At 73.1% G+C, this 56,935-nt stretch carries 49 protein-coding genes and 2 pseudogenes (1 of these 51 cut by a window edge); 22 read left to right on the top strand and 29 right to left on the bottom strand.

The features are described 5' to 3' along the window. Positions 1-610, bottom strand: the start of a protein-coding gene (locus tag ADK65_RS00260) for a hypothetical protein (protein WP_234352762.1). 746 nt of this gene lie to the left of the window's left edge; the window shows 610 of its 1,356 coding nt (coding positions 1-610); it begins with the start codon at positions 608-610; the stop codon falls past the left edge of the window. Positions 611-723: 113 nt separating this feature from the next. Between ADK65_RS00260 and ADK65_RS00255 the strand changes: the two genes are divergently transcribed. Next, complete coding sequence (locus tag ADK65_RS00255) at positions 724-1,965, top strand: molybdopterin-dependent oxidoreductase (protein ID WP_078955763.1); 1,242 nt, start codon at positions 724-726, stop codon at positions 1,963-1,965. A gap of 313 nt (positions 1,966-2,278) precedes the next feature. Here ADK65_RS00255 and ADK65_RS00250 read toward each other — a convergent pair whose 3' ends face one another. From ADK65_RS00250 to ADK65_RS00240, 3 genes are read right to left on the bottom strand one after another with little or no spacing between them, the layout of a single operon-like run. Then, positions 2,279-3,031 carry a class I SAM-dependent methyltransferase gene (locus ADK65_RS00250; protein ID WP_053667687.1) on the bottom strand — a complete coding sequence of 251 codons (753 nt, stop codon included), beginning with the start codon at positions 3,029-3,031 and terminating at the stop codon, positions 2,279-2,281. Next, the gene (locus ADK65_RS00245) at positions 3,028-3,681 is read right to left on the bottom strand and encodes a TIGR04282 family arsenosugar biosynthesis glycosyltransferase (protein ID WP_053667686.1); all 654 of its coding nucleotides are present in this window, start codon (positions 3,679-3,681) and stop codon (positions 3,028-3,030) included. Before ADK65_RS00245 ends, ADK65_RS00250 begins: the two co-directional genes overlap by 4 nt. Continuing rightward, a complete protein-coding gene (locus ADK65_RS00240; RefSeq protein ID WP_053667685.1) occupies positions 3,678-4,433 on the bottom strand; it encodes a glycosyltransferase family 2 protein in 756 nt (251 codons plus the stop codon). The genes ADK65_RS00245 and ADK65_RS00240 overlap by 4 nt, the downstream gene beginning before the upstream one ends. Positions 4,434-4,555: 122 nt before the next feature. On the opposite strand from ADK65_RS00240, the gene ADK65_RS00235 reads away from it, so the two are divergent. Together ADK65_RS00235 and ADK65_RS00230 are read left to right on the top strand one after the other, a co-directional pair. Next, positions 4,556-5,290 (top strand): response regulator transcription factor, encoded by a 735-nt coding sequence (locus tag ADK65_RS00235; protein ID WP_053667684.1) that lies wholly within the window; start codon positions 4,556-4,558, stop codon positions 5,288-5,290. Next, positions 5,287-6,399 (top strand): sensor histidine kinase, encoded by a 1,113-nt coding sequence (locus ADK65_RS00230; protein WP_053667683.1) that lies wholly within the window; start codon positions 5,287-5,289, stop codon positions 6,397-6,399. The genes ADK65_RS00235 and ADK65_RS00230 overlap by 4 nt, the downstream gene beginning before the upstream one ends. Positions 6,400-6,653: 254 nt before the next feature. On the opposite strand, the gene ADK65_RS00225 is transcribed toward ADK65_RS00230, so the two are convergent. Beyond that, positions 6,654-7,655: an NAD-dependent epimerase/dehydratase family protein gene (locus tag ADK65_RS00225; RefSeq protein WP_053667682.1), complete on the bottom strand. Its 1,002-nt coding sequence runs from the start codon at positions 7,653-7,655 to the stop codon at positions 6,654-6,656. Positions 7,656-7,779: 124 nt separating this feature from the next. Between ADK65_RS00225 and ADK65_RS00220 the strand changes: the two genes are divergently transcribed. Both ADK65_RS00220 and ADK65_RS00215 read left to right on the top strand, forming a co-directional pair. Further along, positions 7,780-8,511, top strand: coding sequence for a flavodoxin family protein (locus tag ADK65_RS00220; protein WP_053667681.1), 732 nt, complete (start codon positions 7,780-7,782; stop codon positions 8,509-8,511). A 285-nt stretch (positions 8,512-8,796) separates the two neighbouring features. Beyond that, positions 8,797-9,693 (top strand): annotated as a pseudogene (locus tag ADK65_RS00215) (DUF1996 domain-containing protein); the annotation flags it as partial. Positions 9,694-9,711: 18 nt separating this feature from the next. Here the strand turns inward: ADK65_RS00215 and ADK65_RS00210 are convergent. Continuing rightward, a complete protein-coding gene (locus ADK65_RS00210; protein ID WP_053667679.1) occupies positions 9,712-10,281 on the bottom strand; it encodes an isochorismatase family cysteine hydrolase in 570 nt (189 codons plus the stop codon). Positions 10,282-10,565: 284 nt separating this feature from the next. On the opposite strand from ADK65_RS00210, the gene ADK65_RS00205 reads away from it, so the two are divergent. Then, positions 10,566-11,681 (top strand): winged helix DNA-binding domain-containing protein, encoded by a 1,116-nt coding sequence (locus tag ADK65_RS00205; protein ID WP_053667678.1) that lies wholly within the window; start codon positions 10,566-10,568, stop codon positions 11,679-11,681. A 100-nt stretch (positions 11,682-11,781) separates the two neighbouring features. Here the strand turns inward: ADK65_RS00205 and ADK65_RS00200 are convergent, their stop codons facing one another. The 3 genes from ADK65_RS00200 to ADK65_RS00190 all read right to left on the bottom strand — a co-directional run bounded on the left by ADK65_RS00200 (position 11,782) and on the right by ADK65_RS00190 (position 16,642). After that, complete coding sequence (locus tag ADK65_RS00200; protein ID WP_053667677.1) at positions 11,782-12,573, bottom strand: S1 family peptidase; 792 nt, start codon at positions 12,571-12,573, stop codon at positions 11,782-11,784. Positions 12,574-12,775: 202 nt separating this feature from the next. Further along, positions 12,776-15,628 (bottom strand): helix-turn-helix transcriptional regulator, encoded by a 2,853-nt coding sequence (locus ADK65_RS00195; protein WP_053667676.1) that lies wholly within the window; start codon positions 15,626-15,628, stop codon positions 12,776-12,778. 204 nt (positions 15,629-15,832) lie between these two features. Beyond that, positions 15,833-16,642: a helix-turn-helix transcriptional regulator gene (locus ADK65_RS00190; protein ID WP_053667675.1), complete on the bottom strand. Its 810-nt coding sequence runs from the start codon at positions 16,640-16,642 to the stop codon at positions 15,833-15,835. Positions 16,643-16,768: 126 nt separating this feature from the next. On the opposite strand from ADK65_RS00190, the gene ADK65_RS00185 reads away from it, so the two are divergent. Together ADK65_RS00185 and ADK65_RS00180 are read left to right on the top strand one after the other, a co-directional pair. After that, complete coding sequence (locus ADK65_RS00185) at positions 16,769-18,448, top strand: AMP-binding protein (protein WP_053667674.1); 1,680 nt, start codon at positions 16,769-16,771, stop codon at positions 18,446-18,448. Continuing rightward, positions 18,445-20,031: an AMP-binding protein gene (locus ADK65_RS00180; protein ID WP_053667673.1), complete on the top strand. Its 1,587-nt coding sequence runs from the start codon at positions 18,445-18,447 to the stop codon at positions 20,029-20,031. Before ADK65_RS00185 ends, ADK65_RS00180 begins: the two co-directional genes overlap by 4 nt. Positions 20,032-20,052: 21 nt before the next feature. Here ADK65_RS00180 and ADK65_RS00175 read toward each other — a convergent pair whose 3' ends face one another. After that, entirely contained in the window at positions 20,053-20,559 is a 507-nt protein-coding gene (locus ADK65_RS00175; RefSeq protein WP_053667672.1) for a GNAT family N-acetyltransferase, read from the bottom strand. Between the two features lie 27 nt (positions 20,560-20,586). Further along, entirely contained in the window at positions 20,587-21,336 is a 750-nt protein-coding gene (locus tag ADK65_RS00170; RefSeq protein WP_053667671.1) for a hypothetical protein, read from the bottom strand. Positions 21,337-21,545: 209 nt separating this feature from the next. Between ADK65_RS00170 and gcl the strand changes: the two genes are divergently transcribed. After that, positions 21,546-23,330: a glyoxylate carboligase gene (gene gcl, locus ADK65_RS00165; RefSeq protein ID WP_053667670.1), complete on the top strand. Its 1,785-nt coding sequence runs from the start codon at positions 21,546-21,548 to the stop codon at positions 23,328-23,330. Between the two features lie 83 nt (positions 23,331-23,413). Here the strand turns inward: gcl and ADK65_RS00160 are convergent, their stop codons facing one another. From ADK65_RS00160 to ADK65_RS00140, 5 genes are all read right to left on the bottom strand, one after another. Next, positions 23,414-24,016, bottom strand: coding sequence for a hypothetical protein (locus tag ADK65_RS00160; protein ID WP_053667669.1), 603 nt, complete (start codon positions 24,014-24,016; stop codon positions 23,414-23,416). Positions 24,017-24,175: 159 nt separating this feature from the next. Then, positions 24,176-24,412 (bottom strand): hypothetical protein, encoded by a 237-nt coding sequence (locus ADK65_RS00155; RefSeq protein ID WP_053667668.1) that lies wholly within the window; start codon positions 24,410-24,412, stop codon positions 24,176-24,178. Between the two features lie 308 nt (positions 24,413-24,720). After that, the gene (locus tag ADK65_RS00150; protein ID WP_053667667.1) at positions 24,721-26,178 is read right to left on the bottom strand and encodes a catalase; all 1,458 of its coding nucleotides are present in this window, start codon (positions 26,176-26,178) and stop codon (positions 24,721-24,723) included. 207 nt (positions 26,179-26,385) lie between these two features. Then, positions 26,386-27,276, bottom strand: a complete 891-nt coding sequence (locus tag ADK65_RS00145; protein WP_053667666.1) for a 2-hydroxy-3-oxopropionate reductase — start codon at positions 27,274-27,276, stop codon at positions 26,386-26,388. 25 nt (positions 27,277-27,301) lie between these two features. Then, the gene (locus tag ADK65_RS00140; RefSeq protein WP_053667665.1) at positions 27,302-28,123 is read right to left on the bottom strand and encodes a TIM barrel protein; all 822 of its coding nucleotides are present in this window, start codon (positions 28,121-28,123) and stop codon (positions 27,302-27,304) included. 151 nt (positions 28,124-28,274) lie between these two features. Here ADK65_RS00140 and ADK65_RS00135 point away from each other — a divergent pair, with 151 nt between their 5' ends. The 8 genes from ADK65_RS00135 to ADK65_RS00100 all read left to right on the top strand — a co-directional run bounded on the left by ADK65_RS00135 (position 28,275) and on the right by ADK65_RS00100 (position 35,735). Then, a complete protein-coding gene (locus ADK65_RS00135; RefSeq protein ID WP_053667664.1) occupies positions 28,275-28,526 on the top strand; it encodes a hypothetical protein in 252 nt (83 codons plus the stop codon). Continuing rightward, positions 28,523-28,891 carry a helix-turn-helix domain-containing protein gene (locus ADK65_RS00130; RefSeq protein ID WP_053667663.1) on the top strand — a complete coding sequence of 123 codons (369 nt, stop codon included), beginning with the start codon at positions 28,523-28,525 and terminating at the stop codon, positions 28,889-28,891. The genes ADK65_RS00135 and ADK65_RS00130 overlap by 4 nt, the downstream gene beginning before the upstream one ends. A 131-nt stretch (positions 28,892-29,022) precedes the next feature. Further along, entirely contained in the window at positions 29,023-29,535 is a 513-nt protein-coding gene (gene uraD / locus ADK65_RS00125; protein ID WP_053667662.1) for a 2-oxo-4-hydroxy-4-carboxy-5-ureidoimidazoline decarboxylase, read from the top strand. 4 nt (positions 29,536-29,539) lie between these two features. After that, the gene (gene uraH / locus ADK65_RS00120; RefSeq protein ID WP_053667661.1) at positions 29,540-29,944 is read left to right on the top strand and encodes a hydroxyisourate hydrolase; all 405 of its coding nucleotides are present in this window, start codon (positions 29,540-29,542) and stop codon (positions 29,942-29,944) included. Positions 29,945-29,947: 3 nt separating this feature from the next. After that, entirely contained in the window at positions 29,948-30,871 is a 924-nt protein-coding gene (gene pucL / locus ADK65_RS00115) for a factor-independent urate hydroxylase (protein WP_053667660.1), read from the top strand. Positions 30,872-30,988: 117 nt separating this feature from the next. Continuing rightward, positions 30,989-32,368: an 8-oxoguanine deaminase gene (locus ADK65_RS00110; RefSeq protein WP_053667659.1), complete on the top strand. Its 1,380-nt coding sequence runs from the start codon at positions 30,989-30,991 to the stop codon at positions 32,366-32,368. A 231-nt stretch (positions 32,369-32,599) separates the two neighbouring features. Then, a complete protein-coding gene (locus ADK65_RS00105; protein WP_053667658.1) occupies positions 32,600-33,988 on the top strand; it encodes a nucleobase:cation symporter-2 family protein in 1,389 nt (462 codons plus the stop codon). An 82-nt stretch (positions 33,989-34,070) separates the two neighbouring features. Beyond that, positions 34,071-35,735, top strand: coding sequence for a serine/threonine-protein kinase (locus ADK65_RS00100; RefSeq protein WP_053667657.1), 1,665 nt, complete (start codon positions 34,071-34,073; stop codon positions 35,733-35,735). A gap of 12 nt (positions 35,736-35,747) precedes the next feature. Here the strand turns inward: ADK65_RS00100 and ADK65_RS00095 are convergent, their stop codons facing one another. Beyond that, entirely contained in the window at positions 35,748-37,223 is a 1,476-nt protein-coding gene (locus tag ADK65_RS00095) for a hypothetical protein (RefSeq protein WP_053667656.1), read from the bottom strand. 203 nt (positions 37,224-37,426) lie between these two features. Here ADK65_RS00095 and ADK65_RS00090 point away from each other — a divergent pair, with 203 nt between their 5' ends. After that, entirely contained in the window at positions 37,427-40,456 is a 3,030-nt protein-coding gene (locus tag ADK65_RS00090; protein ID WP_234352761.1) for an AfsR/SARP family transcriptional regulator, read from the top strand. A 118-nt stretch (positions 40,457-40,574) separates the two neighbouring features. Here ADK65_RS00090 and ADK65_RS36655 read toward each other — a convergent pair whose 3' ends face one another. From ADK65_RS36655 to ADK65_RS00065, 4 genes are all read right to left on the bottom strand, one after another. Beyond that, on the bottom strand, positions 40,575-42,188 hold the full coding sequence (locus ADK65_RS36655) for a glycosyl hydrolase (protein ID WP_078955736.1): 1,614 nt from the start codon (positions 42,186-42,188) through the stop codon (positions 40,575-40,577). A 226-nt stretch (positions 42,189-42,414) separates the two neighbouring features. Continuing rightward, positions 42,415-43,338: a hypothetical protein gene (locus tag ADK65_RS00075; protein ID WP_053667655.1), complete on the bottom strand. Its 924-nt coding sequence runs from the start codon at positions 43,336-43,338 to the stop codon at positions 42,415-42,417. Between the two features lie 181 nt (positions 43,339-43,519). Next, positions 43,520-44,005: a DUF4913 domain-containing protein gene (locus ADK65_RS00070; RefSeq protein WP_078955735.1), complete on the bottom strand. Its 486-nt coding sequence runs from the start codon at positions 44,003-44,005 to the stop codon at positions 43,520-43,522. Positions 44,006-44,049: 44 nt separating this feature from the next. Further along, complete coding sequence (locus ADK65_RS00065; protein ID WP_053667654.1) at positions 44,050-45,084, bottom strand: C40 family peptidase; 1,035 nt, start codon at positions 45,082-45,084, stop codon at positions 44,050-44,052. A gap of 136 nt (positions 45,085-45,220) precedes the next feature. Here ADK65_RS00065 and ADK65_RS00060 point away from each other — a divergent pair, with 136 nt between their 5' ends. Both ADK65_RS00060 and ADK65_RS00055 read left to right on the top strand, forming a co-directional pair. Continuing rightward, positions 45,221-45,613 carry a hypothetical protein gene (locus ADK65_RS00060; protein ID WP_053667653.1) on the top strand — a complete coding sequence of 131 codons (393 nt, stop codon included), beginning with the start codon at positions 45,221-45,223 and terminating at the stop codon, positions 45,611-45,613. After that, on the top strand, positions 45,610-46,878 hold the full coding sequence (locus ADK65_RS00055; RefSeq protein ID WP_078955734.1) for a DUF418 domain-containing protein: 1,269 nt from the start codon (positions 45,610-45,612) through the stop codon (positions 46,876-46,878). Before ADK65_RS00060 ends, ADK65_RS00055 begins: the two co-directional genes overlap by 4 nt. Here the strand turns inward: ADK65_RS00055 and ADK65_RS00050 are convergent. From ADK65_RS00050 to ADK65_RS00015, 8 genes are all read right to left on the bottom strand, one after another. Continuing rightward, entirely contained in the window at positions 46,781-48,511 is a 1,731-nt protein-coding gene (locus ADK65_RS00050; protein ID WP_078955762.1) for a type IV secretory system conjugative DNA transfer family protein, read from the bottom strand. The genes ADK65_RS00055 and ADK65_RS00050 overlap by 98 nt on opposite strands. Before the next feature lie 74 nt (positions 48,512-48,585). Further along, positions 48,586-50,091 carry an ATP/GTP-binding protein gene (locus ADK65_RS00045; protein ID WP_420708941.1) on the bottom strand — a complete coding sequence of 502 codons (1,506 nt, stop codon included), beginning with the start codon at positions 50,089-50,091 and terminating at the stop codon, positions 48,586-48,588. 299 nt (positions 50,092-50,390) lie between these two features. After that, positions 50,391-51,884 (bottom strand): SCO6880 family protein, encoded by a 1,494-nt coding sequence (locus tag ADK65_RS00040; RefSeq protein ID WP_053667648.1) that lies wholly within the window; start codon positions 51,882-51,884, stop codon positions 50,391-50,393. Positions 51,885-52,064: 180 nt separating this feature from the next. Then, entirely contained in the window at positions 52,065-53,285 is a 1,221-nt protein-coding gene (locus ADK65_RS00035; protein WP_053667647.1) for a hypothetical protein, read from the bottom strand. 1 nt (position 53,286) lies between these two features. Then, positions 53,287-54,090 carry a hypothetical protein gene (locus ADK65_RS00030; RefSeq protein ID WP_053667645.1) on the bottom strand — a complete coding sequence of 268 codons (804 nt, stop codon included), beginning with the start codon at positions 54,088-54,090 and terminating at the stop codon, positions 53,287-53,289. 23 nt (positions 54,091-54,113) lie between these two features. Then, the gene (locus tag ADK65_RS00025; protein ID WP_053667644.1) at positions 54,114-54,398 is read right to left on the bottom strand and encodes a hypothetical protein; all 285 of its coding nucleotides are present in this window, start codon (positions 54,396-54,398) and stop codon (positions 54,114-54,116) included. A gap of 85 nt (positions 54,399-54,483) precedes the next feature. Next, positions 54,484-54,774: a hypothetical protein gene (locus ADK65_RS00020; protein ID WP_053667642.1), complete on the bottom strand. Its 291-nt coding sequence runs from the start codon at positions 54,772-54,774 to the stop codon at positions 54,484-54,486. Further along, positions 54,771-55,526 (bottom strand): DUF6668 family protein, encoded by a 756-nt coding sequence (locus tag ADK65_RS00015; protein WP_234352760.1) that lies wholly within the window; start codon positions 55,524-55,526, stop codon positions 54,771-54,773. The genes ADK65_RS00020 and ADK65_RS00015 overlap by 4 nt, the downstream gene beginning before the upstream one ends. Positions 55,527-55,697: 171 nt before the next feature. On the opposite strand from ADK65_RS00015, the gene ADK65_RS00010 reads away from it, so the two are divergent. Further along, positions 55,698-56,534 (top strand): transglycosylase SLT domain-containing protein, encoded by an 837-nt coding sequence (locus ADK65_RS00010; protein ID WP_053667638.1) that lies wholly within the window; start codon positions 55,698-55,700, stop codon positions 56,532-56,534. A gap of 21 nt (positions 56,535-56,555) precedes the next feature. Beyond that, positions 56,556-56,935, top strand: a pseudogene (locus tag ADK65_RS00005) (hypothetical protein); the annotation flags it as partial.

The following is a 56,935-nucleotide window of genomic DNA, read 5'->3' as shown; positions in this document are numbered from 1 at the left end:
GGGCGCGGATCGTGATCAGCACGGCCACGCAGGCGGTCGCCCCGACGGTGATGCACCACATCCCGGCCCAGCCCCCGCCCCGCAGTCCGATCCGGTCGAGCAGCACGAAGGTGAGCGTGGCGGCGGGCGGGTGCCCGGCGACATGGGCGGGCCAGTTGTCGGGGGAGTCGAGCAGGATGTGCCCGGTGAAGCCCCGCAGCGCTGCCGGGATGTCGTCGAAGCGGTCGATGACCCGCAGGTACTCGTGGCGGGTGGTGAGCCGGCGGGCGATGCCCCGGTGCCACCCGTCGACCAGGGCGAGGGAGAGGATCCACGCCAGGGCCGTGCCCCAGGCGGCCGGGAGCAGGGCACGCCAGGGGAGACGGGCCGCCAGGGCGGGGCCGTACGCCACGGTGCCGATCGCGACCAGGACGGCGGCGGGGGTGCCGGGGCCCGTGTGCGGGGCCCAGGACGCCAGCAGCGGAGGCCAGTCGACGAACAGCGTCCGGTCGGCGTCCTCGATACGACGGCCGGCCAGTACGGCCGCCGCCACGAGCAGCGCGGCGGCACCGGCCGCGCACAGGTCGCGGCGCAGGCCTCGGGACGGGGCGGTGGGAGGGGTGCGGATCACACCGGCACGCTAGGCCGCGTGGCCGGTCGCGGACCGCCGACCGGGCCCGACGTCAGCGTTTCGTCATGGGTCGCGCACCCTTTCGCGGGGTGTTCGCGGCCTACCGTCGGCTCATGCGAGACGATCCACGCGATCCGCGGCTCCCCACGTCCCCCGGCTTCTGGCGCAGCCCCCTGCGAGGCCCACGGTTCACCTCGGTGCTGGGCCTGGCCCTGCTGGCCGGCATCACCGTGCTGTTCGTGACGGGGCTCCTCTCGTACGCCGCCTACAACCCGGACCTGTCGCCCGTCAACGACAAGACCCCGGACAAGGGGATCCTCGGTTTCTACCTGTTCCCCTGGCCGACCGGCCCGCACTGGCTGTACCGGCTGAACCAGGGCGTCCACGTCACCCTCGGCCTCACCCTGATCCCCGTCCTGCTCGCCAAGCTGTGGTCCGTCGTCCCCAGGCTGTTCGCGCTGCCCCCGGCCCGCTCGCTCGCGCACGCCCTGGAGCGGATCTCGTTGCTGCTTCTGGTCGGCGGCGGCCTCTTCGAGTTCGTCACCGGTGTCCTCAACGTCCAGCTCGACTACGTCTTCCCGGGCTCGTTCTACCCCTTGCACTTCTACGGCGCCTGGGTGTTCTTCGCCGCCTTCGTGGCCCACGCGGTGCTCAAGACGCCCACGGCACTGCGCAACCTGCGCCGGCTGCGGGAGGACAGCAGCGACCTGGTCTCCCCGCGCCCCGCCGAGCCGACCGTCTCCCGGCGGGGCGCCCTGTGGTTCGTCGGGGGCGGCTCGCTGCTGCTGTTCGTCACGACCGTGGGGCAGAACTTCGGCGGCCCGCTGCGGCGCACCGCCGTCCTCGCCCCGCACGGCGGTGGCGAGCCCGGCAGCGGCCCGAACGGCTTCCAGATCAACAAGACAGCCGCCTACGCCGGGATCGACCCGGCCGAAACGGCCGGGGACGCGTGGCGGCTCGTCGTCACGGGACGTACCGGAACGGTCCGCCTCAGCCGTGCGCAGCTCGCCGGACTCCCGTTGCACAGCTCGGCGCTGCCCATCGCCTGCGTGGAGGGCTGGTCCACGCCGGACCAGTGGTGGCGCGGGGTGCGGCTGCGCGACCTGGCGGCCCTCGTCGGGTACGAGGACGACCCGCCGGACGTGTTCGTCGAATCCCTCCAGCGGCACGGAGCGTTCCGCAAGGCCGCTCTGCGCGCCAACCAGGTGGCCGACCCGCGTGCCCTGCTCGCCCTGTACGTCAACGGCGAGGAGCTGTCCCCCGACCACGGCCACCCGGCGCGGATCATCGTGCCCGCCGCCCCCGGCGTGCTGAACACCAAGTGGGTGGCCCGGATGACGTTCGGAGACCTGTGATGCGAGGACGCGTCTCCATCGGCAGCCCCCTGCAACTCCTCCTGCTCTGCTGCTCCTTCGCCCTGGCCGCCTACGCGGGGGTGCGCCTGCTCGCCGGGGACTGGTTCGGCGTGGCCCTGTGGGTCGTGGGCGCGGCGCTGCTGCACGACCTCGTCTTGCTGCCGCTGTACGCGGCGGCGGACCGGGCGCTGGTACGAGGCCTGGACGGGGTCCGCCGCCGGGAGTGGGTGATGTACGCGCGCGTACCGGCGGCCCTGTCCGGACTGCTGCTCCTCGTGTGGTTCCCGCTGATCACCGGGATGGTGGAGGACCGCTACCGATCCGCCACCGGCCTGCCGCCGGACGTGTTCCTCACCCGCTGGCTGCTGATCACCGCGGTCCTCTTCGCCTGTTCGGCGCTGTCGCTGGCGCTGCGGCTGCGCAGCGCTGCGAAGCGCCGTCCGCCGAAGGTCCACTGACCACCGCGCTCCCAGCGGCCCCGGGCGTACCCGAGCAGCGCTCGCGTGCCCAGCCGGGCCCAGGGGAAAGGAGCGCCGGAGGTGGAGTGGGCGTCGGTGATGTGGACGCGCACCCGTTCGTCGACGTCCGCGGCGGCGGTCTCGGCGATCAGCAGACCGCCCGGGCGCAGGAGCCCGGCGACACGCTCCAGCAGAGCCCCCGGGTCGCCGCCGATCCCTATGTTGCCGTCCATGAGCAGAACGGTGTCCCAGCGGCCCTCGCCGGGAAGTTGCTCGAAGACCGACCGCCGCAGCGCCTGGCCCCCGAGCCGGACGGTGTGCTCCACGGCCGCCTCGCTGACGTCGATCCCGAGGGCGGTCCGGCCCCGGGCGGACAGTTCCGCCACCAGCCGGCCGGGCCCGCACCCCACGTCCAGTACGGCCCCCTCACACCGGTCGAGCACATCCCGGTCGACGGCGTCGGCCCGGGCGCACCAGCGTTCCACCTCCAGCGGCAGCAGCCAGCCGTCCGGACGCCGCAGGAACAGGGGGCCGCGGCCGGCCCGCAGCGCGGCGTCGTAGGGGTCGGCGTCCGCCCAGGCCAGGGCGGTGGCGGGTGGGGCGCTCATCGAGGACCCGCCGTCGGCGCGGCCGGCCCGGGGGCGGGCGTTTCGGCCTCCGTGCACCGTGCGAGCCGCGCCGCGAAGCGCCCCCGGGGGGCCAGCGCGGCCACGGCGTGGGCGTCGGGAGCGGTGTCGACGTCGCGCAGGGGCGGCAGGTCGCGCACCCGCAGGCCCGCCGCGACCAGCCGTCCCCGCTGCACGGCACCCGTCTCGGGTGTCGACATGGGCACGCCCCGCAGCAGAGCGGGGTCCGGACACGCTAGGCCCAGGGCCCAGAAGCCGCCGTCCTCGGCCGGGCCGAACCAGGCGTCGCAGCCGCTGAAGTCCACTGTGAGCAGCTCCGGGGTCACCTGAGGGGTGTCCATGCCGATGAGCAGGGCCGGGCCGGTGCAGCGCGCGAAGGCCTCCGCCAGCCGCTCGTCCAGACGGCCCGCGCACTGCGCCACGACGTCGAAACCGGGCGGCAGCCAGGGGCCGGGGGCACCGTCGAGGACCAGGACGCGCCGGGTGGCGGGCGTGGCGGCCACCGCGTGCAGGGTGTCCGCGAGGGCCGCTTCGGCCAGTGCGGCCGCCTGCTGGGGGGTGAACGGTGGCGTGAGCCGGGTCTTCACCCGGCCCGGCCGCGGCTCCTTGGCGATGACGAGGAGCGTGGTCAACGGACGGTTCCCCCTTCGTGCGGCGGGCGTTCGTGGGCCGGGGCGTCGTGAGCCCGGGTGCCGTGTGCCGGGGTCCCGGCTGCGGGGGTCTCGGCCAGCACGCGGCTCATGTCCCGTACGGCCTGCCACGTACCGCGCCACGTGCCGGTCACCTTCGAGGCACCCGTACGCGGCAGATACGGCACGTCGTGCTCCTCGATGCGCCATCCCGCGTCGGCGGCGCGGACCACCATCTGGAGGGGATAGCCGCTGCGCCGGTCGGTGAGGCCGAGGGCGAGCAGCGGTTCACGGCGGGCGGCGCGCAGGGGGCCGAGGTCGCGCAGGCGCAGCCCGGTGCGCCGGCGCAGCATCCGCGCCAGCGCGAGATTGCCGGCCCGGGCATGCGGCGGCCAGGCGCCCCGCCCCCGCGGACGCCGCCGTCCGAGCACCAGGTCGGCCCGGCCCGCGCGCACTTCGCGCACGAACGGGACCAGCAGAGCGGGGTCGAGGGAGGCGTCGCAGTCGCAGAAGCACACCACCTCGGCGGTGGCGGCCGTCAGTCCGGCGTGGCAGGCCGCGCCGAAGCCCCGCCGCGGCTCGTGCAGTACGGTCGCGCCCCGCGCGCGGGCGATGTCGGCCGAGCCGTCCGTGGAACCGTTGTCGACGACGAGTGCGCGCCAGCCCGGCGGAATCCGTTCGAGCACCCAGGGAAGGGCCTCGGCCTCGTTCAGGCAGGGCAGCACCACGTCGACGTCCGAAGGTGTCGTCGTCACGGTCTCACCCTACGAACGCGAATCGGGCATACCGGACCATCGGTCCTTACGAAACGCGGACGTCGGAGGCCGGAACGGTTCCCGGACCCCCGCCGAGGGCGGCGCGGTGCAAGGCTGGAGACATGCAGCAACAGCCGTACGAGCACCTCAGGACCGAGACCGGGTCTCCCCGGGTCCTGGTCGTGGACGACGATCCGACCGTCGCCGAAGTCGTCGCCGGGTACCTGGACCGCGCCGGTTACACCGTCGACCGCGCCGACGACGGCCCGGCCGCCCTCACCCGTGCCGCCGCGCACCGCCCCGACCTGGTCGTGCTCGACCTGATGCTGCCGGGCATGGACGGCCTGGAGGTGTGCCGGCGGATCCGCGGCCACGGGCCCGTGCCCGTCATCATGCTCACCGCCCGCGGCGACGAGGACGACCGCATCCTGGGCCTGGAGGTCGGCGCCGACGACTACGTCACCAAGCCCTTCAGCCCCCGCGAACTCGTCCTGCGCGTCGAGTCGGTGCTGCGCCGCAGCCGTCCGGCCGACACGGGGAGCCGGCTGGGAGCGGCCGGCCTGACCGTGGAGCCGGAGGCTCGCCGGGCCACCAAGAACGGCACCGAACTCGCCCTCACCCTCCGCGAGTTCGACCTGCTTTCCTTCTTCCTGCGGCACCCGGGGCGGGCGTTCGGCCGCGAGGACCTGATGCGCGAGGTCTGGGGGTGGGACTTCGGCGACCTGTCGACCGTCACGGTCCACGTCCGCCGCCTGCGCGGCAAGGTCGAGGACGACCCCGCCCGGCCCCGCCTGATCCAGACGGTGTGGGGCGTGGGCTACCGCTTCGACCCCACGGGAGAGGAAGCCGGGCCGTGAACGACACCCTCCTGATCGCCGTGTACGCCTTCGCCGGGGCCGCCGCCACCGGTCTGGCAGGAGCGGGCGTACTGCGTCTGATCCGCCGCCGTTCGCTGACGGTCTCCCTCGCCGTGGTGGCGGCGGTCGGCGTCGTCGCGATGCTCGCCGGTACGCTCGCCGTCGCCTGGGCGATGTTCCTGTCGGCGCACGACCTGACCGTCGTCACCACGGTCGTCGCCATGGCGGCGGTCGTCTCGCTGGCGACCGCATTGCTGCTGGGCCGGTGGGTGGTCGCCCGCAGCCGTGAACTCGCCGTGGCCGCACGCTCCTTCGGGGACGGCGGCGACTTCGCCGCACCTGACGGGCCCGCCACCGCCGAACTCTCCGCGCTGAGCCGGGAACTGGCGGCCACCAGCGCCAGGCTGGCCGAGTCCCGGGAACGGGAGCGCGCCCTGGAGGCCTCCCGCCGTGAACTCGTCGCCTGGATCTCCCACGACCTGCGCACTCCGCTGGCCGGTCTGCGTGCCATGTCGGAGGCTCTGGAGGACGGCGTCGCCGCCGACCCGAACCGCTATCTCCGGCAGATGCGCACCGAGGTCGAACGCCTCAACGACATGGTCGGCGACCTCTTCGAGCTCTCCCGCATCCACGCCGGGACCCTGGCGCTGACGCCCACCCGGATCTCCCTGTACGACCTCGTCGGTGACGCCCTCGCCGGCGTCGACCCCCTCGCCCGCGAGTACGGCGTGCGGCTGGTGGGCGGCCGCATCGAGCCGGTGCCGGTCGAGGTGGACGGCAAGGAGATGAGCCGGGTGCTGGGCAACCTGCTGGTCAACGCGATCCGCCGGACCCCGGCCGACGGCACGGTCGCCATCGCCGCCGAGCGCTCGCCCGAGGGGGTCGTCCTGTCCGTGACGGACGCCTGCGGCGGTATCCCCGAGGAGGACCTGCCGCGCGTCTTCGACACCGGCTGGCGCGGGACACACGCCCGGACGCCCCCGGCGGGCGCGGGCCTGGGCCTCGCCATCGTCCGCGGCATCGTGGAAGCCCACCAGGGCCGGACCGGTGTACGCAACATCCCCGGCGGCTGCCGCTTCGAGGTGGTCCTGCCGGCGGCGGCGTCCTGAAGAGGGGCGGAGCCGGCGGGGTCGGTCTCCTGCGCCTGCCCGGCCCCTGACCGGGCCCCGAGCCGCCAGGGCACTTCTCGCGCGCCGTGTCTGCGGGCGGTCGCGTCCGGAGACCGGCCACGGTTCCGGGCCGTCCTTCACGCGTCCCTGCTCCTGAACCGAGTCCCCAGCGCGGCCGGCAGCCGCCTGGGGCTGTTCTTCGGGCGTCCCTGCCTTCGGGCCGAGTTCCCAGCCCGGCCCGGAGCCGCTCCGGCCTATTCCCCGCGCATCCCCGCCCGTGCGAACTCCCGCACGCCCTCCTCGAAGCCGACCTCGGGCTTCCACCCCAGCTCCGCCCGCAACCGGGACGAGTCCGCGGTGATGTGCCGGACGTCCCCGAGCCGGTACTCACCCGTGACGACCGGCTCGGGCCCGCCGTACGCGACGGCCAGGGTCCGGGCCATCTCGCCCACGGTGTGCGGGTCGCCGCTGCCGGCGTTGTAGGCGGTCAGCGCGCCGGGGGCCGCCCCGGCCTCCAGGGCCACGGCGTTCGCCGCCGCCACGTCCCGCACGTGCACGAAGTCCCTGCGCTGCCGCCCGTCCTCGAAGACCCGTGGGGCCTGGCCCCTCGCGAGCGCCGAGCGGAAGAAGGAGGCGACACCGGCGTAGGGAGTGTCCCGGGGCATGCCCGGCCCGTACACGTTGTGGTAGCGCAGCGACACCGCCGACCCACCGGTGCAGCGGGCCCACGCGGCGGCCAGGTGCTCCTGGGCGAGCTTGGTCGTCGCGTACACGTTCCGCGGATCGGCCGGGGCGTCCTCGCGGACCAGGCCGGGGGAGAGGTCCTGCCCGCACAGGGGACACGCGGGCTCGAACCGGCCCGCGTCGAGGTCGGCGACGGCCCGCGGCCCGGGCCTGACCACCCCGTGCCGCGCGCACCCGTACCGTCCCTCCCCGTAGACGACCATCGACCCGGCGAGCACCAGGGTGCGTACTCCCGCCTCCGCCATGGCCGCGAGCAGTACGGCCGTCCCCAGGTCGTTGTGCGAGACGTAGTCCGCCGCGTCGGCGACGCCGTCGCCGAGCCCGACCTTCGCGGCCTGGTGGCACACGGCGTCCACACCGGCCAGGGCACGGCCCACCGCCGCCGGGTCCCGCACGTCGGCCGCGGGATCCTCCCGCACGTCGAACACGATCGCCTCGTGCCCCCGCTTCCGCAGGGCGGTGACCACGTGGGACCCGATGAACCCGGCACCGCCGGTGACCAGTACGCGCATACGGGCACGCTAGGCGCTCACCGGCGCCGCCCCGCGGGAGCACGGCCGTACGTCATCACTCCGTAAGACGTGCACGGGTGCGCCGAACCACGACAAAAGGGGCATGGTGCGAGACCCTGCCCGCATGACAGCACCCTCCGCACCCGATGCGGCCCACCGCTTCGACGACCTGACCGCCCTCTACATCAACTGCACCCTCAAACCGTCCCCGCAACGCAGCCACACCCAGGGCCTGATCGACAAGAGCCGGTCGATCATGGACGGGGCGGGAGTGACCACGGAGCTGATCCGCGCCGTCGACCACGACATCGCACCCGGCGTCTACCCGGACATGACCGAGCACGGCTTCGCCTCCGACGTCTGGCCGGCGCTGTACGAGAAGGTCATGGCGGCGGACATCCTGGTCCTGGCCGGGCCGATCTGGCTGGGCGACAACAGCTCCGTCACCAAACAGGTCATCGAGCGCCTCTACGCCTGCTCCTCGCTGCTCAACTCCCAAGGGCAGTACGCCTACTACGGCCGTGTCGGCGGTTGCCTCATCACCGGCAACGAGGACGGCATCAAGCACTGTGCGATGAACGTCCTCTACAGCCTCCAGCATCTCGGCTACACGATCCCGCCCCAGGCGGACGCCGGCTGGATCGGCGCGGCCGGCCCCGGACCGTCGTACCTGGACCCGGACTCGGGCGGCCCGGAGAACGACTTCACCAACCGCAACACCAGTTTCATGACCTGGAACCTGATGCACATCGCGGCCCTGCTGAAGCGTGCCGGAGGCGTCCCCGCCCACGGCAACCAGCGCTCGCAGTGGGACGCCGGCTGCCGTCCGGGCGCGGACAACCCCGAGCACCGCTGACCGGCGGGGCGGGCCCGCATGGGCGAGTTCTTACGCGGTGGTGACGCGCGGCCGGAACCAGTGGCCGCCCTCCGCCCCAGCGGCCACGGTGGTCACACCTGACACCGGAACGGAAGGGCCGCCATGAACCAGGGACACAGGCGCAACCGCACACGTCGCAACGCGATCATCCTGGCCGCCGGGCTCGCGGCGGGCGGTGCCGGACTCGCGTTGGTCAATGTGCAGGCCAACGCGACCGACGCCCCGCGTGCCACCACCCGCGCGGCCTCGAAGCCGGCACCGCCCGCCGGCAACGGCCCGGTCGCCGGGGACTTCGCGGACATCACCAAGGCCGCCCGCAACGTGCCCGCCCCGCCCCGCGGCAACCGCAACGCCTCCAAGGGCGCCTTCAGGACCCGCTGCGGTGTCAACGCCGAGGGCCGGCACAACTCCGACAACGTGATCGTCGCCCCGGGGGTGGGCAACGGCGCCCACCACACCCACGACTACGTCGGCGCCATCGGCGTCGACGCCTTCACCACCGACGACAGCCTCGCCGCGGCCGGCACCACCTGCACCAACGGCGACCGGTCGACGTACTACTGGCCGGTGCTGCGTGACCGCCGCGGAGTGGAGAAGGCGGACGCGAGCTCGCCCGGCGGTGGGGCCGAGGGCAACGTCGGCAGGATCCTCACCCCCACGTCCGCGAGCCTCACCTTCGTCGGCAGTCCCACGGCCAAGGTGGTCGCCATGCCGCGCTTCCTGCGCATCATCACCGGTGACGCGAAGGCGAACGCCAACGGCGGAGCCAATGCCAACGCGGCCTGGTCCTGCACCGGCTTCGAGAAGCGTGTCCAGTTCAAGGACAAGTACCCGATCTGCCCGGCGGGCAGCCAGGTGGTCCGGACCGAGCGGTTCCAGAACTGCTGGGACGGCCGGAACACCGACAGTGCCGACCACCGCGGCCACGTCGCCTTCGCCGACGCCAGGGGGAGGTGCCCGGCCGGCTTCAAGGCGATCCCGCAGCTCGTCCAGCGCCTCACCTACCGCGGCCTGGCCGGCGGCACCGCCTTCGCCGTGGACAGCTTCCCCGAGTCGCTGCACAAGCCCGTCACCGACCACGGCGACTTCATCAACGCGATGCCCGAGCGCCTGATGAAGCGGGCCGTCGCCTGCATCAACACCGGCCGCCGCTGCGGCTGAGCCCGCTGCGGCCGCCCCTCAGGTCTCAGGGTGCGGGAACTCGGTCTCCTTCGCCGTGATGATCCGGGCGCCCATGTTGCGCTCCATCATCTCCAGGGCCGCGGAGGCCAAGTGGGGATGGATGGAGGCGACGGCGTCCCTCGGCACCGTCACCCCCAGGTGACGGATGTGCGCGTCCAGCGCGGAGTACAGGACGCACTGCTCGGTGACCTGGCCGGTCAGCACCACGTGTCCGACGTCCAGGCTCCACAGCAGGTAGGACAGGGGCGTCTCGAAGAAGACCGAGTGGCGGGCCTTCATGACGAACAGTGACCGGTCGTCGGGCCGGATGGGTTCGATCAGGTGGGCGTTCGGCTGGGACAGGGCCGCATCCAGCAGCTCTCCGTGATGCGAACGCCACAGCCCGAAGTTGTCGTTCACGTAGATCACGGGAACGTCCGCCTCCCGGGCCCGGCCGAGCAGCTCCGTCAGGACGGGCACGACCGGCTCGACGGACGGTACGAGGAGCTCGGCGTCCTCGTGGTCGTAGGTGTTGATCATGTCGATCACGATCAGAGCCGACCGCTTCGGGTCTGCGCCGCGTTCCATGTCCTTCCCCGTCCCTCCGGTGCTGTCACTCACGGGATGCGGCGAGGTCTGGACGGGGTGGGGGTCGAAGCATCGGATCTCCCGAGTGGAGCGTGTGGTGCGGGTTCCGGGAACGCACTGCTGAGTACCCGGCGGCTCGGCGTGCGTAACGACCCGCCGCGGGAGGTGTGGCTCACCGGCTGCGGCGATGCCGCGGGCCGGTCCTCCCCGGCTGGGCGGGTGCGGCGCTCCGTGCCGTTCGTCGCGGCCAGAACCTGTCCGCAAGTCCCGCTACCGTGCCCCACATGACGAACACCAAGCGGAGCGTCACCGGCACGGCACCCCTGCTCGACGCGCGTGCCCTCAACCGCGCGACACTCGACCGGCAGTTGCTGCTGCGCCCCGCCCGGCTCTCCGTCGCGGCGGCCGTCGAGCACCTGATCGGGCTCCAGGCGCAGAACGTCAAACCGCCGTACTACGCGCTCGCCGCCCGGCTCGACGGGTTCGCGCCCGAGGCGTTGTCCCGGCTGATGGCCGACCGCGAGGCCGTCCGGATCGTCACGATGCGCTCCACGATCCACACCCACACCGCGGACGACTGCCTCACTCTGCGGCCCCTGGTGCAGCCCGCACGCGACCGTGAGCTCGTGACCTTCCGCAACGGACTCGCCGGCGTCGACCTGGACCGGCTGGCCTCGCTCGCCCGCGACCTCGTCGAGACCGAGCCCCGCACCATGGGGCAACTGCGCGAGGCCCTGCTGAAGGAGTGGCCCGACGCCGATCCGCAGGCCCTGGCCGTCGCCGCCCGCTGCCGCCTCCCGCTCGTGCAGGTGACGCCGCGCGGTCTGTGGGGGCGCAGCGGCCAGGTCGCTCTCACCACCGCCGAACACTGGCTCGGCCGCCCCGCGCAGCCGGCGCCCACGGCCGACGCGGTCGTCCTGCGCTATCTCGCCGCCTTCGGCCCGGCCTCGGTGAAGGACATGCAGACCTGGGCCGGCATGACGCGCCTGCGCGACGCCTTCGAACGCCTGCGCCCGCGGCTGATGACCTTCCGGGACGACAGCGGCGCCGAACTCTTCGACCTTCCGGACGCTCCCCGCCCCGACCCGGACACCCCCGCACCGCCGCGCTTCCTGCCCGAGTTCGACAACCTGCTGCTCTCGCACGCCGACCGCGGCCGGGTGATCCCGCCCGAGCACCGGGGCCGCTCGTGGAAGGGCAACATGGCCTACCGCACGCTCCTCGTCGACGGCTTCCTCGCCGGACTGTGGCGGCTGACGGAGGACACGCTCGTGATCGAGGCCTTCGACCGCCTCACCCGCACGCAGCAGGACGAGATCACCGACGAGGGGGAGCGGATGCTACGGGTCATGCACCCGGAATCGTCGTACGACATCCGGTTCGGCGTCGTACGGACATAGATCGGGTGGCGACATGGATAGGGGGCGTTGCGGGCCGCTCGTGGAGGCCCGCAACGCCCCCTGGTCAATCACCTGAGGGATGCTCAGGAGTCGGTGAGAGTCACGAGTTGACCTGCGTCGTGACCAGGTTGGAGAAGGTGGTCAGCCGGGTGTAGACACCCGGGTAACCCGCCTGGGCGCAGCCTTCGCCCCAGGAAGTGATGCCTGCCAGGACGCCCCCGATGAGCAGGGGGCCGCCGCTGTCGCCCTGGCAGGTGTCCACGCCGCCGGAGGTGTATCCGGCGCACACCATGTCGCTCTTCACGAACTGGGAGCCGTAGGAGCTCCCGCAGCTGGAGTCGGACACGGTCGGTACGGTCGCGGTGCGCAGCTGGTTGGAGCTGCTGCCGTTGGAGGCGGTGGTGCCCCAGCCGAGGATGCGGGCGGTGGTGCCGGCCGCGTACACCGACGTCTGGGAGGCGGAGACGTACTTCGCCGTGGTGTACGGCATCGACGTCGACAGTGTCAGCACGGCCACGTCGTCGCCGTTGGCGGCGTCGGTGTAACTCGGGTGGATCCATATCTTGCTGACTCTGCTGACCGTGCCGTTGGTCCCGTTGAGGTAGGTGCGGCCACCGACGACGCGCACGCTGCTCGTGGTCTCGCCGACCATGCAGTGCGCGGCGGTGACGACCTTCGTGGGCGAGACCAGCGTGCCGCCGCAGAACTGGTTCTGCGAGGCGTCCGTGATCTGCATGACGAACGGGTACGCGGACGTCGTGGTCGTCGTCCCGCCGACGATCGGCTGGGGCGCGGCGACGGCCGTGGGAGCGGCGAGCAGCGCGGTCGTGGCGGCGGCGGCGGTCGCCGCGACGACGGCGGCGGCCTTCTTGGCAGCGTTGAGCCCGAACATGGGTCTCCTTGGGGAGTTGCCGGTGGGGGGTCGCGCGGGTGCTGAGAACGGGGACCCTGACACCTTTGTTCGGATCTCCGTGTGCCCGGCGAGCGGCACGCCTCAAAGCTAGAGCCCCGCACGGAGCGCCCCCAATGAGGGAAGCCCCTAAGGGAGTTGGGCAGGGATAACCCTCGGTCCGGCGCCGTAAACGCAGGTCGGGTCAGGTCGTTCGGCGGCCCGCCGCCAGCCGGACGATGTCCACCCGGGAGCGGATCCCGAGCTTGCGGTAGACCCGGGTGAGGGTCGCCTCGACGGTCTTGACGCTGATGAACAGGCGCGCCGCGATCTCCCGGTTGGTCGCGCCCTCCATCACCAGCGAGGCGACCTGACGCTCCATCGCGGCGAGCCCCTCCAGCGCGTCCAGGGCGACGGGCGGCGTGGCGGCGGCCGGTTCCACCGCCGTGGGGCCGGCCGTGGCGGCGGCGTCGACCTGCCGCAGCCAGGGCAGCGCACGGCAGCGCCGGAACAGCCGGGCGGCCTCGTCGTACGACACCGGTCCGGGCAGGGGCCTGGCCCCGGGGCGGGGGGAGGCGGCGGCCTGGGCGCGCAGGCGGGCCAGCGCGAAGGCCGCCCGTGCCTCCTCCAGCCCGTACCCGAGCCGGCCGAGCCGGTCCTGCACGGACGTCAACCGGACGACGGCGGCCTCGTGTTCGCCGCGCGCCGCCCGCACCAGCGCCTCGGCCCGGTCCAGGACGGCCAGCACGCTCTGCCGGCCCAGCCGCAGCGCGTGCGCCCGGGTCGTGTCGATGACGTCCTGGGCCTCGCCCGGTTCCCCGATGCGGACCAGGGCCTCGGCGAGGTCACCGTGCCAGCGCCCGCGCCCGGGGTCGTTGATGCCGAGCCCCTGCTCCAGCTCCCGCACCCGGCGCAGCGACCGGACGGTGGCGGCCGGGTCGCCGGCCACCAACTGGGCGTAGCCCAGCGCCGCCAGGGCCCGGGAGAGATACATCTGGTCGCCGTCGACCTCGGCGTGATCCGCCGCCTCGCGGGCGAGGGCCAGCGCCCGGTCGACGTCCCCGGCCGAGGCCTCGGCGAGGGAGGCCAGCATGGCCGAGGCGCCCTCGCCGATCCCGGAGTCCCGGGCGAGCCGCAGACTCTCGCGGGCCAGGTCCAGGGCCCGGCCGCAGTGCCCGGAGCGCAGTTCCGTGTCGGCGAGGAAGCGCAGGAAGTGCACCTCGCTCTCGACCATGCCGCGCCGGCGTACCTCGCGCAGCAGCGCGGTGATGGTCGCCCGCGCCTCGGGCAGCTGGTCGCTCATGATCAGCCAGCGGAACCGGGCCGACCCGGCGCCGTTGTGGTGGCAGGCCACGTACGGGTCCTGGGGTTCCTTCAGGGCCCGTTTGACGGTCGCGGGGGCGTCCGGGTGGCCCATCAGGGTCTCCGTCGAGGCCTGGAAGGACAGTGCCATCAGCTCGGTGCGCCGGTCCCCGCCCCGGGCGGCCAGTTCCGCCGCGTGCGCGGCCTCCTGCCGGGCCTCGGCGAAGTCGCCCTCGACGACGAGACCGCGCCAGGCCAGCTGGTAGTGGACCTGGGCGAGCAGACACGGGTCGTCGCCCGCGTCGGCCAGCACCTGCGGGAAGACGGCGTCGACGTCGCCGAGGGCCTGCCCGGCCGCCTCGATGACCACCATCCAGGCGCGGACCCGCTCGGCGGGCACGGTGGCACGCGTCAGTACGTCGCGTGCGATGTCCCGGGCGAGATCGGCCTCGCCGGCGGTGATCGCGTCCTCCGCGGCCAGCAGACGCCGCTCGTCGGGGCCGGGGGTGCTGTCCGCCGGGGTGTGCCGGGCGGCCAGCAGTCCGAGCGAGGCGGCCACCGAGGGGGCCCCGCGGTCCCGGGCCAGTGCACCGGCCTCGGCGAGCCGGGCCGCGACGTCCGGGTCGGTGCCGGTGGTGGCCAGGGCCAGGTGCCGGGCCCGCTCGATGGGGTCGGAGGCCGCCGTGGACAGCGCGGCGTGCACGGCCCGCCGCTCCTGCGCCGGGGCCTCCGCGTAGAGGGCGGCCGAGATCAGCGGATGCGCGAACCGCAGGGCCGGCGCCTCGGGGTCGGTGGCCAGCAGCCCCAGGGCCGCGGCCTGGGCCGTCTCGGCCTCGGCGTGCTCGCGCCCGGCCGCGTGCAGCAGCGCCAGGGTGGGACGGGCACCGGCGCTGGCGACGAGGAGGGTGCGGCGTGCCTCGTCGGACAGCATCTCCAGCCGGCTCAGCACCAGGGCCCGCAGCGAGGTGGGCACGGGCAGCGGCTCACCCGGCCGGGGCCGGGCCGGGCTCTCGGCCAGGGCCCGGCCCAGCTCCAGAGCGAAGAGCGGGTTGCCGCCGCTGGTGCGGTGGATGTCACGGATCGTGGAGCGGGACAGGGGCGTGTAGCCGCGGTGGTCGAGCAGCACGGAGACCTGCGTACGGGTCAGCGGGCCCAGCCGGACGGCGAGCGTGTCGGGCGGGGACGCGGGCAGATGACGGTCGTACTCCTGGCCCTCGGTCCGCACCGCACACAGCATCTGCACGGGCGTGTCGCCCAGCCGGCGGGCCGCGAAACCGAGCAGTTCCGCACTGGCGGCGTCCAGCCACTGCAGATCGTCGGCGACCACGAGCACCGGCCCCTTCGCGGCCAGGGCCCGCAACGCCGACAGCACCGCGAGGCGCAGCGCGAGCCCGTCCCGCTGGAGCGTGGACTCGCCGCGGCCGGTGAGCGCCGACTCCAGGGCGGTGCGCTGGGCGCCGGGCAGCGCACCGGACACGTCGTCGAGGACCAGCCCGAACAGATCGGCCAGCGCCAGGAAGGGCAGGTGGGATTCCGACTCGGTCGCCGAGCAGCGCAACACCGTCCGGTCCGTACCGCCGTAATCCGCGGCCAGCGCCCGCAGGACGGTCGACTTTCCAATTCCGGCCGGACCGTGGAGCAGCACACTGCCCCCTCGGCCGAGCTGTTCCCGCGCCGAGGCGAACAGCTCCTCCCGGCCGATGACCTGGTCGGGGCGGCTCCTGGGAGGCTCCTGGAAGTCCCGTCGTACGGTCACCGCTCCCCTCCCTGTGTCGTGTCCTGGCCAATATTAGGCAACGGTTCTTTGCATTTCGGAGGGACGACCTCGTGAGGGAAATAACAACACGAGAGGGCGGGAGAATTCTCCGGACTCCCGAATGCCCCGGAAGACGGGGCCGGTGGCCCCTCGGGGACCCCACGGCGCAGGTCTCGTGCAGGCATCACGGAAAACGGCACAAACCTACGGCAACCACCCCGCTCGGCGCGCGGCGACCACGGCCTCGCCACGGGTACGGGCCCGCAGCTTCCGCATGGCCGACCGCAGGTACCCCTTGACCGTCTCCGGCGTCACACCCAGCCGCTCCGCGGCGACCGCGTTCGTCGCCCCCGCCGCCACACACGCCAGCACGTCCACCTCGCGCGGCGCGAGCCGGACCCGGGGCGGCCCGGCGGACTCGTCCGCGAGCAGCGCACACGCGCCGAGCACCTCCGCGCGCAGTTCCGGGTCCGCGATCCGCGGGGCCAGCGACCGCAGGGCCGCGTGCGCCTCCCGCACCCGCTCCCATCCCGGGCCCGCTCCGGCCCCGGCGGCGAGCGTGCGGGCCTCGTCCCGGACGGCCAGGGCCCGCTCCACGTCCCGCGCCGCCTCCACAGCCGCGTCGAGCATCCGCCCGCCCAGCGGCAGGGAGGTGCGCAGCGCCCCGTACAGCACCCCGCGCACCCGGTGCCGGACCACCACCGGAACGGCCAGCACCGAGCGCAGCCCCTCCGCTGCCACCGGGGCGTCGTACTCGTGGCTGATCTGCCGCGACACCGAGTACTCGGTCACGACGCAGGGCCGGGCCAGCGCCACCGTCTTGCCGCCGAGACCGGTGCCGGACGTCACCACCAGCGACCGCAGGGCGTGCGTCGCCGTGCCGCTCAGTTCGCTGATGCGCATCCGCTGCCCCGCCTCCAGCAGGCCGCCGAAGGCGACGGGAAGGCCGGTGCCCCGCCGCAGACGCAGCAGCGCGTCGCGTATCTCGACCGCCTCGGACGCGTCCGTCGTCACCTGATCCGCCCCTTCGTCACGGCTCCTGTGCGGGCCCACCCCCCGTTCGGGGGTAGTGAGACCCGCATCACGGATTACACGATGGCTCAGAGCCGCCCGGCAATGGTCCGGCACCCAGGAGGACAGATGACATCGGCGACGGAGCTGTTCCGCGAAGCGCGGGATTTCCTGCTCGAACACCGCGAGGACTACCCGACCGCCTACGAGGGTTTCCGCTGGCCCCGTCCGGAGTACTTCAACTGGGCGCTCGACTGGTTCGACGAGATCGCCGACGGCAATGCGCGCACCGCCCTGCACCTCGTCGAGGAGGACGGCCGGGAGACCCGGCTGTCCTTCGGTGAGATGTCGGTGCGGTCGGCGCGGTTCGCCACCTGGCTGCGGGAGCTGGGCGTGCGCGCCGAGGACCGGATCCTCGTCATGCTCGGCAACCAGGCCGAACTGTGGATCACCGCCCTCGCGGCGATGAAACTGCGCGCGGTGGTCATCCCGGCCACCCCCCTGCTCGGCCCCGCCGACCTGCGCGACCGCGTGGCACGCGGCCGGGTCCGGCACGTCGTCGCCCGCCCCGAGGACACCGGCAAGTTCGCCGAGGTCCCCGGCGACTACACGCGCATCGCCGCGGGCGCCGCCGGTGCGGTGCCGGACGGCTGGCTGCCACTGGACGACGCCTACGGCGCCTCCGCGGACTTCGTCCCCGACGGCCCGACCCGGGCCGACGACCCGCTGATGCTGTACTTCACCTCGGGCACCACAGCCCGGCCCAAGCTCGTCGAGCACACCCACACGTCGTACCCGATCGGCCATCTGTCGACCATGTACTGGATCGGCCTGAAACCCGGTGACGTGCACCTGAACATCTCCTCACCCGGCTGGGCCAAGCACGCCTGGTCCAATCTCTTCGCCCCGTGGAACGCCGAGGCGACGGTCTTCCTGCACAACTACACGCGTTTCGACGCCGTCCGTCTCATGACGGAGATGGACCGCGCGGGCGTCACCACCTTCTGCGCCCCGCCGACCGTGTGGCGCATGCTCATCCAGGCCGACCTGACGCAGCTGCGCACCCCGCCCCGCGAGGTCGTCGCGGCCGGCGAGCCGCTCAACCCGGAGGTCATCGAGCAGGTCCGCCGGGCCTGGAACATCACCATCCGCGACGGCTTCGGCCAGACCGAGACGGCCGTCCAGGTCGCCAACAGCCCCGGCCAGCCGCTCAAGACCGGCTCGATGGGCCGGCCGAGCCCCGGCTACCGCGTCGAACTCCTCGATCCCGTGTCCGGCGCGCCGGGCGCGGCGGAGGGCGAGATCGCACTCGACCTGTCCGACCGGCCCGTCGGCCTGATGACCGGCTACCACGGCGACGCGGACCGTACGGCCGAGGCGATGGCCGGCGGGTACTACCGCACGGGGGACGTCGCCTCCAGGGACGCCGAGGGGTACCTGACGTACATCGGCCGCAGCGACGACGTCTTCAAGGCCTCCGACTACAAGATCAGCCCCTTCGAGCTGGAGAGCGCGCTGCTGGAGCACGAGGCGGTCGCCGAGGCGGCGGTCGTCCCCGCGCCGGACGAGCTGCGGCTGGCCGTCCCCAAGGCGTACGTCGTGCTGGCCGAGGGCTGGCAGCCCGGCGCCGACACCGCCAAGGTCCTGTTCGAGCACTCCCGCGAGGTCCTTGCCCCCTACAAGCGCATCCGCCGCCTGGAGTTCGGCGACCTGCCCAAGACCGTCTCCGGCAAGATCCGGCGGATCGAGTTGCGTGAGGCCACCGCGGCCGGCTCGGAGACCGAGTACCGCGAGGAGGACTTCCGGTGAGTTCCTACAGCCACGGCACCAGCGGCACGGCGTTGCTCGGCGACACCATCGGAGCCGATCTGGACCGGGCGGTGGCCGCCTGGCCGGACCGCGAGGCACTGGTCGACGTGCCGTCCGGGAGGCGCTGGACGTACGCCGAGTTCGGCGCGGCCGTCGGCGCACTGGCCTCCGCCCTGCACGCCTCCGGCGTCGCCAAGGGCGACCGGGTGGGGATCTGGGCGGTCAACTGCCCCGAGTGGGTGCTCGTCCAGTACGCCACCGCCCGCATCGGCGCGATCATGGTGAACCTCAACCCGGCGTACCGCACCCACGAGCTGGAGTACGTCCTGAAGCAGGCGGGCGTGTCCCTGCTGTTCGCCTCCCTGAGCCACAAGACGAGCGACTACCGGGCGATGGTCGAGCAAGTCCGCGGCCGTGTCCCGGAGTTGCGTGAGGTGGTCTACTTCGGCGACCCGAGCTGGGAGGCGCTGCTCGAACGGTCGGTCCCCGGCGCGACGTACGACGAACTCTCCTGCGACGAACCGATCAACATCCAGTACACCTCGGGTACGACGGGCTTCCCGAAGGGCGCGACCCTCTCCCACCACAACATCCTCAACAACGGCTTCTTCGTGGGGGAGTTGCTCGCCTACACCGAGCAGGACAGAATCTGCGTTCCTGTCCCGTTCTATCACTGTTTCGGCATGGTCATGGGGAATCTGGCGGCCACCTCGCACGGCGCCTGCATGGTCATCCCGGCCCCGTCCTTCGACCCGAAGGCCACCCTGGAGGCGGTCCAGCAGGAACGCTGCACTTCCCTGTACGGCGTCCCCACGATGTTCATCGCGGAGCTGAACCTCCCCGACTTCGCCTCCTACGACCTCTCCTCCCTGCGCACCGGCATCATGGCGGGCTCGCCCTGCCCGGTGGAGGTGATGAAGCGGGTGGTCGCCGAGATGCACATGGCCGAGGTCTCCATCTGCTACGGCATGACCGAGACGTCCCCGGTGTCGCTGCAGACCCGCAGGGACGACGACCTGGAGCACCGCACCGGAACGGTCGGCCGGGTCCTGCCGCACATCGAGGTGAAGATCGTCGACCCGGCCACGGGCGTCACCCGGCCGCGCGGCACCGCCGGGGAGCTGTGCACCCGCGGCTACAGCGTGATGCTCGGCTACTGGAACGAGCCGGAGAAGACCGCCGAGTCCGTCGACGCGGGCCGCTGGATGCACACGGGCGACCTCGCCGTGATGCGCGAGGACGGCTACGTCGAGATCGTCGGCCGCATCAAGGACATGATCATCCGGGGCGGCGAGAACATCTACCCCCGCGAGATCGAGGAGTTCCTCTACGGCCATCCGAAGATCCAGGACGTCCAGGTCGTCGGCGTCCCGCACGAGCGCTACGGCGAGGAGGTCCTGGCCTGCGTCATCGCCCGCGACCCGGCCGACCCGCCCACGCTGGAGGAGCTCCGGGCCTTCTGCGAGGGGCGGTTGGCGCACTACAAGGTCCCGGCCCGGGTGCGGATCCTCGACTCCTTCCCGATGACGGTGTCCGGGAAGGTCCGCAAGGTGGAGCTGCGGGAGAGGTTCGCGGACGGCTGAGGGGGCCTTCCGCCGTGCCGCTCACAGCGGTCTGCGCATGCACACCCGTGGCCAGCGGTCCAGGCCCAGTTCGGCCTCGGTCGCGCGGACGGCGCGCAGGCCCGGGGTGAGGTCCGCCTCGGCCAGGGGCCGGAAGCCGAGGCGGGCGTAGTACGGGGCGTTCCACGGGACCTCCGTGAAGGTGGTCAGGGTCAGGGCCGTCAGACCCTGCTCCCGGGCGTGGCCGGCGGCGTGGTCCAGCAGGGCGCGGCCCACGCCCCGGCGCGCGGCGCGCGGGTGGACCGAGACCTGCTCGATGTGCAGGGCGCCGTCGACGGGTTCGGCGAGGAGATAGGCCGCCGGCCGGCCCCGCTCGTCCGCCGCCACCCAGCAGCGGCCCGCCCCGCGGTAGTGCTCCAGGGTGTCGAGCGTGGGTGGTTCGTCGTCCGCGATCTCCGGCATGCCGAGGTCGCGGAAGGGGGCGCCGGCGGCGCGTTCGATGTCCTGGAGGCCGGGAAGTTCGGCGGGGGTGGCCGGGCGCAGACGCATACGGTGAGTATGCGGTGCGCGAGGAGGTCAGGGGGCCCGGTTCCCGGTGTCGGTGGCGGTCAGGGCCTCGGCCGGGCCGTTCACCGGCCTCGGCGTGCCGGTGAGGTCGAGGACGAACAAGGCGACGCCCAGGGCGTCGGCGCGGGCCCGGGCGTCGGCCGCGTACCCGGCGAGGGAGAAGTAGAGGCAGTCCGCGGACTCCGTCATCGCCGTCAGCCACAGGCATTCGACGTCCCTGAGGGTCGCCGGGCGTACGGCCGGGTCCACCTGCGCGACGACACCGCGTGCGGCGAGACCGATGCCGGAGGGCGGACGCTGGTCGGCCCTGCGGACGCCCCGGTACCCGAGCCAGCGCAGGTACAGGGCGGTGGCCGTGACGGCGTCGCGCGCCGTACGGATCGTGACGGAGGGGAAGGGAGGCCGGGCGGCCGCGGCGGCGCGCCGGACCGTCACCGCCTCGGAGGCCGCAGAGCCGTCCGCACGGGCTGTGCCGTCCGGGGCGGCGGCGCTCTCCCCGTCCTCCACGACCGCCACCCGCAGCACCAGCCCGCACGAACACCCCACCTCCGGGCGCGGCCACTCGCCGCGCCGCCCGCAGGTGCCGCACCGCACCGTCACCCAGTCGTCCCGCCAGATGCGGTGGGCGACGGTCGCCGCGGCGCCGGCCCGGTCCAGTCGCGGGGCGACCGGCGCACCGCACGGGCACGGGTACGCCGGTGCCGTGTAGCGGTGCTCGCGGCGGCAGGCCGGGCAGCGCACCGAGGCGGTCTCGGTCATGGTCACTCCAGAACCGTGTCGTATCGGGGCAGTGTGCCCATCGTGCTCCTTCGGCCCCCGCCCTGTCCGGCGCTTTCCGTCTCTTGACGCCCTTCGCCCACCCCACCTACATTCATTCCAGATCGTAGAAAATACTTTCCATAATACGGAAGAGCTCACCGCGGGGCGCGACGGGAGTGCGAATCCGACAGCCGAAGCAGGAGTACTCGATGGCTCGAATGACCGCTGCCCGCGCGGCAGTTGAGATCCTCAAGCGCGAGGGCGTCGCCGACGCGTTCGGTGTCCCCGGCGCGGCGATCAACCCGTTCTACGCGGCGCTCAAGGCCTCGGGCGGCATCGCCCACACCCTCGCCCGGCACGTCGAGGGCGCCTCGCACATGGCCGAGGGCTACACCCGCACCCACCCGGGGAACATCGGCGTCTGCATCGGCACCTCCGGCCCGGCCGGCACCGACATGATCACGGGCCTGTACTCCGCGACCGGTGACTCCATCCCGATCCTGTGCATCACGGGTCAGGCCCCGACCGCCGTGATCCACAAGGAGGACTTCCAGGCCGTCGACATCGCCTCCATCGCCAAGCCGGTCACCAAAATGGCCGTCACCGTGCTGGAGGCCGCGCAGGTCCCGGGCGTCTTCCAGCAGGCCTTCCACCTGATGCGCTCCGGCCGCCCCGGCCCGGTCCTCATCGACCTGCCGATCGACGTGCAGCTGACGGAGATCGAGTTCGACCCGGAGACCTACGAGCCGCTCCCCGTCTACAAGCCCGCCGCGACCCGCGCCCAGATCGAGAAGGCGATCGGGTTGCTGAACGCCTCCGAGCGGCCCCTGATCGTCGCGGGTGGCGGCATCATCAACGCCGACGCCGCCGAACTCCTCGTCGAGTTCGCCGAGTTGACCGGCACCCCGGTCGTCCCGACCCTGATGGGCTGGGGCCTGCTGCCCGACGACCACGAACTCAACGCCGGCATGGTCGGCCTGCAGACCTCGCACCGCTACGGCAACGCGACGTTCCTGGAGTCCGACTTCGTCCTCGGCATCGGCAACCGCTGGGCCAACCGCCACACCGGCAGGCTCGACGTCTACACGGCCGGGCGGACCTTCGTCCACGTGGATGTCGAACCCACCCAGATCGGCAAGATCTTCGCCCCTGACTACGGCATCGCCTCCGACGCCAAGGCCGCCCTGCGGCTGTTCGTCGAGGTGGCCCGCGAGCTGAAGGCGGCCGGTGCCCTGCCCGACCGGTCCGCGTGGGCCCAGGCCGCGCAGGAGCGCAAGGCGACCCTCCAGCGCCGTACGCACTTCGACGACATCCCGATCAAGCCGCAGCGCGTCTACGAGGAGATGAACAAGGCCTTCGGGCCGGAGACCCGGTACGTCTCCACGATCGGCCTCTCGCAGATCGCCGGTGCGCAGATGCTGCACGTGTACCGGCCCCGGCACTGGATCAACTGCGGCCAGGCCGGCCCGCTCGGCTGGACCATCCCGGCCGCGCTCGGCGTCGCCAAGGCCGACCCGGAGGCGTCCGTCGTCGCCCTCTCCGGCGACTACGACTTCCAGTTCATGCTGGAGGAACTGGCCGTCGGCGCGCAGCACCGTATCCCGTACGTCCACGTCCTGGTGAACAACTCCTACCTGGGCCTGATCCGCCAGGCGCAGCGGGCGTTCGAGATCGACTTCCAGGTCAACCTGGAATTCGAGAACCTCAACTCGCCCGAGCTCGGCGTCTACGGCGTCGACCACGTCAAGGTCGCCGAGGGCCTCGGCTGCAAGGCGATCCGCGTCACCGACCCCGCCGAGCTGGGGGCCGCCTTCGAGCAGGCCAGGAAGCTGGCCGCGGAATACCGGGTCCCGGTCGTCGTCGAGGCGATCCTGGAGCGCGTCACCAACATCTCCATGTCGACGACCAACGACATCGCCAATGTCGTGGAGTTCGAGGAGATCGCCACCGAGCCCGGCCACGCGCCGACCTCGATCAGGACGCTCAAGGTCTGACACGCGGGGGAGCGGAAGGGGCGGCCGTCCGGGAGGGCGAGCCGCCCCTCACGCGTTCCCGGCCTTCGAGGGCGCGGGCCACCTCACTCGCCGCCTCCGCCCCCGCCGCAGGAGAGGAAGGCGCCGCCCCCGCCGTTCGTACCGCGCGGCGCGTTCTTGAGGAGGGTCGCGCGGCCGACCTCGGCCCGGCGCACCAGCCCCGCCCGCAGCGCGAAGCGCGGCACCAGGAGCCGCAGGGCCGCCTCGCCGTGCAGGGCGACCAGCAGCAGCCGTTCGGAGTCGGTCAGACCCTGCCGGCTCGCCGGCAGGGGGTGCTCGTGGCGCAGCCCGCGGACGTGGCGGCGGGCTGCGCGGGTCGGCCCGAGCAGGGGGTAACGCAGCAGCCCCGCCTCCGCGAGCGGAACGCGCGTGAGGGCCACGGCGAGGCGGATCTCAGGGTCCTTCACCAACGCCCCGGGGGAGGCGGGCACCCGCAGGCAGGTGTGTACCGCGGCCGCCAGAGCGGAGGGCTGCCGCTCCGCCTCCACGGCGTCCGCGACACCCGCCCGGACCGTCCCGGGCAGGCCCGCCTCCACCAGACCCCGCAGATACAGCTCCACCACGGCGACGGTGACGGCGGCCCGCGGGCCTTCCCCCAGCAGTGCGATCTCGTGCGGCTCCAGCCGGACCGCCGTACCGTCGCCCATGGCTCCACCCCCGTACCGGGGCCCGCCGCCCCCGTGCCGGCGGGCCCCTGTGTGACGAGAATGTGCCCGGCCCCGGGGGCGGTTGAAGCCCCCGGGGCCGGGTTCAGAGCTTGATTTGAGGGTGCCGTACGGATTGTACGAAGGGTGCGGTAGACGCGCTCAGCGCTCGTGGTGCTCCGACAGCCCCGGCCAGTCGTCCGGACCGCCGCCCTGCCACTCGACGAGGTCGCTCTCGGCGACATCGGTGACGTACAGGTCGGCCAGGCGCAGGATCTCGGCGACGTCGTCGGTGTGGGTGGCGACGCCCAGCGGCTCCTCGCCCAGGGTGACCCGGCGGGAGCCGTCCAGGGCGGGGGCGTGAACCACGACATGCGGATGTTCGGTGGGAGGTGCCATGCCTTCAGGCTGCTGCGAACGGGACGGTTCCGCACCCTGGGAGGGTTGGGCCGTCCGGCGGTGCGAGGCTGGGCGCGACAGGACGTTCGCGCCGCCGGACGGGGTCGCGGGAGAGGGGTGGGTGGTGCTGGGACCGCGGCGGGTGCGACGGGCTCCGGGTCCGGCTTCCCTCAGGTCGAGAAGCCGGGCGGGCCTTTCACCACCGCACTGGCTCGCACGCCGCCGCGGTCCGCGCCCTGGCCGTGTCCGTGCCCGGGGGACCACCCCTCATCCGGGTCTCCCCGGGCGGTCGGACACGGTCAGGGAGTTCAGTCCTCGCGCAGGGCGCGGACCGCCTCCTCCACGCGCCTCCCGTACTCGGGATCGGCGGCGTGGAAGTGCGCGAGGTTCTTCTCGATCACGTCGTCGCGGGAGACCTGGGACAGGCCCCCGGTGATGTTCGCGACCAGACGGGACCGCTCCTCGGCGGACATCAGCCGGTAGAGCTCGCCCGCCTGGAAGAAGTCGTCGTCCTTGGTGTGGAGCGGGGCCTCGTGGGTGCCGGTGTGGCCGGAGACCGCCAGCGGCGCAGACAGCGGGCGGCCGGTCTCGACGGGGCCGTCGTAGGAGTTCGGCTCGTAGTTCTTGGCGTACCGGCCCTGCGGGTTGGACGCCATGAGGCCGTCCCGGCCGTAGTTCCGCGCGGTCGTGGCCTTCGGCGCGTTGACGGCCAGCAGGGTGTGGTTGACGCCCAGGCGGTAGCGGTGGGCGTCCGCGTAGGCGAACAGCCGGCCCTGGAGCATCTTGTCCGGGGAGGGGCCGATGCCCGGTACGAAGTTGTTCGGGGAGAACGCGGCCTGCTCGACCTCCGCGAAGACGTTGTCCGGGTTGCGGTCCAGCACCAGCCGGCCCACGCGCCGGAGCGGGTGGTCCGCGTGCGGCCACACCTTGGTCAGGTCGAAGGGGTTGAAGCGGTAGTCCGCCGCCTCGGCCACCGGCATCAGCTGGACGTACAGGGTCCAGGACGGGTGCACACCGCGCTCGATGGCCTGGAGCAGGTCCGTCTGGTGCGAGTTCGGGTCCTTGCCCGCGATCTCGGCTGCCTGCTCGCTGCTCAGGGATCGGATGCCCTGGTTGGTCTTGAAGTGGTACTTGACGAAGAAGGATTCACCGCGGCTGTTGGTCCACTGGTAGGTGTGCGAGCCGTAGCCGTTCATGTGCCGGTATGAGGCCGGGATGCCGCGGTCGCCCATCAGCCAGGTCACCTGGTGCGTGGCCTCGGGGGAGTGCGCCCAGAAGTCCCAGACGTTGTCCGGCTCCTGACGGCCCGTGAAGGGGTCGCGCTTCTGCGAGTGGATGAAGTCCGGGAACTTGATCGGGTCCTTGATGAAGAACACCGGGGTGTTGTTCCCGACGAGGTCGTAATTGCCTTCCTCGGTGTAGAACTTCACCGCGAAACCGCGCGGGTCGCGCACCGCGTCCGCCCCGCCGAGCGAGTCGGCCACGGTCGAGAAGCGCACGAACACCTCGGTGCGCCTGCCCACCGCGTCGAGGAAGTCGGCGTGCGTGAAGTCCGTGACGTCGTCGGTCACTTCGAAGTGGCCGTAGGCACCCGAGCCGCGGGCGTGCACCACCCGCTCAGGTATGCGCTCGCGGTTGAAACGGGCCAGCTTCTCCAGCAGGTGCTGGTCCTGGAGCAGGAGCGGGCCGCCGACGCCGGCGGTCGCGGAGTTCTGGTTGTCGGCGACGGGGGCGCCGGACTCGGTGGTGAGCACGCGCTGCGACATCGTGACCTTCCGTACGAGAGGGCGGCGGAAACAGTTTTCCGCTTTGTGGAGCCTAGGGTCGGGGCAATCGGAGCGTCAACAGTTTGTTGAAGTGGTGGGCATGGCTGGTTCCGGGCGGCGCCGCCGCTTTGGGCGCGACAGGACAGGTGTCAGCGGCTGCGCCGCCCGGGGATCGGGGCCCTCCGGGGTCACGAGGGCCGGGGAGGGTCAGGCCCGAGTGCCGGAGAGCCGCTCCACGGCCCGCAGCAGCGCCGAGTGGTCCAGGCCCCCGTCACCCTGCGCACGCAGGCTCGCGATCAGCTGGGCGACCACGGCGCCGATGGGCAGGGCGGCGCCGACGTTGCGGGCGGCGTCGGTGACGATGCCCATGTCCTTGTGGTGCAGGTCGATCCGGAAGCCCGGCTTGAAGTCCCGGCCGAGGAAGTTGTCCTTCTTGCGGGTCAGCACGGTCGAGCCGGCGAGTCCGCCGCCCAGGACGTCCAGAGCCGCCTTCAGGTCCACGCCGGACTTCTCCAGGAAGACCACGGCCTCGGCGCACGCCTGGATGTTCACGGCGACGATCAGCTGGTTGGCTGCCTTCACGGTCTGGCCGGAGCCGTGCGGACCGCACAGCACGATGGTCTTGCCGAGCGCCTCGAAGAGCGGCTTCGCCTGGTCGAAGTCGGCCTGTTCGCCGCCCACCATGATGGACAGCACGGCCTCGATCGCGCCGGCCTCGCCGCCGGACACCGGGGCGTCCAGGACGCGGATGCCCTTGTCCTTCGCCGCCCTTGCCAGGTCGGCCGAGGTCTGGGGCGTGATCGAGGACATGTCGATCAGCAGCGCGCCGGACCGCGCGTTCTCCAGGATGCCGTCGGGGCCGTAGGCGACGGCCTCCACCTGCGGGGACGCCGGGACCATCGTGATGACGACGTCGGCGTCCTTCACGGCCTCGGCGATCGAGGAGGCGGCGGTGCCGCCGGCGGCGGCCAGGCGGTCCAGCTTGTCCTGCTCCAGCGTGTAGCCGGTGACCTGGTAGCCCGCCTTGATCAGGTTCTCGGACATGGGGGAGCCCATGATGCCGAGTCCGATCCAGGCGACCGTGGGGAGTGTGCTCATGATGGGGTGCCTTTCGGATACGGGGTCAGCGGGACAGCCAAGCGAAGGCCTCGGCGCTCGGGCGGTCGCCCGGCTTGTACTCGAGGCCGACCCAGCCGTCGTAGCCCGCCTTCTTCAGCCGGTCGAGGAGGTCTTCGAGGGGCAGTGAGCCCGTGCCGGGCGCGCCGCGGCCCGGGTTGTCGGCGATCTGGACGTGCCCGGTCTTCGGGGCGAACCGCTCGATCACCCCCGGCAGGTCCTCGCCGTTCATGGACAGGTGGTAGAGGTCCATGAGGAAGCGCGCGTTGTCCAGCCCCGTCGCCTCGTTGACCTTGTCGACGACCTCGACGGCGGCCGGCGCGGACACCAGCGGATACAGCGGCGACTCGGGCTTGTTCAGCGCCTCGATCAGCAGGATCGCGCCGATCCGGTCGGCGGCCCGGGCCGCCAGGGCCAGGTTCTCCAGCGCGAGCGCGTCCTGCTCGGCCGGGTCCACGCCCTCGACGCGGTTGCCGTACAGGGCGTTGAGTGCCGTGCAGCCCAGGGAGGCGGCGAAGTCGGCGGCCACGTCGATGTTGGCGCGGAACCGCTCCGACTCCTCGCCGGGAAGCGACAGGGCGCCGCGGTCGGGGCCCGGGAGCTGCCCGGCGTAGAAGTTCAGCCCGGTGAGCCGGACGCCGGCGTCCTCGATCGCACGCTTCAGGGCGTCGAGCCCGGACCGCTCGGGGACGGGCGAGTCGACCCAGGGCCACCACAGCTCGACCGCGGTGAAGCCGGCCGCCGCGGCGGCCGCGGGGCGCTCCAGGAGGGGGAGCTCCGTGAAGAGGATCGACAGGTTGACGTTGAAGCGCTGGTCTGCGAATCCCATCGGGGCGGCGCTCCCTTCCTTGAATCTGCGGCGTCTCTACTACTTCCGCATTGCGGAATCTTGTTTCTGCTTAACGGAAGACTGCCCGCGGGGTGCGAGGGCTGTCAAGAGGGGCTGCCGGAAAGTCCGTCCCGCGCGTTAGGTTGAGCGCGTGCGACTGAGAGTGGAGTTCACGACCGAGCCGTTCGACCTGGACGAGGCGCCCGCGCACGCGGTGGTGGCCCGCGAGGTCGTGGAGGCCGCCGAGCTGGACGCCGTGGACGTGGGCCCGTTCGGCAACACCGCGGAGGGTGGTGCCGACGCGGTGCTCAGCGCCGTGGACGCCCTGCTCCGCAAGGCCCTGGAGGCCGGCGCCACCCGCGTCACGCTCCAGGTCAACGTGGTCGAGGAGGGCGGCGCGTGAGTGGTGCCGGGGACGAGCCGTTCATCGCGGCCGTGAAACCCCTGGTCGACGCGATGGGCGGCGAGATGATCCCGCCCGACGAGGCCGGCCCCGACGACGTCGTCCTGGCCTGGGCGGGCCGGGACGCCGTCGCCGTGCGGCTGCCGCAGCTCGCCGACTCCCTCGATCACATCCTGGCCGCCATGGAACGCCGCAAGGGCATGCCGCTGGCGGACCTGGACCGCAGGGCCAAGCAGGAGGTCGTGCGGATACTCGAGGCGCGCGGCGCCTTCTCCGTCCGGCACGGAGTGGAGACGGTGGCGAGCGCCCTGGGTGTCAGCCGCTTCACCGTCTACAACTATCTCAACCGCGAGAAGGGGGCCTGACCGGCCGGATGTGTCGGTCCGGTTTCGCGCCCCGGAATTTTCAACAAACTGTTGACGTGCTGTCGCGGGAAGGCGTTAGCTATCGGCACGCCCGTTCAGCACGACGGCCGAATCCGGCCACGGAGGCTCCCGTGACGTCCACTTCCACGCCGCCGGGCCTGACCCGGTTCAACACCCTCGAGGAGCACGCGGCCCACGCCGCCCTCCACGAGGTGTGCGCCGCCACGGCGTGGGCGAAGCGCCTGCTGGCCGCCCGCCCCTACGCCACCTGCGAGGACCTGTACGCCGCGAGCGACGCCGCCATGGCGGGCCTGACGGCCGCGGATCTCGACGAGGCGATGGCCGGGCACCCGCCCATCGGCCGCCCCCGGCCCGGTGACCCCACCTCCGCCCGGGAACAGCGCGGTATGGCCGGCGCCTCCGACGCGCTCAAGGCGGAGATGCTGGAGCTGAACCTCGCCTACCAGGAGAAGTTCGGCCATGTCTTCCTGATCTGCGCCACCGGCCGGACCGGCGAGCAGATGCGCGACGCGGTCAGGGAACGGATCGGCAACACACCGGACCGGGAGCGGGAGATCGTCCGCACCGAACTGGGGAAGATCAACCGCATCCGCCTCGCCCGGCTCGTCGAAGAGGAAGCCTGACCCCATGAGCACCAGCAGCACCGCCTCCGTGTCCACGCACATCCTGGACACCAGCGTCGGCCGGCCCGCCGCGGGCGTCGCCGTCCGCCTGTCCGCCCGCGCGGGCCGCGAGGCGGCCTGGCAGGAGCTCGGCGGCTCCGCCACCGACGCGGACGGCCGGTGCAAGGACCTCCCGGCCCTGCCGGAGGGCACCACCCATGTACGGCTCGACTTCGCGGTGGAGCCGTACTTCGAAGAATCTGCGAAGAAGCAAGCCGATGCGCAGCAGGACGCCCCCGCGAATCGGGACAGCGGCGCCGGTGTGTTCTTCCCGGAGGTGGCGATCACGTTCGCCGTCGTACCGGGCGAGCACTACCACGTACCGCTGCTGCTCAACCCGTTCGGCTACTCCGTATACCGAGGGAGCTAGCTCATGCCCACCATCCTGGGACAGAACCAGTACGGCAAGGCCGAGAACCGAGTCGTCAGGATCACGCGGGACGGCGCCACCCATCACATCAAGGACCTCAACGTCTCCGTCGCGCTGAGCGGCGACATGGACGAGGTCCACTACTCCGGCTCGAACGCCAACGTCCTGCCGACCGACACCACCAAGAACACGGTGTACGCGTTCGCCAAGGAGCACGGCATCGAGTCGGCCGAGCAGTTCGGCATCCACCTCGCCCGGCACTTCGTCACCAGCCAGGAGCCGATCCACCGGGCCCGGATCCGCATCGAGGAGTACGCCTGGGAGCGGATCGAGGCCTCCGACGCCACCTCGCAGTTCATCGGCGCCGACGAGGTCAAGCACTCGTTCGTCCGCAGGAACCAGGAGGTCCGGCTGACCCAGATCACCTACGACGGCTCGTCGTGGGAGGTCATCTCCGGCCTGAAGGACCTGGTCGTGATGAACTCGACCAACTCCGAGTTCTGGGGTTACGTCAAGGACAGGTACACGACGCTGAAGGAGGCCTACGACCGCATTCTGGCCACCGAGGTCTCCGGCCGCTGGCGGTTCAACTGGACCGACGACGAGCAGCGCATGCCCAATTGGGAGAAGTCCTACGAGCAGGTCAAGAAGCACATGCTCCAGGCCTTCGCCGAGACCTACTCCCTCTCGCTGCAGCAGACGCTGTACCAGATGGGCGCGCGGATCATCAATCACCGCGGCGAGATCGACGAGGTCCGCTTCTCCCTCCCGAACAAGCACCACTTCCTGGTCGACCTGGAGCCGTTCGGGTTGAAGAACGACAATGAGGTGTACTACGCCGCCGACCGCCCCTACGGCCTGATCGAGGCGACGATCCTCAGGGACGGCTGCGAGGCGAGGATCCCGGAGGACCTCACCAACCTCTGACGCTCACCCTTTCGGCACCCGTGGCCGGGGAACCCTCCTCCCGGCCACGGCACTCAAAACTCCCAGGGTCCTGCCGTGCCCTCTCCATTCAGCACACTTCGTGAAAAGGGACGAACCATGGCAGCTCAGCGGCGCACCGTCATCGAGAACTGCGCGATCGCGACCGTCGACGGACACGACACGGAGTACGCCTCCGGGCACGTCGTCCTCGCCGGCCACCGCATCGAGTCGCTCGGCGCGGGCGCGGCGCCCGAGGGCCTGGAGAACGTCGTACGCCGTATCGACGCCACCGGCCACCTCGTGACCCCCGGCCTGATCAACACTCACCACCACTTCTACCAGTGGATCACCCGCGGTCTGGCCACGGACCACAACCTCTTCGACTGGCTCGTCGCCCTCTACCCCACCTGGGCGCGCATCGACGAGCCCATGGTCCGCGCCGCCGCCCAGGGCTCCCTGGCGATGATGGCCCGCGGCGGCGTCACCACCGCCATGGACCACCACTACGTCTTCCCCCAGGGCTCCGGCGACCTGTCCGGCGCGATCATCGGCGCCGCCCGCGACATGGGCGTCCGCTTCACCCTCGCCCGCGGCTCCATGGACCGCAGCGAGAAGGACGGCGGCCTGCCCCCGGACTTCGCCGTGGAGACCCTCGACGGCGCGCTGGCCGCCACCGAGGAGACCGTGCGGCAGCACCACGACTCCTCCTTCGACGCCATGACCCAGGTCGCCGTCGCGCCCTGCTCACCCTTCTCCGTCTCCACCGAACTGCTCCGCGACGGCGCCCAGCTGGCCCGCCGCCTCGGCGTCCGGCTGCACACCCACGGCTCGGAGACCGTGGAGGAGGAGAAGTTCTGCCACGAACTGTTCGGCATGGGCCCGACCGACTACTTCGAGTCCACCGGCTGGCTCGGCGAAGACGTGTGGATGGCGCACTGCGTCCACATGAACGACTCCGACATCGCCGCCTTCGCCCGGTCCCGCACCGGCGTCGCGCACTGCCCGTCCTCCAACGCCCGCCTCGCCGCCGGCATCGCCCGCGTGCCCGACATGCTCGCCGCCGGCGTCCCCGTCGGCCTCGGCGTCGACGGCACCGCCTCCAACGAGTCCGGCGAACTCCACACCGAGCTGCGCAACGCCCTCCTCATCAACCGCCTCGGCGGCCACAGGGAGGCCGCCCTGAACGCCCGTCAGGCCCTGCGCCTGGGCACGTACGGCGGCGCCCAGGTTCTCGGCCGGGCGGCGGAGACCGGTTCCCTGGAGCCCGGCAAGCTCGCCGACCTGGTGCTGTGGAAGCTGGACACGCTCGCCCACGCCTCCATCGCCGACCCGGTGACCGCCCTGGTCTTCGGCGCGGCCGCCCCGGTCACCGCCTCCTTCGTGAACGGCCGGCAGATCGTCGAGGACGGACGGCTGCTCACGGCCGACGAGGAGGCCATCGCCCGCGCCACGCGGGACGAGGCCCGGCGGCTGGCGAGGATCGCCGCCGAGGCCTGAACACCCCGATGACTCCGGCCGGGAGGGACGGCTCCCGGCCGGTGGCCGTGCACCCGAGCGGGGTGCACGGCGGTCGTCTCCGGGGTGCGCGTGAACGCGCGCGCCCCGGAACGGCCACCACCGTCCGCCGCACATCCGCACATCCGGTCCCGCACGACCACCCGCACCACCTCCCTGACACCCACGGCGGCCCTTCGGCCAAGCCGTGTAACCGACCGGAGGGACGCCGCCGTGGCCGACCACCCCGTTGACGAGAAACTCCCCGCGCTCAAGATGGCGACGACCGGCCTGCAGCACGTGGCCGCCATGTACGCCGGAGTCGTCGCCCCGCCCCTGATCGTCGGCGCGGCCATCGGCCTCTCCGCCCGCGACCTGACCTTCCTCACCGGAGCCTGCCTGTTCACCGCGGGCCTCGCCACCTTCCTGCAGACCCTCGGCATCTGGAAGATCGGCGCCCGGCTCCCGTTCGTCAACGGAGTCACCTTCGCCGGTGTCGCCCCGATGACCGCCATCGTCGCCTCCACCCAGGACAAGTCCGACGCCCTGCCGGTCATCTTCGGCGCGGTCGTCGTCGCCGGACTCCTCGGCTTCCTCGCCGCCCCCGTCTTCTGCAAGGCCATCCGCTTCTTCCCGCCCGTGGTGACCGGCACGGTCATCACCCTCATCGGCATCTCCCTGCTGCCCGTCGCCTTCGGCTGGGCACAGGGCCCCGACCCGGCGGCCCACGACTACGGTTCGGCGACCAACCTGGGCCTCGCCGCCGTCACCCTGCTGATCGTGCTGCTGCTGCGCCGCTTCACCACGGGCTTCGTCAAGCAGATCGCCGTGCTGCTCGGCCTCGTGATCGGCACGCTGATCGCCATCCCGCTCGGCGCCACGGACTTCGCCCCCGTCGCGGACGCGGCCGTCATCGGCTTCCCCACCCCGTTCCACTTCGGCGCCCCGCAGTTCCAGCTCGCCGCGATCATCTCGATGTGCGTGGTGATGGTGGTGTCGATGACCGAGTCGACCGCCGACATGCTGGCCCTCGGCGAGATCGTCGAGCGCCCGGCCGACGAGAGGACCATCGCGGCCGGCCTGCGCGCCGACACCCTCGGCTCGGCGATCAGCCCCCTCTTCAACGGCTTCATGTGCAGCGCCTTCGCCCAGAACATCGGCCTGGTCGCCATGACGAGGATCCGCAGCCGCTACGTCGTCGCCGCGGGCGGCGGGTTCCTGGTGCTGATGGGCCTGTGCCCGATGGCGGCCTCGCTGATCGCCGTCGTACCGCGCCCGGTGCTCGGCGGGGCGGGCGTCGTGCTGTTCGGCTCGGTCGCGGCCAGCGGCATCCAGACCCTGGTCCGGGCCGCCCTGGACAAGGACAACAACGTCCTGATCGTGGCGGTCTCCCTGGCCGTCGGCATCATCCCCATCACGGCCCCGGAGTTCTACCACGCCTTCCCGGAGACGGCCCGCATCGTCCTGGACTCCGGCATCTCGACGGGCTGTGTGGCGGCCGTACTGCTCAACCTCGTCTTCAACCACCTGGGCAAGGGCACCCGCGACGCCCACGACGTGACCCACCCGATGGAGGCGGGCGAGGAGCTGACGGGCGCACCGAAGGCGCCGGCCGCGTCCTGAGGCCGCCGGACTCCGCTTAGGCTTCTGCCTTGGTCAACTCGCGGTTGACCGGGGGATCAGGGGACGAGGGGGAGACGGGCCGATGAACCACGCGACCGAGGTGTTCCAGCCGTTGCGGGCGGACGATCCGCCCGTGGTCGCCGGCTACCGCCTCGTGGCCCGGCTCGGCGCGGGCGGCATGGGCCGCGTCTACCTCTCCCACACCCAGGGCGGCCGGCCCGTGGCGATCAAGGTGGTTCGGCCGGAACTGGCCGACGATCCGGGGTTCCGGCGGCGTTTCCGCCGGGAGGTGGAGGCGGCCCGCCGGGTCCGGGGCGCCTACACCGCCGAGCTGATCGACGCCGACGCCGACGGCACACCGCCCTGGGCGGCCACGCTGTACGTGCCCGGCCCGTCCCTCACCGACGCCGTCGCCCGGCGCGGACCTCTGCCCGTCCCCGCGGTGCTGTGGCTGGTGGCGGGAGTGGCCGAGGCGCTCCAGGCCGTCCACGCCGCCGGCCTCGTGCACCGGGACCTCAAGCCGTCCAATGTGCTGCTCGCCGCCGACGGGCCGCGCGTGATCGACTTCGGCATCTCGCTGGCCGCCGACTTCACCTCGTACACCGCCACCGGCGCCGCCGTCGGCACACCCCATTTCATGGCCCCCGAGCAGGCGTTCGCGGGGGAGGTCACGGCGGCGACCGATGTCTTCGCACTGGGCCAGACGGCCGCGTTCGCCGCCCTGGGCCGCCCGCTGTACGGGGAGGGCTCCGCGGTCGGCGTGCTGTACCGGATCGTGCACGACCGGCCCGACCTGTCCCTGCTGCCCGAGCAGCTCCGACCGTTGTTCGCCCGCTTGCTGGCCGCCGACCCCAAGGACAGGGCGGACCTGACGGAGATCGTCGACTGGTGCCGGCAGCGACTGGGCGCGGACGCCGCCGCGGGCGCGGGCCCGGCCGTGTGGCGGGACGTCACGGGACCGGAGCCGACGGTCCCGTCCCCGCTCGCCACTCCCACGAGTCTGTCCACACCCACGAGTCTGTCCACACCCACGCGCGTCGGGCCCGCGCCCCTGGTCGTCACCCAGCCCCAGCCGCTGCCGGGCGGGCCGGGGGAGCGGCGGGCGCGACGCCGGCGCACCGCGCTGATCACGGCCGCGGCCATGACGGCGGGGGTGGTGGCCCTGGGCGGCCTTCTGTGGACCGTCCAGGACGCGGGAAACCGGTTCCGCGACTGGGTGGCCGGCGCACCGGCGACGCCGGACCCGGACGGATCCGGACGGTCGGCGGACGCGTCCACGCCGTCGCCTACGGCCTCCGGGGCAGTCGCGGATGCCGAGGGCCGGACACCGCGGGCCACGCCGCCCTCCCCGACAGCCTCCGGGACGCCGCGCCCCATAGGCAGGGTTCTCCAGAGGCTGGACGCGAAGAGTTCGCTGAGCTTCGAGGAGCCGTTCCAGCGTGACGACCGTGAGGGCGACGTCCGCTTCGACTGCGAGGACGCCGGATGTGCGCTGGAGAGCGACACCAGTGTCTTCATGCAGATGTTCACCGACGAGGGCGTCTCCCTCGACGAGTGCCGGCTCATGCTGGCGCATGCCGACCGGCGCCGCTGGCCGCTGGCCTCGGTGCCGGTGGGAGGTCAGATCTGCGTCAAGCACAAGTCCGGGGACATCGCCCTGCTCACGGTCCAGACGAAGTCGACCGCGCTGCCGGAACTCGCCGCCCTCACGGTGGACCTGACGATCTGGCGGCGTGCGGCGACATGACCGGCCGCACGCTCACACGGTGAGCTTCACCGCCTCCAGCCAGACGTCGTTGTCCAGGGTGCCGCCGAAGGTGAAGTCGGGGCGGGGCTTGCTGCACGCCCGTCCGCCCCAGTCGTGGCCGCGCAGGCGGACGGTGTTGCAGATCTCGCCGGTGCCGACGTTCATGGCGAACCCCAGCATGTTCGGCGCGTTCCGCTTCGCGCTGCCGATGGTGAAGTTCCGGCCGTCGCCGGTGACGGCCGTCCAGCTGGGCTGCCACTGGCCACGGCCGTCGACCGGCTTCGCCGTGTGCCGGAAGGCGTTGGCGGCGGATCCGCCGACGCCGTGCACCGCGATGTTGAGGGCCTTGATCGGCCGGTTCCGGCCCGCCGTGCCGGCCATCGTGCCGTCGCACACCGGCTTCTGCCAGCCCTGCCCGGAGACGTACGCGCGGTAGCAGATGTGCCGTCCGGAGGGGTCGCTCGCGGCGAGCCGCTTCACGGCACTGGCCGCGGTGTCCTGCGGGGGCCCGGCGGTGACCGTGGTGGTGGCGGCCGGGGGCCTGGCGGTGACGGTGACGGTGACCTTGCCCGCACCTTTCGCCCCGGAAGTGTCCTTCGGCTGCGGCTTCTCGCCGCTCCCCTCCTTGTCCTTGTTCTTGTCCTTGTCCTTGTTCTTGTTCTTGCCCTTGTCGTTGTCCTCGGCCGAGGGGGAGGCGGACGGGGGCGGGATCGGCAGCGACGACGGTGACAGGGCCGGTGAGGCCGAGGCCGACGGCGAGCGGCCCGCGCGCGCGGCGGTCTCCTCCCGGTTTCCGCCGTCGCCGGAACCGCCGCTGCCCAGAATCACCAGCGGCACGACGACCAGCGCGGCCACACCGAGCGCCACGGGCCCGACCACCAGGGGCCTGCCGAGCAGGCCGGGCCCGTCGAACTCGTCGTCCGACTGGCGGGAACCGGGCCGGCGCGCCGGCCCGGGCCGCGGTGCCCGGAGGGCGGCCGGGCTCCCGTCGGGCTGTGGTTCGGGGCGGGCGGCCTGGGGCTCTTCGGGCTCGGGCAGCGTGTAGGCCGCCTCGTCGAAGTCGACGTCTGAATTGTCCCGGTCCTCCCCGGCGGGAGCGCCGTCGGCTTCCGTGCCGCCGCCCGTGCCGGCGGGGGCGGCGGCCTCGTGGACGAGGGGCGGTACGGGATCCGCCGCCTCCTCTTGCTGCCGCAGGGCGCTGGAGCCGTCCGGGAAGACCTCGACGTGCGCCACGTACCCGGCGGCGGGGTCGGAGATCGCCGCCGTGACGGCGGTTCCCCGGTCCCGCGCGTGTCCCTGCAGGAGATCGAGGATCGCGGCGTCGACCGTCGTCCCCTCCGCGACCGGCACCGGTGCGCCGTCGACGGCGGCCGATCCGTCGCCGGAGATGACCACCGTGAAGTGCGGGGACGGTTCGGACGGCCTCGGCTGCGCGGCGTGTCCGCCCTCGGTGACCGGCTCGTCCGCGTCCTCTTGGCCCGGGCTCATCGGCGTTCCTCTCTGCTGTGCCCGGCCGGTCGCGCGGCCGGGGCGGTTGTCGGCGGTGCCCGCGTACGCAACGGACACCGGCCGTCCACGGTTCAACTCGCCGGTGAAAAGGGGGAAAGGCGCACGTCAGCGGTGACAGGTGACGGAACGGCATGTTCCGGTGACGTGCGCGTGCCGGAGCGGATGCGCACTAGAGTCCGAACGTGGACTACGTGAATACCTTCCGTTTCGCTGTGCTGGGGCCGGTCCGGGCGTGGCGCGGGGAGCGGGAAATAGACCTCGGCTCACCGCAGCAGAGGGTGGTGCTGGCGGCGCTCCTGTTACGACGCGGGCGCCCCCTGCCGCTCGGCGAACTCATCGACGCCGTCTGGGGACAGGAGCCGCCCGCTGCCGCCGTGTCCGTACTGCGGACCTACGTGTCGCGCCTGCGCAAGGTGCTGGAGCCCGACCGCGGCCCGGACGGGCAGCCCCGGGTGCTCGTCTCCGTGGGTGACGGTTACCTGCTGCGCGTTCCGGACGACGGCCTGGACCTCGCCGTGTTCCAGGCCCGGGTCGCGCAGGCGAAGAAGGCACGCGCCGCGGGCGACGTGTCCGGTGCCGCGGACCTCCTGCACGCCGCGCTCGACGGCTGGCGGGGCCCCGCCCTGACCGGACTCCCCGGCCCGCTTCCCGAGACGGCGCGCGCCTGGCTGGACGAGGAATGGCTGACCGCCCTGGAAGCCCGGCTGGACGCAGACATCGAACTCGGACGCCATCACGAGGTGATCGCCGAGCTGTCCCCGCTCACCGCCGGGCACCCCCTGCGTGAGGAGCTGTGCCGCCTGCTCATGCTCGCCCTGTACCGGTCGGGACGGCAGGCCGAAGCACTGGCCGCGTACCGCGGGACACGCGCTGCCCTGGTGGCGGAACTGGGCGTCGAACCGGGACTGTCGCTGCGGGACCTGCACGACCGCATCCTGGCCGCCGACCCGGCCCTGATGCCGCACCCGGCGCTGAGTCCGGCTCCGGCGGTGCCCGGGCAGGCCCGGCCGTCCGTACGGGGAACTCCCCCCGGCGCCGCACCGGACGACGCGACGACGAACGACGGCGCGACGGCGGGAGGGACGGCGCAGGAGGACGCAGCCGGCTCCGGCCCCGCCGACCCGCACGGCTCCGCGTTCCAGCCGGCCCGCCCCGCGCAACTGCCCGCCGACCTGCCGACGTTCGCCGGACGCGGCGCCGAACTCGGCCTGATCGGTGATCTGTTGCCCCGCGACGGCAGCCCCCCGTCGACCGTGGTGATCAGCGCGATCGGCGGCATGGGCGGGATCGGCAAGTCGACCCTGGCCGTGCACTGGGCGCACCGCGTCGCCGACCGGTTCCCCGGTGGCCAGCTCTACGTCAACCTGCGCGGCTTCGACCCGACCGGCTCCGCGCTGACACCGGACGAAGCGGTGCGCGGCTTCCTCGACGCGCTCGGCGTACCGCCGATGCGCATACCCGCCGGCCTCGACGCCCAGGTCGCGCTGTATCGCAGTCTGCTGGCGCGCCGCAGGGTGCTGATCCTGCTCGACAACGTCCGCGACGCCGAACAGGTGCGTCCGCTGCTGCCCGGCTCCCCGGGCTGCCTGGTCATCGTCACCAGCCGCAACCGGCTCACGGGCCTGGTCGCCGGCGAGGGGGCGCACCCCCTGACGCTGGACCAGCTCTCCCCGGCCGAGGCGCACGACCTGCTGGCCCGGCGCCTCGGCACCGACCGGCTGGCCGCGGAGCCACAGGCCGCGGACGAGATCATCCGGCGGTGCGGCCGTCTGCCGCTGGCCCTCGCCATCGTCGCCGCGCACGCCTGCGCCCACCCCGGATTCCCGCTCCGCGCCATCGCCGACGAGGTGAACGACACGCACGGCAGCCTGGACGCCTTCGCCGGCGGCGACGACATCACCACCGACGTACGGGCCGTCTTCTCCTGGTCCTACCAGGCGGTGTCCGCTCCCGCCGCGCGTCTGTTCCGGCTTCTGGGGCTGCACTCGGGGCCGGACATCTCCGCGCCAGCGGCGGCCGCTCTCGCCGGACTGGCCCCGCGCGAGGCGCGGGGGCCGCTCGCCGAACTGACCCGCGCGCATCTGCTCACCGAGCACCGGCCGGGCCGCTACACCCTGCACGACCTGCTCCGCGTCTACGCCGCCGAACGCGTGCGCGTGGAGGAGACCCCGCAGGAGCGGGATCTGGCCCTCCAGCGGCTGCTGACCTGGTACCTGCACACCGCCGACGCGGCCTACCCGCACATCACCCCCAGCCGCCGCCGCATCCCGCTGGAGCGGCGGCCCGAGTACTGCCGCCCGCTGGAGTTCACCACGCACGAACGGGCACTGGACTGGTGCGAGACCGAGCGGCCCAACCTGATCGTCGCCGTGCACCAGGCCGCCCGGGCCGGGCACACCGGCACCGCGTGGCGACTGCCCGCCGTCCTGTGGGGGTTCTTCTACCTCCGCAGCCACGTGCACGACTGGCTGGACACCGCAAGGACGGGTCTGAGCGCCGCCCGCGATGCCGGGGACCGGGAGGGGGAGGCCCAGAGCCTGTCCGACACGGCCGCCGCGCTGCGCAACGCCGGCCGGTACGACGAGGCCGTGCAGCACCTGCACCAGGCGCTGGCGCTGAGCCGGGAGCTGGGGGACAGGGTGGCCCGGGCCTCGGTGATCGCCAACCTGGGCGACGCCTACCTGCACGCGGGCCGGCTCCACGAAGCCGTCGAGTACGCCCGCCGCGGGCTGGCCCTCGACCGCATCGCGGGCAACGCCTGGGGCGAGGGCATCGCCCTCAGCAACCTGGGCGACGCCTACCAGCGGATGGGGCGTTACGACGAGGCCCTCGACTGTCTGCAGCGGGCGCTGGTCGTGCTGCGGGCAAGCGGCAACCGCTGGGTCGAGGGCGTCACCCTCGACATCCTCGGCACGATCCACCACCGGCTCGGCCGTCACGGCGATTCCGTCGGCCACTACCGCCGGGCGCTCGCGACCCACCGGGACATCGGCAACCGGTGGGGCGAGGGCCACACGCTGGGCCATCTCGGGGACGTCCATCTCGACGGCGGAGAGCCCGAGGCGGCCCGGGCCAGTTGGCGGCACGCCCTCGCGATCTTCGCGGAGTTCGGCCACCCGGACGCCGAGCAGGTCCGGGAGCGGCTCGACGCCCTGCCGGACGGCCCGGCGGACACGCGCGCCCGGGAGGCCGCGCCGAGACGGACCGCCTGACATGGCTCTCCTTCGTGGGTGATGCCTGCCGGCCGTACGTCGGCAGGCATCCGCACAACGCGTGCGGGGGCGGGGTTGGTTCAACGCCCGCGAGCCGCCCTCGCCGCCGGGCGGTGCCTCAGCGCGCCTCGCGGTAGATCCGCCCGCTCGCGCCCGGCACCGCCCCGTCGTACAGACCCGTCGGGCTGGTCTCCTTCGACAGCGCGAACCAGGCGTACCGCTCGACGAAGTCCAGCTTCTCCAGCATCGCGGTGGAGGACCGGACGAAGTCGGTCTGCTCCTGCTCGCCCGGGTAGCGCGGGGTGCTCCCGGAGAAGTCCGTCAGCGCGTACTCCGTGAGCCAGACCGGCTTCTTGTAGCGGTCGTGGACCGCCTGCAGATATGCGCGCAACTGGTCGGCCGCGCCCGGCCCGAAGTCGGCTCCGTACCAGTGCAGGGGGATGAAGTCGACCCGCAGGCCCCGCTGTTCGGCCCCGGTCATGAACCGGTCCAGCCAGCCGCCCGGCACATCCGCGCCGGAGGCGACCGCGGGTGCGCCCAGCCGCAGGCCGGTGGACTCCAGCCGGGGCCACAGGTCGAGGGCCTGCTCGGGTGACATGTCGGCCTGGCCCGGATGGTCCGGCTCGTTGAACCCCAGGAGCGCCTTCCCGGCGCGGGCGGCCCGCTCCAGTTCGGCGTCGGTGACCGAGCCCGGGCCCCAGATCATCGGGACGAACTCGGCGCCGGTGCCGCCGGTGACGCCGTCGGGCGAGGAGGCCCAGTTGTAGAACCAGGACGAACGGGAGTCGGCCAGGGCCTCGGAGGCGCCCGCGACGGAGTTCAGGCCGACACCCTTGCGGGGGGCCGGCGGGGTGCCGCCGCCGCTGCCGGGCCGCCCGGTGACGGCGGGGACCGCGGGGCCGGGTGCTCCGGCGCCCTCGCCGGTGCCGTGGAAGGTGACGGTCAGGCCCGTGCACTCCCGGCACTGGTACACGACCTGGTTGCCCTGTTCGGTGTCGTGCTTGGACCAGCTGTACGCCGTCGGGCACCGAGCGGCGAGCGCGTCACTGTACGGCGTCTTCGCATCCCGGTTCGGGTTCACGCACACCAGGGGCCGGCCGGTGGCCTCGTCCCGGACCAGGTCGTCCGCCGGGCAGGCGGCCAGCAGGTCCGTGGCACACCCCGCCGGCGCGCACTCGCCCGACCGGGGCGGCGTCACGCCGTCCGGCGCGATGGTGATCGGCGATGCGACGGCGTTGACGTAGCTGACGTTGTACCAGGGTGCCGCGCCGTCCTTCGGGTCGAAGTTGAACTCGGCAAGACCGGTCGGCTGTTCACCGGTCGAGCAGCGGTCGGCGTGGGGGCCGCAGTCGCCGACGGCGCAGTGGAACGTGCTTCCCTCTTCGCCGGTGCAGCCCTCGCGGGCGAAGAACTTGCCGCGCCAGTGCCCGGCGCCGGAGCGCTCGGGGATCGTGAGGGTGGCCGATCGGCCCGGGTCCAGGGTGGGCAGCCCGGTGAGCGGGGCCGAACCGTCGGCGTTGACCGTGCTGCCGATCCAGATGCGGTGGTCCGTCGTGTTGCGGAAGGTGACCGTGTGCTCGGGGGAGCCGGTACCGGCGGCGGGCGTCCCCGCGATGCTCACACCGTCCGGGCGCTGGTGCTGGATCAGCAGCGCGGTGCCGGTGACACCGGCCACGACCAGGAGCAGCGCGAGCAGGAACGCGGCGCGTCGGCGCAGAATCGGTCTACGCATGGACCTCGCCTCCCGCGGGGGCGACGTATGTCATGTCCGTCCTCTCTTCTGAGGCTGTAGGGGTGGGCCTGCGGGGAGCGACGGGCGCTCCCCGGACCGGAAGCGACAACGGGCGGGTCCGGGGCGGTGGTTCAGTCGGCCGGGCCGCGACGGCACGGCGGCCGCCTCCCGGGGGAGGCGGCCGCCTGCACGGGGCCGGCGCGCACCGGGCCGGCGGTGCGCGTGCCTAACGGCCGTGACCGGCCGGCTTCTTGCCCTGTGCCTTCTTGGACACCTGTGTCTCCGTGGGCTGCCTGCTGCTGCGTCCGGTGGAGGTGCCGGCAGCCGGACCGAAGTTCCCGGCCGGGGCGTTGTTCGCCGGAGTGTTGACGGCCGGGGTGTTGCCGGCCGGCGCCGACAGGGACGAGCTGGAGGAAGGCGGCGCGGGGACGGGGGTGAACCCGGGCGGGTACTGCCCCGGCTGGTTGCCGAGCATCGGGTTGTGGTGCATCCCGTACATCTCGTAGCCGGGGTCCTCCGCCGTCCGTCCCGGGTCGGTGTGGGCGTGGTGCATGACGTCGGTCATCGTGGCCCCTCCGGCCACCCACGAACCCGCTCCGCCGACCATCTTGGTCGTCGAGGACTCCTGGTCGGCAACGGCGGCGTAGGTGTTCAGCGCCGTGGAAACGAGCCTGCCGACGCTGGCGCTCACCTGGACCGGGTCCACGTGGCCGCCCGCCCTCGACTGCTGATGCTGGCCGTAGAGTTCGTAGCCGGCCACACCGGCCTGCGCCGCGATGCCGACGCCGTTCACGATCGTGGCGGCCCGGCCGGACGTGAACGCCGAGGCGCCCTGGATGACCGTCGGGGCGACGTCGACCAGTGCCTTGACGACGCGGGACTTGTTCTCCGCGACCCACGCGGCGGCGCTCTTGCTCCACCGCGCGACCTGCCGGCCCTTCGGCTGGGCCGTGTTGACCGCGTAATACTGCCGGGCGGTCTGGTCGTACACGCCGGTGCCGGCGCCGGCGAACAGCGGGGGCGCGTCGTCCGGGACCGCCGCGCTGGAGACCCGGGCCCGCGCCTGCCGTCCGTCGTCGGAGATCCTGACGGACGAGTAGGAACTGGCGTTGGAATTGGCGCTGTCGTCCGAGTGTTCGGATCCTGCCATGTCACCCTTCCTTCCGGGAGGTGAGCGCTCCCTGGGGGAGCCTGTGACGGCGCCGGGACCGGCACCGCCGACCGGATGGCTGCACCGATCGCGAACACAACGCGGCAGCGGGGGTGGACGGTTCATCCCCTTCGCCCCGCACGCGCCGCACCGGACCCGGGGGTTTTACCCGGGCGGCCCGTCACGACCACGGGGACGGCGGTGGGGGAGGCGGCGGCGGTCCGAAGGGATCCATCGTCTCGACGGTGGGTGCCGCCTTCGGCCGGTGCATGCCGGGCTTGCAGCCCGCGAACGGTCCCTGCGGGTCGCGCAGCGTGTCCATGACCGACGACAGGTGGTCGCGGTGCCAGACAGCCGGTCCGCTCATGTCGGAGCCGGGCCCGGTGAGATCGCCCCAGGCGAGCCACAGGCCGTGCAACCGGGCCACGGCCTCGGGGTGTTCCCACCAGACGGGGCACCAGGGGGACTGGGAGCTGACCTCCCTGCCGTAGACCGGCAGCAGCACATGGTGCGTCCACAGGGTCAGTTGGCGCAGCGTCTGTGCGTACGCCGGTCCGTCCAGGTAGAGGATGAAGCGCGGCGGAGCGGGCTTCTCCTCGCCGGGCGCGGGGGAGGACGTGTCGGCCTGGCCCCCGGCAACCGTGGGGGAGGTCTGAACGGTGGACATGGCAATCTCCTGCTGAGGGGTGGACTCGGAGGGACCTCGGGTGGTCAGGCGTCGGGCCGCACCACCCCGAGGATCTCCATCGACCCGGCCGGCGCCACGGTCACGTGCCGCCCCGGGCGGGGAGCGTGGATCATCCGGCCGCCTCCGATGTAGAGGGACACGTGGCTCGCGTCGGCGTTGTAGATGATCAGGTCACCGGGACGCATCCTCGTCACCGGGACGCGGGGCAGCCGCCGCCACTGCTCCTGCGAGGTGCGCGGGATCGGAACGCCCGCCTTCAGCCACGCCTGCGAGGTGAGGCCGGAGCAGTCGTAGGAGCCGGGGCCCTCGGCGCCCCAGACGTACGGCTTGCCGAGTTCGCGCCGGGCGAAGGCGACGGCCTCGCGGCCCGCGGTGCCGCCCTCGGTGCCGGCGTCGTCGAGGACACCCCTGCGCACCCAGTCCGCCTGCGCCTCGTCGGCGGTCCTGCGCTCCAGCGCGGCCAGTTCCCGGCGCTGTCTGCTCTCCAGCCGCGACTCCACCTTCCGGGCCTCGTCGATGCGCGACAGGATCGTCCTGCGGTGGGAGCCGAGGGAACCACGGTTCCTCCGCAGCCGCCTCAGCTCCTCGCCCGCGGCGGCGCTCCGGCTGCGCAGTTCCTCCTGCGCCGTGGTCAGGCTGCCGACCGTCCGCCGGGTGGCCAGCTGCGCCTGACGGGCCCGGGAGGCGTTGTCCAGCGCGCGTTCCGGATCGCGTGCGAGGGCGAACTGCACCTCGGCGGGGACACCGCCCCCGCGGTACTGGGAGCGGGCCGCCGACCCGGCCAGCGCGGTCAGACGGCTCAGTTTCCGCTCGGCCGCGACCACTTGGGCCCGGAGCGTACCGAGGCGCTTCCCCTGCCGGGTGATCCTGCCGTCCAGCGCGTTGTACTTCTCCGTGGCGACCTCGGCCCGGTGATAGAGGCGGTCGAGTTCGGCGCGCACCTCGGGGAGGGTCTGCGGTTCGGCGCCGGCGGGCGGGTGGAGCGTCGCCGTCAGGGCCAGGGCCAGCGTGACGACGGCCGCCGTCCGGCGGCCGTGCGCGCCCGGGTTCTGTGTCATGCGGTTCGTGGCTCCTTCGTGGGTCACGGGGGGCATCCGCACAACGGACCCGCGCGCCGGGGAGGTTCAAGGACGGTGTGAACCGCGGGGCCTCCGTGTGCCGTTGTGCCCGCAGGGTGTCGGCGAAGGGATTGATGTGAACGCGCAGACGGTGCTGCTCGCGTTGTGCACGGGGCTCGGCTTCGGCTTCCTGCCGGCCGCGGTCCGGGCGCCGGCGACGGCCGCCGCCCTGTGGGCGCGCGGCCGGCGCGTGACGGGGCGGGTGACGGCACGCGCGGCGGCCGACCGGCGGCGCGGCGGCCTGGTCGTGTTCCCCGACCACCTGGGCCGTGGCCTCGTCCTTGATCCCGGGCCACTCGGACCGTTCTGCGGAATGCCGCCGGTCGGCGGCAGCGTGGCGGTCGTGTACGCGCGCAAGCGTCCCACCCGGGCCGGGCTGTGGACCTCCCGGCATCCGCCGGCGCCGTCGTTCGGGTCGTTCTTGCCCGCCACCGTGGCGTTCGGCGCCGGGCTCGTGACGGCGGGATGAGCCCGCCCCGCCCCCGACGGCTCGACGAGCTCGACGTGCTGCGCGGGTTCGCCCTGTCCGGCATCCTGGTGGTCAACGCCCTGCTGATGGCGGGCCCGTACACGGTCTTCGGCGGCGGGCCCGGGTCCTCGGGGGCGGACCGCATCGCCGCGTGGGCGGTGACCGCGCTGATCACGGCCAAGTTCTACGTCCTGTTCTCCTTCCTCTTCGGCTACAGCTTCGCCCTGCAGGCCCGGTCCGCGCGCCGGGCCGGCGCCGCCTTCGCGCCCCGCCATCTGCGGCGTACGGCGGGGCTGTTCGTCCTGGGCGCGGCACACGCGGTCCTGCTGTACCCGGGGGACGTCCTGACGACGTACGCCGTTCTCGCGCTGGTGCTGTACGGGCTGAGCGGGCTCGGGGTGCGGACCCTGCTGCGGGTGGCGGCCGCCCTGCTGCTGCTCCTGTCGGCGCTGCTGCTCGGGTACGGGCTGCTGACCGTCGCCCTCACCGAACCGGTCACCGCCACCTCGTACCCGCCCGGGGACGCCGCCTACCGGGGCGACGCCGCCTCGGTTCCGGGCACGCATCTGCGTGACCTGCCGGCCGCGCTCGGCACCAATCTGCTGTACGCGCCTGCCATGCTGGCCGCGTTCCTGGGCGGGCTGGCCGCGGCGAAGTCCCGGCTGGCCGAGCGACGCGGGCAGGACCGCGCGTGGCTGCGCAGGACCGCATCGCGCGTACTGCCCCTCGGCCTCGGCGGTGCCGTGGTCGCCGCCTGCTGCGCGAGCGGGCCGCTGGACGGCCGTTGGTTCCTCGTCGGGCAGGCGGCCACCGTCCTGACCGCCCCTGCGCTCACCACGTCGTACGCCTGCGGTCTGCTCCTGCTGCTCATGAGCCGGGCCGGGGCCCGCCTGCCCGCGGCAGCCGGTGTGCTCGCCGCCGCCGGACGCATGGCGCTCAGCCACTACCTCACCCAGTCACTCGTCCTCGCCTGCGTCTTCTCCGGATACGGACTGGGCCTGTACGACCGGGTCGGCACGGTCACGGTCCTGGCCGGCTGTGTCCTGCTCTACGCCGCCCAACTCGCGCTCGGTGCACGGCTGTCGGCGCGGATCCGGCACGGGCCGGCCGAGTGGGTGCTGCGCGCCGTGACGCTGGGCCGGCGCCCCGAAGGCCCGCCGCGGACGGTCAGGAATCCCGCTTGGACAGCGGTACCCCCCGCGTCCCGGCCGGACTCGCGAGACAGCCCGGAGCCGGGGGGAGACGGCGTGCGGCCCGCTCCGTGATGGCCGCCGTCTCCGCCTTCGCCGCCGCCGAGATCTGCGCCGCGCCGGGCTCCTTGTACCAGGGGCGCAGCCGGATCAGCGCGGGCTTGACGCCGGTGGCGAGCAGCAGGGCCGTGCCCTTGGGCAGGGCACGGATGCGGTCCGGCGGCAGAACGGCCTCCTGGCGGTAGGAGTACGACCGGGAGGTGCCCTCCTTGCCGCGGGAGACGGTGGGGGTGCGCACGTCGTGCTGGCCGACGAGCGTGGAGATCTTCTGCACGAAGTCGGCGTCGTCCAGACCGGCGCCGAGGAGTTTGACCGTCGCCGCGCTCCACAGCGCGTCCATGCCGACCTCGCCCCAGACCCGGGCGCCCTGGCGGTAACTCTGCAGCAACGTGACGACGTTGATGCCCCGGGAGCCGAAGTGCGAGTACAGGTCGGGCAGATCGGAGATGCGGCAGACGTTGGCGGCCTCGTCGAGGACCGCGGTCAGCGGCGGATCCAGCCGGCCGCCCATGCGCTCGGCGGCGACCACCCCGGCCCGCATCGTCGCGTCGGCCAGGCCGGCGATGACGCCGGCCGCGGAGCCGCCGCCGTCCTTGGAGAGCAGGTAGAGCGTGTCGTGGCCGAGGACATGGAGGTCGGGGCGGAACTCCGGCAGCCGCGGGTCGGGCGAGACCCACGCCAGGATCTCCGGGTCGAGCAGACAGGACACCGTCTGGCGGGCGGTCTCGTAGATGCCGTCCCGGGTCTCGACCGCACCGCGGACCGTGCCCTGCAACTGCTCGGCCATCGCTACGAGACCGGCGTCGCGCAGCAGGTCGACCGGGGAGCGGTCGGCGGGGTCGGCCAGCCAGCCGAGCAGTTCGGGCAGGGGGGTCCCGCTGCGGGCCGCCGCCAGGAAGAGAGCCGTCAGGGTGTTCTGGGCGGCCGAGATCCAGAAGTCCTTCTTCGCCGTGTCGTCGTTGACGGACGCCACGAAGTGACCGGCCATGCGGCGGGCGCCCTCGATGGTGTGGCACTCGCCGAGCAGGTCCCACCACAGGGCCCGCGGGGTGTGGGCGATGCCCTGCGGGTCGAACGTCCAGACCGTGCCCGCCTTCTCGCGTTCGGCGCGGGTGACGGCGTACACGTCCGACTTGTTGGACGTGAGCAGGACCGCGCCCTGGGCACGCAGCACCCGGGGGACCGCGATGCCGGTGGACTTGCCGGCCCGAGGCGCCATCAGGTCGAGCTCCACGTCCTCGTGACTGCTGCGCAACTCCGGCCCCGTAGGCATGAGGTCGCCCAGGAGGTTGCCGGTCTCGTCCGGGTGGAGCCGGTCACGGCCCTCCAGGGTGGGGCGCAGTTCCCGGGCGCGGGCCGCGATGCCCTTGGGGCACATCGCGGCGAGTTCACGCCGCCCGGCCAGGCCCTTGGCGCGGCCGGCCCGGCCGAGCAGGAGACGCAGCAGCAGGGCGACGGGCAGGGCGGCGAGCGCCGGCAGAGCGAGCATGCCGCCGTAGAGTGCCGCGGCCGGTGTCCCGGGCCACAGACCGCCTGGCCCGCCGGTGACCAGCCGCGTCACGGTGGACAGGGCGAACGGCGGGCCGTGCCAGCCGTTGCCGGTCAGCCCCGACCCGAGGGTCCCGCCGGACCACACGACGGCGAACATGACCAGACCGGTTCCGGCCAGCGCCACGATCGCCCACGGCAGCTGCTCGTGCGCGCTGCCGGTGCCCGGAGTCCTCACGCGGTCCACCTCCCCGCGCCGCCCCCGGTTGCCGGGCCCTCGGGCGTGCCGGGCAGCGCGTACGCCCCTTCCCGGGCGGCCCGGGCCACCTGTGCGGCGGTGCGGGCGAGTTCCTGCTCGACGGCCCCCTCGACGGTCTTCTCGTGCGGCGTCCACCGGGTGTTGGTGTCGTGCAGCCTGCGTTCGGCGTCGGTGATCGCGACCTTGATCGGGATACCGGGGCGCCCGCCGACCTTGATGAGGAAGCGGCCCCGGCCGGGCGGCTCCTCGTGCTCCCCCGAGACCCCCCAGCCGGGCGGGGAGGACCACGACGACACGAGCTCGATCTCGCGCCGGGACAGCCCCACCACCTTGCCGAGATCCTCCATCTCCGCCTTCGGCAGCCCCGCGCACACCACCATGCCCGCCCGCTCCACGAAGCCGCGGGCCTTGGCCCGGTCGGCGTCGGTGCCGAGCGCCTCGGCGTCCTTGAGCGTGTGGGTGATCTTGGCGTCCCCCAGTCCGAGGGAGCGGTTCAGGCGCGTCAGCGCGTCGATGCGGTCGACGATGCCGGAGGCGGCGCGCAGCGGGCGCCACAACTCGTCGAGCACCGTGAAGAACCAGCGCCGCGGTTCGAGACCGGCGTCCGCGAGCGCGTGCGAGGCGGCCACCGTGCCCAGCCCGTCCGACCAGGCGGCGAGCATCGCGGCGGCGGTCAGCTGGGTGTCGGCCTCACCGATGCCGGAGATGTCGATGCACACCGCCGGGGCGGCCGGGTCGATGCGCGTGGAGGTCTCGGAGGCGAACGTGTCGCCCAGCGGACCGTCGAGGATGCCCAGCAGGGAGCGGTGCAGCGGGTCGACGGCGTCCCGGTAGCGGGCGTCGTCCCCCCGGTCGAGGGTGACCGCGCGGACCCGGTCGGGGCCCTCGGCGAGCACCCTCAGGACGTCCGGCAGCAGCACCGTACGGCCCTGCGGGGTACGTTCACGCAGATGGTGCAGGACCGCGGAGAGCACCGACTGCTCGTGGTCGTCCATCGGCCGGCCGCGCACGATGGTGATCAGCGCGGCCACCATGTTCAGCACCCGGCCGTGCGTCTCGGCCTTCAGCACCTCGCCCGCCTCGCCGCCGATCCGCGCCGCCGCCGCGCCCATGGCACCCGGGTCGAGGACGTTGATGCCGCCCCGGCCGCGGCCGATGGAGATCACCTGGCCGCCCAGGGCGCGGACCGTGTCGGCGTAGTCGGGCTTGAGGTCACCGAGGACCAGCGGGACGACTCCGGTCGCGGAGAGACCGATCAGCATGCGGTTGACGAGCGTGGACTTGCCCAGGCCCGGCATGCCGAGCATGAACAGCGAAGGGTTGGAGATGTAGCGGGCCCGGGTGAACCAGTTCAACGGGTCGCCGCAGACCGTGGCCCCGGTGAACAGGTGCTGCCCCAGCGGTACGCCCGTCATGGGCGAGCCGGAACCCGCGGCGAACGGCCACATCCCGCACGCCTGCACGGTCGTGGCCCGCCACATGGTCGGCGGGTCCAGATAACCGACCCGCCCGCCCCCGGGCCCGTACCAGCCGCGCGGCGGCACGAAGAGCTCGCGCGCCCGGGAACCCCCGCTCGCCTTCCGGCCCTTCGCGTCTTTCCGGTCCCTCCGGCCCGTGCGGCGCCCGCTCCGCCCGCCGCCGTCCTCACCCGGCCCCTCGTCCCGCCCGGGCCCGGCCCTCCGGGCGGCACCCGCTCCGGCACGGAGCGCGCCCAGTTCCTCACGCGCCCGCAACTCGGCCAGTCGATCGGCCTGTTCGGCCCGCTTCTCCTCGCGCCGGCTCACAGCGCCTCCTGCAGTTCGTGGGGGATCAGGGTCTGCTCCCACGGGAGGATCCCGGCGGGCAGCGTGCAGCTGAACGCCGCCGCCTGCATCCGGTCCGCGGGCCGCATCAGCACCCGGGAGGCGGCCGTCAGATTGCGCACGGTGACGCTCGCGTCGGCGAGCTGCTCCAGGGTGTCGACGGTGACCGTCAGCATGAGCGAGAACTCCACGAGCCCCGCGCCCGACGCCTCCTCGGCCGCGGTCTGCTCCGCCGCCCGCATCTCCGAGGCCGCGCGGGCCTGCACCATGCCCCGGCCCGACGTCGCCATGAACTGGGCGCTGCGCCGGTCCGCCTCGACGATCCGGGCCGAGGTGGCCGGGTCGATCGGCCGGTACACGAGAGCGACCCGCTTGCGCCGGGTGCCGGGCGCCGCCTCCAGCATGCCCCGGAGCACCGAGGACCGGACCGTGCCGCGCGGCGCCAGCGTCATCAGCCAGGTCCGGGACACCCCCGAGTCGTGCTGGTAGCTGCCTACGGTCTCCACGGCGGCCGCGGGCCCGGCGTCCTCCCACTCCAGGCCCGTCCCGCCGTGCCGGGCCCGGGCATCGAGGACGTCGGCGGCGACCGCCGGGTCGTAGGCCACCCGTACGACCTCGGCGATCCGTTCCGCCGACAGCGGGGCGGCTGCTCCGCCGCCCGCCGCCACCAGGCCGCTGAGCAGGCCGGGGATGCGGATGGCGAGGTCGGTGAGCACGTCCTCCTTCTTCCGCCGCCGGCCGGCGGGCACGCCGTAGGTGAGGCTGACGTAGGTGTGCATCTCGGAGGACGCGGTGGGATACCGTTCAACGACCTCCTCCATCACCGCCCGGGCCGCCGCCGGCGCGTTCTCCCGGATGCGGGGCAGCACCTCGTGGGCGAGCCGGGTACCGGGGTCGGGGGCGGTCTCCACGATCACCGACGCGCCGCGCAGGCCCGGCTCGTGGGACAGCCGGGCCAGCCACTCGCCCCACAACGCGACCCAGACGTCCACCTGGTCGGGGTCGACGAGCGCACCGCCGTCGGGGTCGCAGCCGAGGACGATCGTGTAGAGGTTGCGGCTCGGGTGGTGCAGCACGCCGAAGGGGCGGTCGTAGGCGTCCCGGCCCTCGGTCACCGTCACCTTGTTGAGCAGCCCCGGCGGACGGAACCGGCCGCCGGGCCGGGCGGAGAGCGGCCCGGAGACGTACAGGTGCGCACCCTTGGCCTTGCGCCGCCGCCAGCCGAGGCGCAGGGCCATCAGCTGGTAGACGTTGCGGCCGTCCTGGGTGCGGATGGCGAGCGGGACCAGCAGCACCGCGATGGGGGTGAACACCACCATCGCCGCGTACAGCGATATCAGTGACGCGAGCAGCGTGAGGACGAGCCCGCCGAAGACACCGAAGGTGCCGACGAGACCGAGCGGGCCGAGCCCGGGACGCCGGGGGCGGCGCCAGTTCCCGTAGGTCGGGTGGGTGACGGCTTCCGTGGACATGGGGTCCGTTTTCCCTTCGTGGAGTGCGCCTGCGTGGCGCGGTGAGGGGCCGGGGCACAGGCCGGAACGGCTGAGGAGGGCGGCAGCCGCCGGGCTCCGCGGGGGGATCGGGAGCCCGGCGGCCGTTCGAGGTGCGGCGGGACGGCGGGCGGGGACGCCGGACCGTCCGGGCCGCAGGGGTCAGGTGTTGTGCCCCTTGTCCGGGTCGGCGCCCTCCAGCGAGCCGGAGGCGGCACGGCCGGCGATCTGTGCCGCCGTCACCGCCGCCCCGACGGCGACACCGACCGGACCGCCCGCCGCCGCGGCGGCCCGGCCCGCGGCCGCCCCGCCCCCGCCGGCACCGCCGCCCGCCCCGGCACCCGAGACGCCCGGGCGACCCGCGCCGGGTGCGCCCGGCGCGCCGGAGGCTCCGGACGAGCCCTGCGAACCGCCCGAGCCGCCCGAACCGGACGCCCCCGACGCGCCGCGCGGACCGCTCTGCCCGCCACTGCCGCCGCTGCCGCCGCTGGTTCCGAGCGAACGGGCCCCGGACGCCAGCGACCCGCCGACCGTGGACATCGCCCCGGACATCGCGGACGCCCCGCCGAGCGCGGCGGTGGCCGGCACGACGAGCTTCAGCAGGGCGGGCAGCGCGACGGCGGACAGCAGCATCACGCCGATACCGGCAATGCGTTCGTTGATGTCGCTGCCGCCGTCCCGACCCGAACTGATCATGGCCGAACCCGCGTACAGCACCAGCCCGGCCGCCGGCTTGTACAACAGCCAGGCGATCATCCACCCGAGGTGCTTGCGCCACCAGCCGCCGCCCCAGTCCGTCATCGAGGCGGCGGCGGCCAGCGGAAGGGTGCCCAGCAGCAGGATCATGACGCCGAGGCGGATGTAGAGCAGGATCGTGTGGATGATCCCGGCGATCAGCAGCAGGAAGGCGAGCACCAGCAGCAGGAACGACTCGATGCCGTTGCCGTCGGAGCAGGCGCCCACGGCACTCAGCTGCTTCTCCGCACCCGCGTTGAACAGATAGGTGGAGTAGTCGTCCGAGAGGGCGGCGGCGGCCGTCACCACGGTGGTGGCGGCTCCCGAGACCAGGACGACCCGCAGGATGCCCTTCAGCGCGGTCGTGCCGGCGTTCCCGCGCCGCTCGATCGCCATCCGGGCCGACGCGAACAGCAGCGAGCCGACCGCCAGATACACCACGATCCACTGGGTCTGGCTGTTGATGTCCTGGGCGGTGGTGGTCCCCGAGAGGGTGGGGATGCCGGTGGTCAGCGCCCCGAACACCGCGATGGCGCCCGCGAGTACGGCGTTGGCCACGCCCTCGACGATGGTCCCGATGGGGTCGCCGAGGAAGCTGAAGAAGCCGACCGCGACGTCGACGATGGGATTACCGGTCGGGCACGCCACGTCAAACCCCCCAGAGCAGATGGCCGTTGGTCCCCGGGACCGCCTTCACCGGGGTGTGCAGGGCACCGTTGTCGGACGGCTGGACCTTCCAGTCGCCGCCGCTCCAGCGCAGGGCGACGGAGGTCGTGGCGTAGCCCTGACCGGTCTTGAGCAGCAGCTCCACCGTCGCCGCCGCGCCGGAGTAGGCGGGCACCGAGAAACCGGCGTAGGACGCGGCGGACGAACCGCCGGACCCGGCGTCAGGACGGGGGCCGGTGTCCCGCGCGCTGCCCGGGGCGTCGTCCCGGACGGTGGACCGCTTGAAGACGAACAGGTCCCGCCCCGGGCCGGACATGACCTGCTCCTGGGTGATCGTCCGCCAGTCGGGGCCGCTCATGTGCGAGGGAATGATGTGGGCGGCCAGTACGGCGCCGGTCGGCGTGTGCGCGAAGCACCACCACACGGGGCCCTGGGTCAGGGTCGGACCGGCCGACGCCGAGACGGGCACACGCGTGCCGCCGAGGGCGCGCCAGTCGACGTCGTCCGGCGGGGACGTGGGCATGACGTCGCCGTGGCGGTCGTCGGTACGGCACCCGTCGGGCCGGCCGTCCTTCATTTCCGGGCCGGACAGCGGCCCCTTCGACGGCGGGCTGCTCGCGCCGTCGTCCGCGGTGCCCCGGCCCGCCGTCAGGGCGACGATCCCGCTCAGCAGGACGACGACGCCGAGGAACGCCGCCGACACCTGCCAGCCGCGCTGCTTCCAGTACGGCTCCGACGGATCGGACCGGTACCGGCGTCGCTCCCGGTACTCCCTGCGCGTGAACATCTCGATCGTCCCGTCGTCCGTGCCTACTTGAAGACGAAGCCGACCAGCGGGCCGGCCGTGGCGACCAGGACACAGCCGCCGAGCACCATGCCGAGACGGCTCATGTGCTCGGAACTCTCGCCGCGCTTGAGGGAGATGGCCATCATCGTGCCGGTGATCAGCACTCCGGCCACGCCGGCGGCGGTGCCCGCCCAGGCGGCTATGCCGAGCACGGTGTTGACCTTGGTGGTGAGGGCGCCGGGTGCGTTGCTCTGCGGCTGGGGCACCCCGGCGGCGAGCAGGCTGGTCGTTTCGAGGAGCAGGGACATGGGATCTCCGGGTGTTCGGCGCCGCGCATGGGCGGCGGGCGCGGGGAAGCGGGTGAGTGGGTGGTGCGGAGGAGGTGTCCGGCCCTCAGTGGAGGGACAGATCACCGAGGAACGCGACGAGCGGACCGGCCGTCGTGGCGAGCAGGCAGGCCAGGGTGACGAAGAAGAAGCCCCGGAAGTACGTGCCGCCCTCGCCCGGTTCGCCGCGCCGCAGCTGGATCGCCATCTGCATGCCGACGATGAGCAGGCCGGCGACCCCCGCCGCCGAGGCGCACCAGGCGAGGACACCGAGGATCGCGCCCGCGTCGGGACTCGGGGTGTAGGCGGCGAGCGGCCCGCCGAAGGACAGGGCAAGGCTCGCGAGAGGGGAGGTCATGCGTCGGTTCCTTCACCGTCGGCGCCCACCAGGTCGGCGAGCACGCTGAGTTGCCGGGGCAGACGCGCCGGCCGGCCGCCCACGCGCCAGGCCGGGATCCACGGCACGCGCTGCACACGGGCGACCGAGCGGACGACCCGGATGCGGCGCAGCAGGCCGAGGGGGAGCCGCCCGGGGGCGTCGGCGACGAGGACGACACCCAGCAGGTCGATCCCCTGAGGTGCCTTGCCGTCCCGCAGCGCGCCCAACGCCTGTGACACGGCGCGCAGTCCGCGCGCGCTCGTCCGGCCGACCAGCAGGATCCGGCGCGGCTCGCCCCGGGCAGGCTCCGGCCAGCGCGCGCCCACGTCGACCCCGCCGAGCGCTTCGGCGAGCGAGGTGGCACCGGCCCCGCCGTGGGCCTTGACCCACCCGATCTCGTCCCGCGACCTCCCGCGCCCCGGGGCCCGCCGCACCGGCTCGCCCCAGGGGGCCTCGCCGCCGCCGCGGGACGGGGCGGAGGTCCGCGGGGCGGAGGCGGCCAAGCCCCCGCGGGCGGCCGGCCCCGGCCCCCTGCCGGGACCCGGGCGGGGCGCCCGAGCGGTGTCGGGAGCCGTCGTGGTGGCGCGGCCCGCCGAGGGCGCCGGGCCCTGCCCCGCACCCGGCGGAGCGCCCGTGCCGGGCATACCGCCACCGGAGGCCGCCGGCCGTCCCGGCTTCGGCCCCCGGACCCATGACTGCGGGTGCGACGGCGTCGCCTCAGGAGTGCTCATGTGCGGTCAGCCCTCCTTCTTCCGCTCGTGCTTCGGCTGTGCTGGATCATTCGATGTCCACGGGTTTGAACTGAATTGCTCCCGGGCCCGTTTCGATCTCCCGAGCCCGTCGACAGCACAACGGGCCGTCCAGCCGTCGCGGTTCAAGGCAAGAGGAAGAAGGCGGGCCCCATGAGCGCGGGCACGGGAGAAAGCGGAGAGGGCGGGACGTCCACCGCCGTCCGGAACACCATCGCCGCCGGCACCGGCTGCGGCTGTCTGCTGTCGCCGCTCGCGCTGCTCGGCACCCTGGTCGTGATCGTCATCATCGGCGGCTTCGGGGTCCTGCTGGCGCCGCTCATCGCGCTGATCCTGCTGTTCTCGGGCGGTGCGGACGGTTCCGCCGGCGCCGACGACGCGGACGAGGTGATCGCCGTCTTCAACGGCGACGGCGGCGGCGAGCTGGACCCCTCGACGGTGCCGGAGGACCTGGTGGAGCCGATCGAGGAGGCCGGTGACCTGTGCGGGGCGGTCGGCCCGGTCGTCATCGCCTCGCAGATCGAGCGGGAGTCCGGCTTCAACGCGGAACTGCTCGGCGAGAACGGCGAGGAGGGCATCTCCCAACTGCCGCCCGCGGTCTTCGAGAAGTACGGCGAGGACGACGACGGCAACGACGAGACCTCGCCGTTCGACGCCGAGGACTCGATCATGGCCCAGGGCCGTCATCTGTGCGACCTGGCCGGGCAGGCCCAGCGGATGATCGACGCGAACGAGGCCACCGGCAGCGTCCTGGACCTCGCGCTGGCCGGCTACCACGTGGGGATGGAGGCCGTGCGCGCGGCCGAGGGGGTGCCCCGGACCAACGAGGCGCAGGGTTACGTCCTCGCCGTCCGGGCCCAGTTCGCCAAGTACGCGGGTGTGGCCGCCCCGCCTCCCGGCGCCACTCCGGGAGTCACACCAGGCGTCACACCGGGCACGGCCCCGGGTGCCACGGCTTCCCCGTCCACGTCCGCCGCTTCCGGCGACTGAGCATCAGGAGGACTCGCAGTCATGAACCGTTTCGCGGTGCGCATCCCGGGTGAGGGACTCGCCGAGATCAACGGCGAGCTCCTGGTCGTCGAGGAGGGCGGGTCCGTGCACGAGGCCGTGCTGGACCGCCTGCAACGTCACGCGCAGAAGCGCGCCGCCCCGGTCGAGGCCACGGTGAACGACGGCCACTCAGGAGCCCACTTCGTGCTTCAGGTGGCGCCCGACGGCTCCAGCCGCCTCCTCGATACGACGGAGCGGACGAAGTCGACGGACCAAGCCCCCGAACCGCCACCGGCTCCCGCCCCCGCTCCCGTCGCTGCGGCTCCCGCCCCCGCTCCCGTCTCGGCCGTCGCCGCGGCGGTCGCCCGGGCCAGGGCCGCAGCGACGGCGCCCCCCGCACC

It is taken from the genome of Streptomyces sp. NRRL B-1140 (genome assembly GCF_001280065.1).
GTDB lineage: Bacteria > Actinomycetota > Actinomycetes > Streptomycetales > Streptomycetaceae > Streptomyces.
This window is presented reverse-complemented; position numbering and strand designations above follow the sequence as displayed.

What these genes read in the sequence shown, in the direction of transcription:
- ADK65_RS00255 (WP_078955763.1), top strand. Translation starts at nt 724, where the DNA reads ATGCGAGACGATCCACGCGATCCGCGGCTCCCCACGTCCCCCGGCTTC.
- ADK65_RS00250 (WP_053667687.1), bottom strand. Translation starts at nt 3,031, where the DNA reads ATGAGCGCCCCACCCGCCACCGCCCTGGCCTGGGCGGACGCCGACCCC.
- ADK65_RS00235 (WP_053667684.1), top strand. Translation starts at nt 4,556, where the DNA reads ATGCAGCAACAGCCGTACGAGCACCTCAGGACCGAGACCGGGTCTCCC.
- ADK65_RS00225 (WP_053667682.1), bottom strand. Translation starts at nt 7,655, where the DNA reads ATGCGCGTACTGGTCACCGGCGGTGCCGGGTTCATCGGGTCCCACGTG.
- ADK65_RS00220 (WP_053667681.1), top strand. Translation starts at nt 7,780, where the DNA reads ATGACAGCACCCTCCGCACCCGATGCGGCCCACCGCTTCGACGACCTG.
- ADK65_RS00210 (WP_053667679.1), bottom strand. Translation starts at nt 10,281, where the DNA reads ATGGAACGCGGCGCAGACCCGAAGCGGTCGGCTCTGATCGTGATCGAC.
- ADK65_RS00205 (WP_053667678.1), top strand. Translation starts at nt 10,566, where the DNA reads ATGACGAACACCAAGCGGAGCGTCACCGGCACGGCACCCCTGCTCGAC.
- ADK65_RS00200 (WP_053667677.1), bottom strand. Translation starts at nt 12,573, where the DNA reads ATGTTCGGGCTCAACGCTGCCAAGAAGGCCGCCGCCGTCGTCGCGGCG.
- ADK65_RS00185 (WP_053667674.1), top strand. Translation starts at nt 16,769, where the DNA reads ATGACATCGGCGACGGAGCTGTTCCGCGAAGCGCGGGATTTCCTGCTC.
- ADK65_RS00175 (WP_053667672.1), bottom strand. Translation starts at nt 20,559, where the DNA reads ATGCGTCTGCGCCCGGCCACCCCCGCCGAACTTCCCGGCCTCCAGGAC.
- ADK65_RS00170 (WP_053667671.1), bottom strand. Translation starts at nt 21,336, where the DNA reads ATGACCGAGACCGCCTCGGTGCGCTGCCCGGCCTGCCGCCGCGAGCAC.
- gcl (WP_053667670.1), top strand. Translation starts at nt 21,546, where the DNA reads ATGGCTCGAATGACCGCTGCCCGCGCGGCAGTTGAGATCCTCAAGCGC.
- ADK65_RS00160 (WP_053667669.1), bottom strand. Translation starts at nt 24,016, where the DNA reads ATGGGCGACGGTACGGCGGTCCGGCTGGAGCCGCACGAGATCGCACTG.
- ADK65_RS00155 (WP_053667668.1), bottom strand. Translation starts at nt 24,412, where the DNA reads ATGGCACCTCCCACCGAACATCCGCATGTCGTGGTTCACGCCCCCGCC.
- ADK65_RS00150 (WP_053667667.1), bottom strand. Translation starts at nt 26,178, where the DNA reads ATGTCGCAGCGCGTGCTCACCACCGAGTCCGGCGCCCCCGTCGCCGAC.
- ADK65_RS00145 (WP_053667666.1), bottom strand. Translation starts at nt 27,276, where the DNA reads ATGAGCACACTCCCCACGGTCGCCTGGATCGGACTCGGCATCATGGGC.
- ADK65_RS00140 (WP_053667665.1), bottom strand. Translation starts at nt 28,123, where the DNA reads ATGGGATTCGCAGACCAGCGCTTCAACGTCAACCTGTCGATCCTCTTC.
- uraH (WP_053667661.1), top strand. Translation starts at nt 29,540, where the DNA reads ATGAGCACCAGCAGCACCGCCTCCGTGTCCACGCACATCCTGGACACC.
- pucL (WP_053667660.1), top strand. Translation starts at nt 29,948, where the DNA reads ATGCCCACCATCCTGGGACAGAACCAGTACGGCAAGGCCGAGAACCGA.
- ADK65_RS00110 (WP_053667659.1), top strand. Translation starts at nt 30,989, where the DNA reads ATGGCAGCTCAGCGGCGCACCGTCATCGAGAACTGCGCGATCGCGACC.
- ADK65_RS00100 (WP_053667657.1), top strand. Translation starts at nt 34,071, where the DNA reads ATGAACCACGCGACCGAGGTGTTCCAGCCGTTGCGGGCGGACGATCCG.
- ADK65_RS00095 (WP_053667656.1), bottom strand. Translation starts at nt 37,223, where the DNA reads ATGAGCCCGGGCCAAGAGGACGCGGACGAGCCGGTCACCGAGGGCGGA.
- ADK65_RS36655 (WP_078955736.1), bottom strand. Translation starts at nt 42,188, where the DNA reads ATGCGTAGACCGATTCTGCGCCGACGCGCCGCGTTCCTGCTCGCGCTG.
- ADK65_RS00075 (WP_053667655.1), bottom strand. Translation starts at nt 43,338, where the DNA reads ATGGCAGGATCCGAACACTCGGACGACAGCGCCAATTCCAACGCCAGT.
- ADK65_RS00070 (WP_078955735.1), bottom strand. Translation starts at nt 44,005, where the DNA reads ATGTCCACCGTTCAGACCTCCCCCACGGTTGCCGGGGGCCAGGCCGAC.
- ADK65_RS00065 (WP_053667654.1), bottom strand. Translation starts at nt 45,084, where the DNA reads ATGACACAGAACCCGGGCGCGCACGGCCGCCGGACGGCGGCCGTCGTC.
- ADK65_RS00055 (WP_078955734.1), top strand. Translation starts at nt 45,610, where the DNA reads ATGAGCCCGCCCCGCCCCCGACGGCTCGACGAGCTCGACGTGCTGCGC.
- ADK65_RS00050 (WP_078955762.1), bottom strand. Translation starts at nt 48,511, where the DNA reads ATGTTCGCCGTCGTGTGGTCCGGCGGGACCCTCGGGTCGGGGCTGACC.
- ADK65_RS00045 (WP_420708941.1), bottom strand. Translation starts at nt 50,091, where the DNA reads ATGTGGCGGGCCACGACCGTGCAGGCGTGCGGGATGTGGCCGTTCGCC.
- ADK65_RS00040 (WP_053667648.1), bottom strand. Translation starts at nt 51,884, where the DNA reads ATGTCCACGGAAGCCGTCACCCACCCGACCTACGGGAACTGGCGCCGC.
- ADK65_RS00030 (WP_053667645.1), bottom strand. Translation starts at nt 54,090, where the DNA reads ATGTTCACGCGCAGGGAGTACCGGGAGCGACGCCGGTACCGGTCCGAT.
- ADK65_RS00025 (WP_053667644.1), bottom strand. Translation starts at nt 54,398, where the DNA reads ATGTCCCTGCTCCTCGAAACGACCAGCCTGCTCGCCGCCGGGGTGCCC.
- ADK65_RS00020 (WP_053667642.1), bottom strand. Translation starts at nt 54,774, where the DNA reads ATGACCTCCCCTCTCGCGAGCCTTGCCCTGTCCTTCGGCGGGCCGCTC.
- ADK65_RS00015 (WP_234352760.1), bottom strand. Translation starts at nt 55,526, where the DNA reads ATGAGCACTCCTGAGGCGACGCCGTCGCACCCGCAGTCATGGGTCCGG.
- ADK65_RS00010 (WP_053667638.1), top strand. Translation starts at nt 55,698, where the DNA reads ATGAGCGCGGGCACGGGAGAAAGCGGAGAGGGCGGGACGTCCACCGCC.